The organism is Acidovorax sp. GW821-FHT10A04, from assembly GCF_059415825.1.
The window spans coordinates 1-53,721 of sequence record NZ_JBWKNZ010000010.1; the positions used below are offsets into that span (position 1 = coordinate 1).

Below are 53,721 nucleotides of genomic sequence, written 5' to 3' on the forward strand. Positions count from 1 at the left end.
CGAAGCGCGGCGCAGCCCATAGTGGACTATGGGCAAGCCGAGCGACAAAGCAGACGCCGCATGCCGGGGCCAGCCCGGAGGGAAAGCCTACAGCGCGGCGCATTGCGGCGTTGCCCTTCGCTTGCGTAGCCATGCTACGCGGCACTCAGGGCGCCTTGCACTGCGCCGCGCTGCAGGCTTTCGCGGGGGTGAAATGAATAATGACACGCCCTAGGCTTTGTCTTTCTCTGGTTCGCGTTTCGCAGGCACAACCCCCTTGCGTGGATGGCCGGGGCGTTGATGATGTTTCCGCTGGCGCAGGCCTTGGTCCATTGGGTGGCGAGCGAGATGACCCACAGCGTGGATTTCACGGGCTGGGGCGGCTTTCAGGCCGTGTTCATGGTGCGTGCCATGGTCTCCTGCTGGCTTTGCATGGCAGCCTATGCGGTGTACTTCATCGTCCAATGGCTGCGGGACAGGCCGCAGCGGCCCGGTGCCACCGGGGCGGGGCGCCGGTAGACTGCGCACATGGCCGCCACGCTGCTCTACCAACCCGACCGCCACGAACCGCTCTCCCTGCAGCCCTGGGACGAAGCCGCCGCCCGCGCGGCCATCGCGCGCACCGTGCAGGACACCGAGGCCCGCTTCACCCCCCAGGGGCTGTGGCCCACCCACCCCAACGACAGCCGTGACGCCGCGCCCTCGTACATGCTGTACTGGGGCGCGTGCGGCGTGATCTGGGCGCTGCACTGCCTGCAGGCACGGGGCGCTTGCCAGCTGCAGCGCGACTACGGGCCGCATGTGCGCGCACTGCTGGCGCCCAACCGAGTGGCCATGGGGCAGGGTGAGGGTGAGGGTGAGGGCGGTGCGCCGTTTGGCAGCTACCTTATGGGCGATACCGGCATCGAGCTGCTGGCGCAGTGGCTGGCGCCCTCGGCCGACACCCTGGCCCGGCTGGGCGTGCTGGTGGACGCCACGCGCCAGCACCCGGCGCGCGAGCTGATGTGGGGGTCGCCCGGCACCTTGCTGGCCTCGCTGTGGCTGCACCAGCAGACGGGCGATGCGACGTGGGCGCAGCGCTACCGCGACACCGCGCAGCAGCTGTGGTCCGAGCTGCACTGGTCCGACGAGCACCGCTGCCACTACTGGACGCAGGACATGTACGGCCAGACCTCCAGTTACCTCGACGCGGTGCACGGCTTCGTGGCCACGGCCTCGGTGCTGGTCCAGGGGCGGCACCTGCTGGCGCCCGCCGACTGGGCCGCGTGGCAGCAGTGCATCGCCACCACCATCCGCCAGACGGCCGAGTGGGACGGCGCCTGCGCCAGCTGGCGCGCGCGGCTCAGCTCCAAACCCTTGAGAGAGGCCCCGGGGCTCATGCAGTTCTGCCATGGCGCGCCGGGTTTCGTGATCTGCCTGGGGGATTTCCCCGGCACGGAGCTGGACGACCTGCTGCTGGCCGGCGCCGAGGCCACCTGGGCCGCAGGGCCGCTGCGCAAGGGCTCCAACCTGTGCCATGGCACGGGCGGCAATGGCTATGCCTTTCTGAAGCTGTACCGGCGCACGGGCGATGCCCTCTGGCTGCAGCGTGCCCGCGCCTTCGCCATGCACGGCATAGGCCAGACCGAGCGCGACCGCGCACAGTTCGGCCAGATGCGCTATTCGCTGTGGACCGGCGATCCGGGCTTTGCGCTGTACCTGCTCGACTGCATCGAGGGCACGGACCGCTTTCCCACGCTGGACACCTTCTTTGTCCCCACGGGCCACGGCAACGCAGCCGCCTGACCGATCGATCGAACCCCACGCGCTCGCCCACGATGCCCCGCAAGCCCGCACCGACCCCAGCCTCAACGGCGCCGAACCAGGTGGCCCAGCCGCAGTCCGCCGACCACCCGGCCTTCGACCTGCCGCGCGCCGCCAGCGCCGGCATGCGCCCGCTGCAGCCCTTCGACGGCGCGCTGCTGCTCATGCACTTTGCCTTCCGCGGGCTGGTGGTCAAGGCCGATGCGTTCTTGGCAAGCCAAGGCCTGTCGCGCGTGCACCACCGGCTGCTCTACGCGGTGGCGCGGGCCGAGGGCATCTCGGTCGGGCAGCTCATCGAACTGCTGGGCGTGAGCAAGCAGGCGCTGCACCGGCCGCTCAAGTTCTTGCAGGACGAGGGCTACCTGCTGGCCCAGCGCGACCCGGTGCAGCACCGCACCAAGCGCCTGTCGCTCACCGAGCGCGGCCGGCAGGTGGAGGCCACGGCCTCGCGCCATGAGCGCGAAGCCATGGAGGCGGCGATGCGCACCGTCTCCCCCGAGGGGCAGGATGCGTGGCGCGAGGTAATGACCGCGCTGGCACGCATGGCCTGAGGGGCGGGCTCAGCGCGTCGGCGCCACCATGGCGGTTGCAATCGCCATGTGCTGGCCTGCCGCCGCGCCCACCGGCGCGAGAAAGCCCTCGGCAAACGAGAAGTTCTTTGCCGAGCGAACGGCATGCGCGTGGAACGCCAGCGGCTGCGTCGCCAGTGCCAGCGACAGGAACTTGACCGACAGCTCCAGCGTGACGACGACCGGCGTGTCGTACTGCCCCAGCCCGGCCAGCACGAAGGCGGCATCGAAGCCCGCGGCAATCACCCCGCCATTGATGGCCGCCGTGCCGCCGCCGCCCTACAGGCCAGCATTGCTTCGCGTGAAGGTGATGACGGCCGAGCCGGGTTGCTGGAAGGCGCCCGCGAATCCGAACCACTGCACCTCCGCGCGTGCGTTGAATTGCGCCAGTTGCTCCGCCAGCCGATCGGCGGGCAGGCGAAACGGAACCGTGGGGCTTTGCATGGGCGGCGGGTGGGCAAGGGCGTGTCTGCTGCCATGCTAGCAGCGGGGGGCGGCTCCAGGCGCCTTTTTATGCCTTGACCATCAGCGTCGCCGACGCCATCGCATGCAGCTTGCCGTCCGCCCCGCGGATCTCGGCGCTGCAGATGCCCAGGCTGCGCGTCTGCTCGACCAGGCGGCCGGTGGCGGTGTAGGCCACGCCCTCGGTCAGCGGGCGCACGTACTTCACGTTCAGGTCCACGGTCGAATACTGCGCGCCCGGGCCCAGGGCCGAGAGCAGGGCCAGCGCGGCCGCGCCGTCCAGGCAGGTGGCGGCAAAGCCGCCGTGCACGGCGCCCGCGGGGTTCAGGTGGCGGGCATCGGGGCTCACTTCCATGACCACCAGGCCGCGCTCCACGGTGGTGAGCCGCATGGGCATGGTGGTGGCAATGCCCGAGGGCGGGATGCGCCCGGCCTGCATGGCCTGCAGGATCTGCAGGCCGGTGGGGCCCGAGGAGGTGTTGCCTGGAGGAAGGCTGTCTTCAGGATTTTTCATGTCAACATTATTGACTTGAAGGCGCGCGCAGGCAAGGCGTGCCGCGGGGTGGACGACCGACCGTCCAGCCATATTTCTCTGGCGCAAAGCCAAAGCGGTTTTGATAATTGCAAAGCGGCACCTGAAACAAGACCGGATCGTGCCGCCGTAAAGGCAACGCTGAATAAGTCTTCGCGATGGCGCGTGTCCTGATTTGGGATGGGCTGCCAGGCGCAAAGCGCAGCCATAGCCGGTGCTATGGCGAGCATTTGCAACGCCGCAGACCGCCCAAAGCGGGGCGCGCGGCGCGCGAGGGACTTGTTCAGTGTTGCCTTCAATCCAAAACCAACAGGGGTGTCTTCCATGCGTCGTCCACGATCTACCTCCCTCCGCAGGCCTGCGCGCCTGGCGCTCGCCACTGCCTTGCTGGCTGCCTGCGGGCTGGCCGGTGCCGCCACCACCTGGTCCCCCGACCGCCCCACCGAGGTGCGCATCGGCAGCCTGGTGGTGGGGGACAACAAGTACGACAACGTCGTCATCACGGTGGGCAGCGTGCTGGGCTTCAGCGCCTCGGGGCCCAACCGCAGTTATGACAGCTTCAACCCGTCCAACGGGCAGCTCACCATTGCCACCCTCACGGTGGGCAGCCAGTCGTTCTACGACGTGGTGATCACGTTGGGCGGGCTGGTCAGCGTGGGCGGCGGTGCGCCGCTGGCGGCGCTGGTGCCCAACGACCCGTTGTTCAGCCGCCAGTGGCACCTCAAGAACACCGGCCAGAGCGGCGCGGGCGGCCCGGCCGCCCTGGCGGGCGAGGACCTGAACATCGGCAAGGCCTGGCAGCTGGCCACGGGCACGGGCATCCAGATCGCGGTGATCGACGACGGCCTGGACATCTTCCACGAAGACCTGCGCGTGGTGGCCGGCAAGAGCTGGGACTACCGCACCAACGCCTATGGCGACCCCTCGTCCTCCACCAGCTCGCACGGCACCAGCTGCGGTGGCCTGGCGGCGGCCATCGGCAACAACAACCTGGGCGTGACGGGCGTGGCCTTCAACGCCCGCCTGGTGGGCTACAACCTGCTGGCCGCCACCACGGGCGCCTTTGGCGCCGACGCGGTGACCAAGGACCTGGCCAGCAACCACATCTACACCAACAGCTACGGCGCCGCCGACAGCAATGGCCTGCTGGCCCCGGCCGACGAGCTGTGGCGCGACGCCATCCGCACCGGCATCACCAGTGGGCGCGGCGGCAAGGGCGCCATCTACACCTGGGCGGCAGGCAACGGCGCGCCCGAGGACCGCTCGGACTACGACGGCCAGGCCAACTTCCAGGGCGTGCTGGCCATCGGCGCGCTCAACGACCAGGGCAAGCGCTCCTCCTACTCCGAGCCGGGCTCCAACGTGCTGGTCACGGCCTACGGCGGCGAGTTCTGCTCCACCCAGACGACCACCACCACCGACGTGTCCGGCGCGACCGGCTATAACGACGGCAACAAGCCCGAGGACATCACCGGAAGCCCCAACTACACGCGCTGCATGAACGGCACCTCGGCCGCCACGCCGCAGGCGGCCGGTGTGGCCGCGCTGCTGCTGGAGACCAACCCCGCGCTCACCTGGCGCGATGTGCGCGCCATCCTGGCCCGCACCGCGCGCAAGACCGATCCCGCCAACACCGGCTGGGCCACCAACGGCGGCGGCCTGCCAGTGAACCACGAGTACGGCTACGGCGCCATCGACGCGCTGGCCGCCGTGCGCGCGGCCGCGGGCTGGGCGCTGCTGCCCGCGCAGAAGACCGCCGCCCAGGCCGCCACCCTGGGCAGCCCCCTGGCCCTTGCGGACGACGGCCCGGCCGCCACCAGCAGCCTCACGCTGCAGGGCAGTGGCATCGGCAAGCTCGAGTTCGTGGACCTGTCCATCACCTCCAACCACACCAACGTGGGCAACCTGGAGATCACGCTCACCAGCCCCGCGGGCACGCGCAGCACGGTATCGGTGGTGCGCGACTGCAAGGACACCGGTGGCAATGCCGTGACCTGCGGTGCCGCGCTGGAAGCGGGCTTCACCTTCGGCATCGCGCGCCTGATGGGCGAGGCCGCCGACGGCAGCTGGACCCTGTCCGTGCGCGACGGCAAGACGGGCGAGACCGGCAGCGTCTCGGCCTGGAGCATCAAGGCCTATGGCTACTGATGGGTTGCACCGCATGCCCTGCAGCACTCCATTCCATTTCCCCGAACACTTGCCGAGGTCCCGCACCATGAAGAAGCTCTCCCCACTCACTAGCCTGCGCCGTGCCGCGGTGGTCCTGGCCGCCTGTGCCGCCGCCACCGGCGCGCTGGCCGCCACCACCGCCCACTACTTCGATGGCGACACCCAGCGCACCATCACGCTCGACACCAGCCAGGTCGCCATCATCACCCCCACGCCCGAAGCGGGCAGCAGCCAGGCGCGCAGCGTGGGCGATGCCGGCAGCCCTGCGCCCCTGGTGCAGCTGCAGCCCGCCAGCCAGCCCGTGGCCAAGGGCGCCGGCACGCACACCTCGCCCGTGTACCGCGAGGGCAACTCCCCCGCGGGCCGGCTGATGGCGCTGCCCGGCGGCGTGATCGTGAAGTTCAACGCCGACTGGAGCGACGCCCAGGTGCGCGCCTGGGCCCAGGCCAAGGGCCTCACGGTGACCCAGCGCCTGGGCACCCTGGGCACCCTGGGCAACTGGTACATCATCGCCACGGCCCCCGGCAGCGCCGCACTGGAGCTGGCCAACAGCCTCAAGGCCGGTGGCGAGGTGCTGGCCGCCATGCCCAACTGGTGGAAGCAGACCGCCGCGCGGTGACCATCGCCGTGGCAGGCCCGGCCAGCGCTGCAGCCCGCCCCCCTCCGTGGGGCGCGGCTGTGCCATGATGCGCGCGCGGTGCACCCGCCGCGCAGGCCCTCGACGACCATGCCCCCCGTTCTCGCACGCCCGTTCTTCAACCTGTCGGTGGTCCGCACGCCCTTGTCCGGGCTGGTCGACCAGTTCGCCGGGCTGCCCCCGCTGGTGGCGCGGCGGGCGGAGCACACCGCGCTGGCCTTCCCAGTGCAAGGCTACCAGCGGGGCACTTTGCCGCTGCTGCTGTGGTCCCCTGCCTGCGATCCGGGGCTCACGGCGGTCATGCCGGGCGTCTCTTCGGGCGACTATTTCGTGGTGGCATATGCCTGCGAGCGTTTTGGCCACGACGGTGTGGCCGTGCGCAGCAGCAGCACGGCGTCGGATGCAGAACCCATCAACGAATTCATCACCTACGCCGGCAAGCGCATGGAGCGCGCCGTGCGCGCGATGAAGGACTCGCCGCGCTGGGACTTCTACCAGCAGGGCGAGCCACTGCCGTTCGAGGCCGTGCAGGCCTACACCGCCCGCCGCGTGCGCGACCGCCTGCAGCGCGAGGCCGTGCTCGACTACCTGCACGCCTGGGGCGCGCCCGTGCGCGATGCCGCGTTCTGGCAAAGTGCGCGGCAGGCCGTCACCCTGGCGCCTGCCAACCCCCGGTGAAGCAAGGACCGATCGAACCATGGACGCAACACCGGCCGGATTCGCCGCCACCCTTGTAAACCGGTGCTATGGGCGCCTGGTGCTGCCCCTGCTGCTGGGCCTGCTGGCTGCCGTGGCGCTCACGCAGTGGGTGGCATGGTTCACGGGCGGCATGGGCATCTGGCTGGTGCTGGGGGCCGCCGGCATCGGCATCCTGTGGCACGCCGATGCCATGGCTGCCGCCGCGGGCAAGCCCGCGACCGTGCGCACCCCCGTCGGAACGCCTGCGGATTTTGCCTGGCAGGGCGAGCCCTGGAACATCTCCCGCCCCGTCGCCGCGTTCGGCCTGTGCCTGCTCGGCCTGGTCTGGGGCGGGCTCATCGGCTGGTGGACGGGCGCACTCTGGGTCGGCGCCGCCGCGGTCGCCGTGGCACCGGTTCCCATCGCCTTGCTCTGGGCGCTGGGCAACGGCCGGCCCATGCCCTGGGGCTACACGGCGTTTGCGGCCTGCGCGCTGCTGTCGGGTGTCGGGGTGCTGTGGGGGCTGGTGCACGCGATGGGGTGAGCCATGGGGCGTTGCCGAGCGGGGTTGCCCGGCCGAACTGCACTGGAAAGGTTCCTTGCGGGCCCAAGCAACTCAAGTGCGACTTGACCTGGCATGCTTGCCGGGCAGGTCGCGGCCACGCGGTGCAACAAAAAACGGGGCTGCGAAGCCCCGTCGTGCATTCTGAAGGGGTTTGCGCTCAGGGCCGGGCGGCCCGGCGCTTCTTCTCGAAGGCCACGCACTCCTGCACCGACAGCAGGTCGTTGTTGTCCGCGTCGGCCGCCTCGAAGTAAGCCATGCGCGTTTCCACGACCTCCTTGAAGGAGAGCTTGCCGTCACCGTCCTTGTCGGCGGCGGCCAGGCGCTTGATGCGGCCCTTGCCCATGCGCGGCACCTGGGCCAGCTCGAGCAGCACGACATGGCCGCTGGCGTCCGGCCCCAGGCTGTGCCAGCTCTGCACGATGTCCTGGTGGAACTCGTCGAGCGAGACATTGCCGTCGTGGTCCAGGTCGGCCGCCGTGCAGATGGCCTGCAGGCGGTCACCGGCAGCGCGGCCGCTGCCCTTCTTGTGGGCATGGGGGGCGGCGGCCGGCTTGGCTGCGGCGGGGGTGTCGGCGGTCTGTGCGATGGCCGCCGTGGTGAGTGACAGGGTGCACGCGGCAACGCAGAGCAGGGCGATAGATCGGTTCATCATTTTCATGAGTAGTCCTCTTGGCTGTGTCTGCTGGGAATGAAAGCCGTTCAGAGCGGCTGAAAAAACTCAGCGAAGCGGTTCTGGCCAGGCGCTGTGTCGCAGGCAGTACGGTAGTACGACAAGACATAGCAACAACGCCAGAAGAGTTTTTTAAGACGCTCCTACCACCACCAGCGCTGGCTGGGGCTGCGGTTGCACTGCCACACCATGGCGGGTTGCCCCTGGCGGATCTGGCCGTCCACCACGTCCAGGCACTTGCCCGACAGCTGGCTCACGATCTGCCCGCCGCGCGTCGTCCAGCTCTGGCTGGGGGCGCCCGAGCACGACCACAGCACCACCCGGGCGCCGTCGCGCGGGTCGCCGCGCTCCACGTCCAGGCAGAAGTCGCGCACGCGGATCTCGCCGCCGCGGCCTACGCGAAAGCGCTGCGAGTCGGTGCCGTTGCAGGCAAACACCTGCAGCGGGTTGCCAGGGCGGAAGTTGCCCTTGCTCACGTCCAGGCACAGGTTGCCGTTGACGCGGATCTCGCCGCCCCGGCCGCCGCCACCACCGTTGCCATAGTCGGGGTAGTCGGGCCGGCGGTCGTTGTCGTGCTTGTTGTGGTTGGCCAGCAGCGCAATGCCCGCAATGGCGGCCACGGCCGCGACGGCTGCGCCTGCGTTGTTGGAGCTGTTGTTGCCATTGCCCTGGGCATAGGTGCGCGTGATCTTGAAGCGCCCGCCGCAGCCGCCATTGGTCCACAGCTCGCGGTTGGTGAGGTCGTAGCCCCAGGTGCGGTTGAAGCGGCAGGCGCCTTGGGTTTGCTCGGCCAGGTCCACCTGGGTCACGTCGTCCGCCAGGCGGGCCGAGGTGTAGCCGCCGTTGGAGCGCAGGTCCACGAACTGGTCCTGTGCCTGCGCGGCATGGGTCTGGATGAGCATCAGCGGAACGCACAGCAGCCAGGCGTGCCGTGGTCGGGTCGGGTGTGTTTTCATGGCTTCTTTCCTCCTTGTCGCAATGGGCTACTTGCTGCAGCCGTACCGGTGCGCCCCGGGGCGGCTCGGCAGCTATCTCTTGTTGCGCATTATGTGGGTTCCGTGTGCTGCCATGGTGACTGCAAGGCATCCACTTGTTACCAGGCAGCCACTATCATCGATGTCCAACATCCCTGAGGCATTGCCACCCATGCTAGCCACCGCTGCTGTCCTGATCTGGCTGACCGGGCTGGCCCACTCCATCCTGGGCGAGCGCTACATCCTCATGCGACTTTTCCGGCGCGAGGTCAGTCTGCCCAGGGTGCTGGGCAGCACGGCCTTCACCGCCGGCACGCTGCGCTTGGTGTGGCACCTCATCACCGTGGTGTGGTGGGCCCTGGCCTGCCTGGTGTTCGCGCTCGGCCGCGGCCCGGTATCCCGGGACGATTTGCTCCTGGTCGTCGGCGTGACCGCTCTGGTATCTGCCGCCTTTCCGCTGTATTTCACCCGCGGCAGGCACCTGTCGTGGGTCGTGTTCCTGGCCGTGGGGGTGCTGCTCTTGGCCAGCCGAAGCGCAATGATGGCCTGACGCCCAACGCAGCCGCGGTGAAGCACCCCAGTCAGCAGACCAGCGCGCAGGCCAGCACGACTGGTGCAGCCAGCGTCACGCGGGGGCGTCCTCCAGCAGGCAGCGACGTGCGCAAGCCAGGTAGTGGGCCAGCGGCGGCGTGGTGAAGTCGCTCTGCTTGGCCAGGTCGTCCCACAGCCGCACGCGCACCGCGTCGTGGGCGTGCGGGCGTGCGAGGAACTCCTGTGCCTCTTCGGGTTTGAACACGCCGCCCTGCAGCTGCAGACTGCGCCGCGAGTCCTCGGACAAGGCCGCCAGGTACTGCGGCTGTACCGCGCACAGGTAGCGCTTGGCATCCACATGCCAGCGGATCGCGTCGAGCACGCGCTCGGAAAACAGCCCGCGCAGAAAGGGCAGGGCGTAGAACTGGTGCAGGTCGTCGACGCCGCGCAGCGTGGGCGATTCGCCCAGGTCGTTGAGCAGGTGGCCCAGGTCGTGCAGCAGCGCGGCGGTGATCAGCTCGTCGCCGGCGCCCGACTGCTCGGCCAGGTGGGCGCACTGCAGCGCATGTTCGAGCTGCGTGACCGGCTCGCCGCTGTACTGCGCCGCACCCTTGCGCGTGAACAGGGTGCGGATGTCATCCAGTGTCAGTGCCATGGCGTGCGCCCCTTTTTTGCGTATCTGTCTATCAGGCCGCGACCGTGCGCCGCGCGCCCGGGTTGGTAGCCGGTACCGCTTGCGCTGAGTGCCGGGCCTCGTAGTTCAGGCGCGTGCGCTCGCGGCTGTTCATCACGTGGTCGTGCATGGCCTGGCCGGCGGCCTCGGCGTCGCCCGCGGCGATGGCCTTGACGATGGCCCGGTGCTCGCGCGAGTACACGGCCATCGATTCCTCCGTGAGGTTCTGGCGGCGGAACAGCGACAGCTCGTTGACCAGCTTGCGGTAGGTGGCCACCAGCTTGGCATTGCCGGCCAGCTCCAGCAGCCGGTCGTGGAACTGCAGGTTGAAGCGGTGGTAGTCCTGCGCATTGCCGCCCTTGACGGCCTGGTCCATGGCGTCGACCAGCTGGCGCAGCTCGCGCACCTCGGTGGCGGTGGCGGTCTGCGCGAGCTTGCGGCCCACGTACAGGTCCATCACGGCGCGCACCTCGAAGATCTCCAGCGCCTCCTCGATCGGCACGGCGCGCACGAACACGCCGCGGTTCTTCTCGGTGCGCACCAGGCCGGTTTCCTCCAGCAGGCGAAAGGCCTCGCGCACCGGCCCGCGCGACACGCCCAGCTGGTCGGCCAGCGTGGCTTCGGTGAGCTTGGCGCCGGGCAGCAGAGTGCCGTCCAGAATCATGCGCTCGATCTCGTTTTGCACCAGCTTGGGCAGCGAATTGCCCTGAAGCTGTGCAATGGTGGTCTGGGTGGTGGAAGGGGGTTTCGCCATGGGGTGCAATGGTACGTCGCAGAGTACAGATTGTCTACAATCTACGATATTCAATAGACAATCAACCGGGTTGGCCTGCATTTTGCATCAGCAATGTGTCATGAAGATGACTTGTCGCGTCGGCATATTCGCCGCTTCTCTGACCCGGAGTTCTTCCATGCAAATTGCCAAACACTTCATTGCCGCAGCCCTCGGGCTGGTTCTTGCCGCTGCCGCCCATGCGCAAAAGACCGAGCTCGTGGTCTACACCGCGCTCGAGACGGACCAGCTCAAGGCCTACCAGGAGGCCTTCAACAAGGTGCACCCCGACATCGCCATCAAGTGGGTGCGCGACTCCACCGGCGTCATCACCGCCAAGCTGCTCGCCGAAAAAGCCAACCCCCAGGCCGACGCCATCTGGGGCGTGGCCGCCTCCAGCCTGGCCCTGTTCGACAAGAGCGGCATGCTCGAGCCCTATGCGCCGTTGAACCTCGACGCCCTGATGCCGCAGTACCGCGACAAGAAGACCACCCCCGCCTGGTGGGGCATGGACGTGTTTGGCGCGGTGGTGTGCTTCAACACGGTCGAGGCCAAGAAGAAGAACATTGCCCTGCCCACGACCTGGAAGGACCTGCTCAAGCCCGAGTTCAAGGGCCAGGTGGTGATGCCCAACCCGGCATCGTCGGGCACCGGTTATTTCGACGTGGCCGCCTGGCTGCAGCTGTGGGGCGATGACAACGGCAAGGGCGGCGGCTGGAAGTACATGGACGCGCTGCACGAGAACATCGCCCAGTACACGCACTCGGGCTCCAAGCCCTGCAACATGGCGGCGGCTGGCGAGTTCGTGGCAGGCATCTCCTTCGAGTACCGCGGCTACACCAACAAGGCCAAGGGCGCGCCCATCGAACTGGTGTTCCCCAAGGAAGGCCTGGGCTGGGACCTGGAAGGCTTTGCCGTCTACAAGGGCACCAAGAAGCTCGACGCCGCCAAGAAGCTGGCCGACTGGGCTTCGTCCAAGGACGCGATGATCCTGTACGGCAAGAACTTCGCCATCACCGCGCAGCCCGGCGTGGCGCCCAAGCTGGCCCACATCCCGGCCGACTACGAGGCGCGTCTGATCAAGATGGACTTCGACCAGTCGGCCACCAGCCGCGAGCGCGTGCTGGCCGAATGGACGCGCCGCTACGACACCAAGAGCGAAGCGAAGAAGTGATGTTCGCCCCCCGCGAGGCCCTGTACGGGCGCGGCGGTGAGCCGCTGCCCGCAAAGGCGACCATGCACACCCCCACCACCGACAACGGCACCTACCTGGAGCTGCATGGCGTGCACAAGCGCTATGGTGGCTTCACGGCGCTGGAGAGCATCGACCTGGCGATCGCACGCGGCGAGTTCGTGTGCTTCCTGGGGCCCTCGGGCTGCGGCAAGACCACGTTGCTGCGCACCATCGCCGGGCTGGAGACGCAGACCGCCGGGCGCATCCTGCAGGCCGGGCGCGACATCTCGGTGCTGCCGCCCGCGCAGCGCGACTACGGCATCGTGTTCCAGTCGTACGCGCTGTTCCCCAACCTCAGCATTGCCGACAACGTGGCCTACGGCCTGGTCAACCGGCGCCAGCCGCGCGCGCAGATTGCCGCGCGGGTGGATGAACTCCTGGCCCTGGTCGGCCTGCCCGGCAGCGGCGGCAAGTACCCGGCGCAGATGTCCGGCGGCCAGCAGCAGCGCGTGGCGCTGGCGCGTGCGCTGGCCACTTCGCCCGGGCTGCTGCTCCTCGACGAACCGCTGTCGGCGCTCGACGCCATCGTGCGCGTGCGCCTGCGCAACGAGATCCGCGCGCTGCAGCGCGAGTTGGGCGTGACCACCGTGATGGTCACGCACGACCAGGAGGAGGCGCTGTCCGTGGCCGACCGCATCGTGGTCATGAACCACGGCGTGATCGAGCAGGTGGGCACGCCCGCGCAGGTCTACCGCGAGCCGGCCTCGCCCTTCGTGGCCGAGTTCATCGGCAAGGTCAACCGCCTGCAGGCCGTGGCAGAGGGCGGTGGCTGGTTCCGCTGTGGCGACAAGCGCCTGCAGTGCGCCCCCGGCGCGGGCGCTGATTTTCGCGCCGGCCGGGCGGTGCAGCTGTACCTGCGGCCCGAGGACCGCATCGTCGGCACGCTGGGCGACGACACCCCGGCCCTGTGCACCGGCCGCGTGCTGCGCATCGAGTTCCTGGGCGGCAACTGCCTGGCCGAGGTGGATGTCGACGGCCTGCCGGGCCAGCCGCTGCAGCTGCAGTACTCGCTCAACCAGATGGACGAGTTCGGCGTGCGCGAAGGCGCGCTGCTGCGCTTTGCGCTGCGCATGGACCGGTTGCGCGTGTTCGCAGCCCAGGGCGAAGGGGAGGGCGCATGAACGCCATGGCGCTCCCCGTGGCCGCGCCCCCGCTGCGCCAGCGCCTGCACTGGAGCGACCGCGTTTCTCACCTGGGCCTGCTGGCCGTGGTGCTGCTGCTGGTGCTGGGCCTGCTGGCGCCGCTGGTGGCCATCCTCTCGCAGTCGCTGCACACCTCCTCGGGCGGGCCGGCGGGGCTGGCGGCCTTCACCTCCTACCTGGCCTCGCCCGCGCTGCTGGGCAGCCTGTGGAACAGCGTCTGGGTGTCGCTGCTGGTCACGGCCATCGTCGTGCCGCTGGCCTTCACCTTTGCCTACGCGCTCACGCGCAGCTGCATGCCGGGCAAGGCCGTGCTGCGCAGCACCATGCTGCTGCCGCTGCTGGCGCCCTCGCTGCTGTCGGCCATCTCCATGATCTACTGGTTCGGCAACCAGGGCATCGCCAAGGACTTCTGGCAGGGCCTGGGTTTCAGCGGCATCTACGGCGCCTCGGGCATCGTGCTGGCGCAGTGCTTCGCCACCTTTCCGCATGTGCTGATGATTTTGGTCACCGCGCTGTCGCTGGCCGACGCGCGCCTGTACGAGGCGGCCGACGCCATGGGCACGGGCATGGTGCGCAAGTTCTTCACCATCACCCTGCCGGGCGCCAAGTACGGGCTGATCTCCGCTGCGCTGGTCTGCTTCACGCTGGTGATCACCGATTTCGGCATCCCCAAGGTGGTGGGCGGCAATTTCAACGTGCTGGCCACCGATGTGTTCAAGCTCGTCATCGGCCAACAGGATTTTCAGCGCGGTGCCGTGGTGGCCCTGTTGCTGCTGCTGCCCGCGGTGCTGACCTTTGGCGTTGATGCGCTGGTGCAGCGCAAGCAGACCGCCACGCTCACCGCACGTGCCGTGGCCCTGGTGCCCCGGCCCCGGCGCGGCTTCGACACGCTGATGGCGCTGTACTGCCTGGCCATCGCGGCGCTGGTGCTGGCCATGTTCGGCATGGCGGTGTTCGCCTCCTTCGCCAAGTTCTGGCCCTACAACCTGGCGCCCAGCCTCAACCACTACGTGGCTGGGCTGGTCGATGCAGGGGTGTCCACCGCGCTGTTCAACAGCTTGAAGCTTGCCACGGGCACGGCCGTGGTGGGCACCATCGTGGTCTTCCTGGGCGCCTACCTGCTGGAGAAGACGCGCGGCATGGACGCACTGCGCCCCGTGGTGCGCCTGCTGGCCATGCTGCCCATGGCCGTGCCAGGGTTGGTGCTGGGCCTGGGCTACATCTTCTTCTTCAACGCGCCGGGCAACCCGCTCAACCTGCTGTACCAGACGCTGCCGCTCATGGTGCTGTGCACCGTGGTGCACTTCTACACCACGGGCCACATCACCATGGTCACGGCGCTCAAGGCCATCGACGCGGAGTTCGAAGCCGTCTCGGCCTCGCTCAAGGTGCCGCAGTACAAGACCTTCTGGCGCGTGACCCTGCCGATCTGCCTGCCCGTGCTGCTCGACGTGTCGCGCTACTTCTTCATCAACGCCATGACCACCATCTCGGCCGTGGTGTTTTTGTACTCGCCCGACACGCGCCTGGCCTCGCTGGCCATTCTCAACCTCGACGAAGCCGGCGACACCGGCCCCGCCGCCGCCATGGCCGTGCTCATCGCCGCCACCTCGGCCGTGGTCACGCTGGCGTACCTGGGCCTTGGCAAGCTCGTCGACAAGCGCACCCAGGCTTGGCGCGCCCCGGCAAGATGACGATGACACAACGCCTTGCCATCTTCGACCTGGACAACACCTTGCTCACCGGCGACAGCGAGGTGCTGTGGCTCGACTACCTGCGTGCCAAGGGTCTGCTCGATGCCACCATGGCCGAGCGCAATGCCGACATGGACCGCCGCTACCACGCCGGCACCGTCGCGCCCGATGCGTTCTGCAGCTTCTACGCCGCGTTGTTCGTGGGTCGCACGCCGCAACAATGGCAGCCCCTGCTGGACGGGTGGTTCAGCCATGTGATCGCCCCGCGCATCCCCGAGTCCGCGCACGCGCTGGTGCAGCGCCACCGTGATGCGGGCGACATGCTGGTGCTGAGCTCCGCGTCGAGCCGCATCCTGGCCGAGCCCAGCGCGCAGGCGCTGGGCTTTGACCACCTGATCGCCACCGAGCTGGCGCTGCTGCCCGATGGCTGCTTTGCCGGCCGCACCGAGGGCACGCTGAACATGCGCGAGGGCAAGCTGCTGCGCTTGCACGCCTGGCTGGTTGCGCGCGGTGCAGATGCCGATGCCGATGCCGATGCCGCGCTGGCCAGCGCCGCGTTCTACAGCGATTCCATCAACGACCTGCCCCTGCTGCAGGCCGTGGGCCACCCCGTGGTGGTGGACCCCGATCCGCGCCTGCTGGCCGAGGCCCAGGCACGCGCCTGGCCCGTGCTGCGGCTGGCGCGCCATTCTCTTGCCACCGAGACAACATGACGACAAGCAACCCTTCTGAATCCCATTTCGACCTCCTCGTGGTCGGCGCCGGCATCGTCGGCCTGGCCCATGCCTACACCGCCGCAAAGCGCGGCCTCAAGGTCTGCGTGGTCGAGCGCGACGCCGCCTGCGTGGGCGCATCGATCCGCAACTTCGGCTTCATCACCGTCACCGGCCAGGGCGCGGGCGACACCTGGCGACGCGCCCGGCGTGCGCGCGAGGTCTGGGGCGATGTGGCGCCGCAGGCCGGCATAGCGGCCGTGCACCATGGCCTGTACCTGAGCGTCTTTCGCCCGCTGGCGCACACCGTGCTCGAAGCCTTCATGCGCACCGAGATGGCCGAGGGCTGCGAGCTGCTGGACACCTCCGAGGCCGCACGTCGTGCGCCTGCGCTGCAGCTCGATGGCGCCCAGTCTGTGCTCTACAGCCCGCACGAGATGCGCGTGGAATCGCGCACCGCCATCGGCCTCTTGGCGCGCTGGCTGGCCGAGGCGCATGGCGTGCAGTTCCGCTTCGGCGAAGCCGTGCTCGAGGTGGCCACGCCGCGCGTGCGCACCTCGCGCGCCGTGCTGCACGCCGAGCGTGTGGCCGTGTGCACCAACACCGAGTTGCATGGCCTGTTCGCCGAGCGCCTGGCGCCGCACGACCTGCGCCTGTGCCAGCTGCAGATGCTGCGCGTGGTGCCCGAGCCCGGCTTTCAGCTGCCCGGCTCCGTGATGGCCGACCTGAGCCTGGTGCGCTACCACGGCTACAGCCGCCTGCCCGAGGCCGCGCCCCTGCTGGAGCAGATGCGCCGCGAAGAGGGCGAGTCGCTGGACCACGGCATCCACCTCATCGTGGTGCAGAGCGCCGACGGCTCGCTGGTGGTGGGCGATTCGCACCACTACGGCGCCGCGCCCGAGCCCTTTGCCAGCGAGCGTGTGGATGCGCTCATCCTGCGCCACCTGCGCGAAACCCTCAAGCTGCGCGAGGCCACCGTCAGCGCGCGCTGGGTCGGCACCTACCCCTCGTCGGCCAGCACCGACTGCCTGATCGACGCCCCCGACGACGCCACCCGCGTGGTGCTGGTCACCAGCGGCACCGGCGCCAGCACCGCCTTCGGCATTGCCGAGGACGTGTTCACCGCCTGGTGACGCGCCCTCCATCCATCACAACAGAACCATGAGCAACACCACCCCTTCAGTCCCCGCCGTATCGTCCGCGCGCGACCAACTGAGCGCCGTCGTCTTCGACTGGGCCGGCACCATCCTCGACTTCGGTTCCTGCGCGCCCATGGGCGCCTTCGTGCGCCTGTTCGAGCAGTTCGGCATCACCCTCAGCATCGCCCAGGCGCGCGGCCCCATGGGCATGGCCAAGTGGGACCACATCCAGGCCCTGGGCCGCCTGCCCGAGGTGGCCGCCCAGTGGCAAGCCAAGTATGGCCGGCCACTGACCGACGCCGACGTGGACCAGCTGTACGAAGTGTTCACCCCCCTCAACGCCGCCGTGGTGCCCGACTTCAGCGGCTTCATCCCCGGTGCACTCGATGCTGTGGCGGCCGTGCGCGCGCGCGGCCTCAAGGTCGGCTCCACCACGGGCTACAACCGGCCCATCATGGACATCGTCAGCCCCATCGCCGCCCAGGGCGGCTATGTGCCGGACAACTTGGTCTGCGCCGGCGACCAGGCCACCGGCCGGCCTACCCCGCTGATGATGTGGCAATGCTTTGCCGACCTGGGCATCTGCTGGCCCGCCACCGTGGTCAAGGTCGACGACACCGAAGTCGGCGTGCAGGAAGGCCTGGCCGCCGGCACCTGGGCAGTCGGTCTGTCCGTCAGCGGCAACGCCATGGGCCTGCCCCTGGCCGAATGGCAGGCCCTGGGCCCGGCCGAGCAGGCCGTGCGCCGCGCCGCGGCCGAGGCCAAGCTGCGCGCTGCAGGCGCGCACTATGTGATCGACTCGGTGGCGGAGCTGGCGCCGGTGCTCGATGCCATTGCTGCGCGGCTGGCGCAGGGGGAGCAGCCGGCCTAAGGTCGGCAGGACGTTGGTGGAGACGACCCCTGCGCCTGTGGCTGCAAAAACGACAGGCAGCAATCCTGCAGGGTTGTCCGCTGCCGCGGGTGCACAGGCGGGCGGACCGTCAAAGCCTCCGCGCACTCACCAGCGAACACCCGCCGCCCTGCACCGTCGCCTCTCCCTCGAAGCGCGCCGTCGGCGCCCAAGCCCCGGCCAAGCCAGAATCGCTGACCAGTCCCTGCCAGGTCCAGTGGATGCGCACAGGCGCTTGCTGCGCCGCCTGCGCGAGGTCGGGGAAGCTGCGCGACAGCGGCACCACGCCCTCGGCGTGACCGGAGGGCAGCACCCTGACCAAACCCGATGGGCTTGGCGCCGCCGCTGCGGTAGTTCCCTGAAGCCGCTGCGCGCCCGTCCCCTGGCGCTCCGCCGTGATGCGCAGGCTACGAGAAGAGGGCGTCCACGGCGCCGTATCGGCCGACACCCAGACCGTGCGCTCACTGCGGTTGCGCAGCTCGAACACCAGGTCGATGCCGGCCGTGGTTGCAACGCAGCGGGTGTGAACCTCCAGGATGTCCTGAGGCACGTCGGCGGCAAGGGCGCCGCTGGCTGGAACGGCCCACAGTGCAGCCGCAAAAATGCAGGCGGGTGTGGTGATAAGCCTTGGATGGGCCATGGAGCCTCGGGGCAAAGAGATGATGGGTGGATTGCTTGGCTGGCAGTGTCCCACGAAAAAGCACGCGCGTGCAAAGCCCCGGGTCTTGCTGCTCGCGCAAGGTTTCATGGTTCAGTCCACCCCTGACGCAACGTGTAAGCTGCCCACCACACCAGAACCACAGGAGACAAATCCCATGGACGGCCCATCACAACCCTGGGACCTCGGCCCCCACCTGCAGGTGCGCATCGCCGATGACGGCGTGGCGCACGTCATCTTCGGCCCCGCAGGCGGCATGCCCTTCACCGACGTACAGGCGCATGCGCACCTGGGCACCATCTGGGGCCGGCTGCAGGCCACGCCAGGCGTGCGCAGCATCCTGGTGCGCAGCGAGGGCAAGGGCTTTTGCGCGGGCGGCTCGCCCGAGCTGGTGTCCGCCATGCTCGGCAGCCACGACGCCCGGCTGCGCACCATGCAGGAGGCCCGCGCCATCGTGCAGGGCATGATGGACTGCGACCTGCCCATCGTCTCGGCCATCAACGGCGCGGCCGTGGGGGCGGGGGCTGCGGTAGCACTGATGGCGGACATCACCGTGGCCGGCCAGCGTGCCAAGATCATCGACGGCCACACGCGCCTGGGCGTGGCCGCCGGCGACCATGCCGCCGTGCTCTGGCCGCTGCTGTGCGGCATGGCCCGGGCCAAGTACCACCTGCTGCTGTGCAACACCATCTCGGGCCAGGAGGCCGAGCGCATCGGCCTGGTCAGCCTGGCCGTGGCCGATGAGGAGCTGGACGCCCGGGCCCTGCAGATCGCACAGGAGCTGGCGCGCGGCAGCCCCACGGCGCTGGCCTTCACCAAGCGCAGCCTGAACCACTGGCTGCGTGCGGCCTGGCCGGCCTTCGAGCATTCGCTCGCGCTGGAGATGCTGGGCTTTGCCGGGCGCGATGCGCGCGAGGGCTTTGCCGCGCTGAACGACAAGCGGCCCGCGAACTTCGGAGGTGCGCAGTAACATGAAGTTCGCCGAATTCCATGCCGGTCAGGTCATCTCGGCCGGGCCCTACACCGTGACCGAAGAAGAGGTGCTCACCTTCGCCAGGTCCTACGACCCGCAGTGGTTCCACACCGACCCGGCCGCCGCGCAGGAGGGGCGCTTCGGCGGCCTCATCGCCAGCGGCTGGCACACCTGCGCCATCGCCATGCGGCTGGTGGCAGACAAGGCGCTGCATGGCTCGGAGTCGTTTGCGTCCCCGGGCATCGAGTACATCCGCTGGCCGCACCCGGTGCGCCCGGGCGACCAACTGGTGCTCACGGCCACGGTGCAGGAAGTGCGCCGCTCCGCCAGCAAGCCCGGCCTGGGCATCCTGCGCTGGCGCTGGGAGCTGGTGAACCAGGACTCGGCCGCAGTGCTGGACCTGGTGGCGACCAGCCTGTTTCAGCTGGACGGTGAAGCTGCGGGCTGAGGCCGCAAGGCCACGGGCCAGCCCGTCACCGTCTCCCGCTCGCCCACCAACGCCATCCCGGCCACCCCGACCTGCACGATGACATTGCGCCGGGGCCGGGCGCTGGTGTTGGCCGGGCCGCCGTGGATCACCTTGGGGTGGATCAGCACCAGGTCGCCCGGTGCGCATTCCGCTGCGACGCCGTGGTGCGCGGCGTAGCGGTGCTTGCCTCCGCCACGCTTCTCCGCGGTCGCGTAGCCATCGTCCACCCGGTGGCTGCCCGGCAGGAAGCGCGTGGCACCGCCATGCTCGGCCATGCCATCCAGGCAGACCATCACGCGCAGAAAGCGCGAATCCGTGCCGCTCAGGTAGCCGTTGGGAAAGTCGCGATGCCAGCCGATGGCCCGGCCAAAGCCCGGGTGCTTGGTGGTCGCGTTCATGAAGTGCGCAACCAGCCCGGTGCTGCCCAGGGCGTGCGCGCAGGCATCGACCAGCGCCGGCAACTGCAGCAGGGCACCGAACTGCGGCGCATAGCGGCACAGGTCGCCCAGGATGAAGAGGGCATCGCCCACCTCGGTGGCTGGGATGCCGTTGCGCCCCGCGTCGGGCAGGTCCTTCTCGAACACCAGGTCGCGCGCCTGATCCTCGGCGCTGCATTGGCGCGCAGCCGCTTCGGCACGGGTTAGCCACGTGCCCATGGCGGCGAGCAGTTGGGCGGGCACGGCATCGGTCACCACGCCGTAGCCGGCGGATTCATAGCGGTGCAGATCGAATGGCATGCGGGTGTGTTGCGGGCATATCCCTTGGCCTGCAAATGCGCCGAGGCTATGAATTGAGAATTGTTCTCAATTATAATTTCAGCGATACCCCCATTCTCTTTGCCCATCCCTGCCGCATGAGCACCGCTGACCCCGGCCTGGTCCACCCCGACCACGACCCGCACACGCTGTACAGCCACCACCATGGCTGGCTGCGCGCGTGGCTGCAGCGGCGGCTGGGGTGCCGGGACGAGGCGGCCGACCTGGCGCAGGACACCTTTGTGCGCGTGCTGCTGCGCCCCCAGGCGCTGCAGGGCCTGCGCGAACCGCGCGCCTACCTCACCACCATCGCCAAGGGCCTGGTGTCCGACCTGTGGCGCCGCCGCGCGCTGGAGCAGGCGTACGTGGACGCCCTGGCCCTGATGCCCGAGCCGATGGCCCCGTCACCCGAGGAGCGCGCCCTGGTGCTCGAAGCCCTGCACGAGATCGACGCCATGCTCGACGGCCTGGGGTCCAAGGCGCGGCAGGCCTTTCTGCTGTCGCAGCTGGAGGGCCTGGGCTATGCCGAGATCGCGCTGCAGCTGCAGGTGAGCGAGCGCACCGTCAAGCGCTACATGGCCCAAGGCTTTGAGTGCTGCCTTCTGGCAATGGAATGAGTGAACCAGCCATGGGCAGCGCCACCTCCGCCACCAATCCGGGTTCCGCCCCTGTCAGCCGCGCCGCCCTGCGCGAGGCTGCGCAGTGGCTGGTGCGCCTGAACTCCGGCCAGGCCCGGCCAGACGACTGGCAGGCCCTGGCCGCCTGGCGCGCGCAGGATGCCGCCAACGAAGCCGCCTGGCAGCGCGCCGAGCGCCTGTCGCGCACCTTTGGCGCCGTGCCCGCGGGCCTGGGCCTGCCGGTGCTGGCCCGCGCCGAGCGCACCGCCGCCGCCAACCGCCGCGCCGCGCTGCGCGTGCTGGCCCTGGTGGGCACCGTGGCACCGGCTGCGTACCTGGGCTGGCGCCACGCGCACTGGCAGCAGTGGGCGGCCGAGCACCGCACCGCCACGGGCGAGCGGCGCAGCGTCACGCTGGCCGATGGCTCCGAGGTGCTGCTCAATACCGCCAGCGCGCTCGACGTGGCCTTCGACGCCCACGAGCGCCTGTTGCGCTTGCGTGCGGGCGAGGTGCTCATCACCACGGCCAGGGAGTCCGCTGCCCGCAGCTTCCGCGTGGAGACGCCCGGCGGCTGGCTGCGCGCCCTGGGCACCCGCTTTGCCGTGCGCCTGCTCGATGAAGACACAGTGCACCTGGCCGTGGCCGAAGGCGCGGTGGAGATCACGCCACGCCACGGAGCGCCCCAGCGCATCCTGCAGGCGGGCGAGCAGTGCCGCTTCACCGCCGCCGGCGTGCAGGCCCCCACCGCGCTGGGCGAGCAGGCCCTGGCCTGGGCGCAGGGCGTGCTGTATGCCGACGGCATGCGCCTAGACGACTTCGCGGCCGAGCTGGCGCGCTACCGCCCGGGTGTGGTGCGCTGCGACCCGGCCGTGGCGGCGCTGCGCATTTCAGGCGCCTTCCAGCTGAACGATACCGAGTACATCCTGGCCATGCTGCGCGAGACGCTGCCGGTGCAGGTGGTCACGCGCACCCGGTACTGGGTCACGCTGGTCCCGGCCTGAGGGGCTGGCTGCCAGCTCCCGATGGCGCCATGCGTGCCTTTTTCTCACGCATGGCCGCTGCATATCTCGTTTGTGCGTGCGCCGGTCTGTGGCCAGCATGGAGGCCTTCACCATCCCCGGGAGGCCTTTGTCCATGCCTGCAGACAGCAACAACGACTACAAGCTCGCCGCCACCATCAACCGGTCCGCCGACGGCAGCGCGGGCGACGTCAACTACGGTGCCGTGGGTGCCAGCTACTCCGCGTACCGCCAGCCCGAGCCGCGCATCGCCGCGCTGATCGAGCAGGCCCTGGGCGACGCGGCCGCCACCGTGCTCAATGTCGGTGCCGGGGCCGGGTCGTACGAGCCCACGGGCCGCACCGTGACCGCGCTCGAGCCCTCGCAGTCCATGCGCGACCAGCGGCCTGCGCACCTGCCTCCCGCCGTGGACGGCGTGGCCGAGCACCTGCCGTTTGCCGATGGCGCCTTCGATGCAGCCATGAGCACGTTTTCCATCCACCAGTGGAGCGACGTGGAGGCGGGCCTGCGCGAGATGCGGCGCGTGGCGCGCGGGCCCGTGGTGGTCCTCACCTGCGACCCGCTGGCAGTGCAGGATTTCTGGCTGGCCGGCTATGCGCCCGGGGTGCTGGCGGCCGAGGCGCGGCGCTATCCGGCCATGGACCGGATGGCTGCGGCGCTGGGTGGGCGGGTGGAGATGTTGCCGGTGCCGATTCCGTGGGATTGCCGGGATGGGTTCAATGAGGCGTATTACGGGCGGCCGGAGATGCTGTTGGTGCCGGCTGCGCGGACGGCTTGTTCGGCATGGGGGTTTGTGCCGGCTGCATCGGTCGATGCGAGTGTGGGGGCGTTGCGGGGGGATCTGGTGTCGGGGGTTGGGATGCGCGGTATGGGTTTTTGCGCAGGCAGGCGGTTTATCAAGGGTCGTTGCGGTTGGTGGTGGCGCGTTGAGTTATTGCTGCTCTTGCTGCCTTTGCTGCCCTTGCTGGCGGCGTGCTTTTGCTGAGTGCGGGGGCCGGGATGTGCGCCCGGCGGCGCAGTAACTTTCTCTTGAGTCGCCAAGAGAAAGTCACCAAAGAGAAGGCGACCCCCAGTCTGCGTCCCCCGTACGCCCTGACGGGCGAACGGGGGCAGCCTGCGATGCTCGGATCTGGGGTGGTGCCGCAGAACTCGCTGCGTTCTTCGAACTCCGCTCAAACAGCTGCGGCAAGCTAGATGACGAAGCGTGTGTGTCCTTCGGCACACACGCCCACCCCAGCTCCTGCGCTTCTCGGCGCAGCCAGCAGGGGTGGGGAGCGGGTACCGCACGGCTGCTGCTGCGCAGCTGCGCCTGGTGTCGGTTCGCGCTGTGCGCTGCCGACGGGGCGGTGCAACCGCCCTGGCGAACCGAGCGCAGCGAAGGACCACCAGGCCGAGCGAAGCAATGGCCCGTGTTGGTATCCACCCCCTTCTGACCGTGCCGAGAAGCGCAGAAGCTGGGGTGGCGCGTGTGCCGCAGGACACACGCGCTTCGTCATCTGACTCGCCGCAGATGTCTGAACGGAGTTCACCCGCAGGGGGAACGCAGTGAGTTGCGAGGCGCACCCCAGCTTGGAGCATCGCAGGCTGCCCCAATCGCCGCCAGGCGAGTGGGGACACGGGCAGCGGGGTCGCCTTCTCTTTGGTGACTTTCTCTTGGCGACGCAAGAGAAAGTTACTGCGCCGCCGGGCGCACATCCCGGCCCCCGCCCTCAACCAAAGCACAAATCAACCATCGCCCCAGAGCCAGAGCCAAAATCAGACCAGGGCCAGGAGCACTAGACCCCAACCCCTACCTGTGGCAGACTCCCCGACCCAGCTCCATCACAGCGCCCCCCGGGAGACAAGCATGTTGATGACGACGACAACGAGCACCGCCTGCACAGAGGCCACGGCTGCGGCAACCGCAGCCACAGCCGCCCCCCGCGAAATCCTCATGGTCACCACCACGGTCGCCACCGAGGCCGAGGCCAAGCGCCTTGCGCACTCAGTGCTGCATGCGCGGCTGGCCGCCTGCGTGCAGGTGGAGCCCATCACCGCCTACTTCCACTGGGAAGGCGCGCTCGAAGAGTGCCGCGAGCTGCGCGTGGCCTGCAAGACCGCCGCCAGCGCCATGCCCGCGCTGATGGCGCTGCTGCGCAAACAGCACCCCTACACACTGCCCCAGCTGGTGGTGCAACCGGTGCAGGCATCGGCCGAATACGGCTGCTGGGTGGACGAGCAACTGGCGCCAGCACCCCAGCGCCAGGAACCCGCGATGGCCATGGCCTGAGCAAGCGGAGCAGGGCAGGGCGGGTGCATGCGCCCCCCCCCAAAAAAAATAGTTTTCAAAAGCGTGTCCCTTTTTCGGGAACCGTTCGGCATGGTTTGGAAGGCGCTGGTGATCAATCGATCAAGCCAGCGCCCGCCACTCCAACCCAACCCGAACGAACCCGAGGAGGACGCGCATGGCGCCCGTTGATGCTGACCACCTGCCGAGCAGCCGCACCCCGCTGCTGACCACCCGCGCCACGCCGCTGGCCCGCGCCGCGCATGCGCTGTGCGTGGGCATCGCCATCGCGGCGGCGGCATCGCCCGCCGCCTGGGCGCAAACCAGCGCTTCCGGCGGCACGGCGGCGCAGACCACGCGCAGCTACGACATCCCTGCCGGCCCGCTGGGCCCGGTGCTCTCGCGCTATGCGGGCGCGGCCGGCGTCACCCTGTCGTTCGAGCCCGCGCTCACCGAAGGCCTGCGCAGCCCCGGCCTGCAGGGCAGCGTGGCGGCGGTCGAAGAAGGCTTTGCCCGCCTGCTCGTGGGCAGCGGCCTCGAAGCCGTGCCGCGCAACGGTGGCGGCTACACGCTGCGCCGCGGCGCGCCTGCACCAGCACCCGCAGCGGCGGGCCGCACCTCGTCCACCGACACCCAGTTGCCCACCGTGCGCGTGGCGGCCGAGCGCGAGGCCGCCTGGGGCCCGGTGGAGGGCTACCGCGCCACGCGCGGCGCGGGCGCCACCAAGATGGACGTGCCCGTGCTGGAGACGCCGCAGCAGGTCTCCACCATCGGCGCCGCGCAGATCCGCGACCAGGCCATCTCCAGCGTGGCCGAGGCCGTGCGCTACAGCGCGGGCGTGCGCCCGGCGGACTACGGCATCACCGACGACGACGTCTCCATCCGCGGCTTCTACCTCACCGGCACCGGCCTGTACCGCGACGGCATGCGCCTCATCCACAACGGCTTCATGACCAACCTGGAGCCCTATGGCCTGGAGCGGCTGGAGGTGGTGCACGGCCCGGCCTCGGTGCTCTACGGCCAGTCGGCGCCCGGCGGGCTGATCAACGCCGTGACCAAGCGCCCGCGCGCCGGCATGCAGCGCGAGGTGGGGCTGGAGCTGGGCAGCCATGACCGGCGCCAGGCCACGGCCGACATCGGCGGTGCGCTCAACGCGCAGGGCACCGTGCTCGGCCGCCTCACCGTGCTTAAGCGCGAGGCCGGCACGCAATGGGATGACCTGCGCAACGACCGCACCTACGTGGCCCCGGCCATCACCCTGCAGGGCGACCGCACCACGCTCACCTTGCTGGCCCACCACCAGAAGGACGACACGGGCTACATCATTCCCTACTACCGCAACACGCCCGCCGGCCCGGCCAGCGAGCGCATCAACGTCAACGGCCCGGGCTCGGGCCACCACAAGGAGGCCTGGTCGCTGGGCTACCTGCTCGAGCACTCCTTCAGCGACAGCCTGACCGTGCGCCACAATCTGCGCTACCTCGACGGCAGCAACCACCGGCTGGAGATGCGCAACCGCGGCCTCATGGCCGACCAGCGCAGCATGGCCCGCCTGGCCATGGTGCGGCCCGACGCCGAGAAGACCCTGGTGATCGACACCCACCTGGAGACGCGCCTCAAAAGCGGCGAGGTCTCGCACCAGCTGCTGGCCGGCATCGACTACTACCACTCCAAACTCGACTGGCGCATCCACTCGCTCAACGGTGCCGTGGCGCCCATCGACCTGGTCAACCCCGTGTATGTGCAGCCCGACTGGAGCAACAATTACCTGAGCGACCGCGCTCTGGCACGCAACACCCAGGTGGGCCTGTACCTGCAGGACCAGATCAAGTTGGGCGAACGCTGGGTGTTCAGCCTGGGCGGCCGCTACGACACGGCCCGCATCGACACGAAGTACGACGCACGCCTGACCGGCGACGCACCGTTCGCCACCACCGTGGTGGACCGGCGCGACAACGCCTTCACCGGCCGCGCGGGCGCCATCTACCTGGCGCCGAACGGCCTGGCACCCTACGTGAGCTTCAACACCGCCTTCCAGCCACCGCTGACCACCGTGACTGCCGTGGACGCCAACGGAGTGCCCTACGAGCCCGAGACCGCGCGCCAGGCCGAGGTGGGCCTGCGCTACGCCCCGCAAGGCGCCGGCTACACGCTGAGCGCCGCCGTGTTCGACCTGCGCAAGCGCAACGTGCGCACGCCGTCCACCATCAACCCGCGCTTTGACGTGCAGACCGGCGAGGTGCGCAGCCGCGGGCTGGAGCTGCAGGGCTCGGGCGAGGTGGGCGGGGGCTTCTCGGTCATCGGCGCCTACACGTATCTCAACGCCAAGGTCACGCGCAGCAACAATGCGCTCGAAGTCGGCGAGCGCCCGGGCGCCACGCCCGAGCATGTGGCATCGCTCTGGGGCAAGTACCAGCGCGGCCCGCTGGAACTGGGCCTGGGCGTGCGCCACATCAGCGCCACGGTGGGCGAGCTGCGCGTCGCTACCGGCCCCATCCCCACCAACGACGGCTACACCCTGTTCGACGCCATGGCCGCCTACGACGTGGGCGCCTGGCGCCTGTCGCTCAACGTGACCAACCTCGGGGACAAGCGCTACCGTACCCAGTGCAACACCTTCCGCGGCGGCGCGGAGTTCTGCGCGCTGGGCTTCGGGCGCGAAGTCAAGGTCGCAGCAGCCTACCGGTTCTGATCCAAGGGGTGGGAAGGAGAGGGCGCCGGCAGGGCGGGCCATGCGCTTGGCCTGCCGGCCGCTTTCCTTCCACTCCGTTCTGAAGCGCCATGCGCAAGCTGCTGGTACTCCTGCACCGCTGGGCCGGCCTGTTCATGGCCGTGTTCCTCGCCGTGGCCGGGCTCACGGGCTCCGCCATCGCGTGGGAGCACGAGCTCGACCGCTGGCTCAACCCGGGCTTTCACTACGCCGCGCCGTCCGGTGCGCCGCTGCTGCCCGCCACCGAAGTGGCACGCCGCGTGGAGGCAGCGCACCCCGCGCTGCAGGTCAGCTTCATGCCCCTGGCGGCCGCACCGGGCCAGACCCTGGTGATGATGGTGGCGCCGCGCATGGATGCCACCACCGGCCAGCCGCATGTGCTCGGCTTCGACCAGATGGCCGTGCACCCCGCCACGGCCCAGGTGCAGGGCACGCGCACCTGGGGCCAGGCCTCGCTGGCGCGCCAGGACATCGTGCCTTTCCTGTACAAGCTGCACCACACCCTGTTCCTGCCGCGCGCCTGGGGGGTGGACTGGGCCGTGTGGTTCCTGGGCGCGGTGGCCATGCTCTGGGTGGTGGACTGCTTCATCGCGCTGTGGCTGTCCTTTCCGCGCTGGCGGACCTGGCGCAAGTCCCTGGCCTTCCGCTGGTCGCGCGGCGCGCGCACCGTCAACTTCGACCTGCACCGTTCGGGCGGCGTGTGGTCCTGGGTGCTGATGCTCGTGCTGGCTGTCACCTCGGTGGCGATGAACCTGCACGACGAGGTCATGGAACCCGTGGTCAATGTCTTCTCGCGCACCAGCGCGAGCCCCTTCGACGAGCGCCCGCGCCGCCCGCCTGCGCAGCAGGCGCCGCCCCAGGTGGGTCGGGCCGAGGTCGTCGCCCTGGCCCGGGCCGAAGGCCTGCGCCGCGGCTGGGCCGACCCGCCGGGCTTTCTCACCTACCGGCCGGCCTTCGACCTCTACGGCGTGGACTTCTATGTGCCCGGCATCAGCCGCCCCGGCCTGGGCCCGCCGCGCCTGTACTTCGACGGTGCCACCGGCGCCCTGGCCGGCCAGCGCGTGCCGGGCGAGGGCACGGCCGGTGATCTGCTCATGCGCCTGCAGTTCCCGCTGCACTCGGGCCGCATCGCGGGCCTGCCGGGGCGCATCCTGGTCACCGTGCTGGGCCTGGCCGTGGCGGTGCTCAGCGTGACCGGGGTGGTGATCTGGTGGGGGCGCAGGCGCGCGCGGCGCGCGTCGGGGGCCTGATGGATACCGGGCGCGCGCCTTCTTCTGCTGGCGCTCAGGCTTCCTGCTGGCGTGCCCGCATGATCTGATGGCGTTGCCAGTAGTGGCCAACCTTGGCGTTGAAGGCGTCCTTCTCCTTCTTCAGGCCGCCGAGCTTGATCTTGCTGGTCTTGGCGCCGATCATGGCTTTTTCGGGGTGGGTGACGATCAGGGCATTGCCCCAGGTGCTCTCCTTGAATTCCAGCGCCTTGATGGCGTCCCAGGCCACCGTCACGCCATCGGCCGAGGTGGTGATGCCCTCGATGCCCACGGTCACCGTGTCGCTGCCCTTCAAGGCGTACTGCACCGGCGGAAAGTACTGCAGCACCAGCGCACGCTCTTCGTCGTTGGCCGGCTCGTAGCGGTAGGCCAGGCTGCGCTCGTGCTCTGCCGCAAAGGCCTGCTCGTAGGCGCCCGACATGCGCTGCTCGATGGCATCGGCCGTGAGGATCTGCTGCGCCCAGGTGGCGGCCGGCACGCGCACGACGATGGCGCCGTAGTCGCTTTCGGCCAGGGCCACGCCCACGGCGCGCATGCGCTCGGGCATGGCGGGGTGCGAGTCGAAGGGGTGGGGCACGTTGGCCGTCTTCATCTCCGATAGGAAATCGGCCGATGCGGCATAGGGTGGTAGCCCTTGGGCCACATAACTGGCAATGCCCAGCGCGGCGGCATCGTGCTTGCGGTTCTGGCCGAAGAGTTCGCTCTCGATTTTGGAGCGGTACTGCGCATAGGCGGCGATCTTCACCAGTGATTGTGCAATCGCATCGGGCGAGACCAACTTGGCGGCAGTGCGGTCGGCCTCAAACTCGCGTGCGCGGCTTTCGCGCGCCAGCGCCACCTCGAAGATGGTGCGGTACAGGTCGATCAGCGGCAGGAACACGGCCGTCAGGCCGCCCTCGCGCATGGCGTGGCGATAGTGGTCGTACTGGTGGATCTTGGGGCCCAGCAGCGCGCTGCTCTGGGTGTCGCCGCCGCGCAAATGCGCCAGCTCGTGGCCCAGCACGGCATCGGCTTCTGCCTGGTCGAGCAGGCGCAGCAGGGGGATGCTCACGAACAGGGTGCGCCCGGTGAGCCGCTGGTTGCCCACGGTGAGAGGCGCCTCGGTCACGAAGAAGTTGGCGTCGATGCCGGCCACGATGTTGCGCGGCGGCTCGGTCTTCAAACGCTCGGCCATGTGGCGGATGCGTGCCCACAGCAGGGGCGCATCCGCCTCAGTGAGCAACTCGCCATCGACGCCGTTGTTCGACTGCACCCGCTTGAAGATGCCCACCACCGCCATGAAGACCCCGCACGCGACCAGGATCCCCACCAGGATGATGAGCTTGGGCCAGTACTTGTGCATGAAGAACGCCGTCACCCAGAACGACAGCCACACCGCGAGGGCGCCCTGCACGACCAGCGAGCTGGCGCTGGCCCAGGTGGTCAGGTGCCAGCCGGTGACGAAGCTGGTGTACTGCAGCCGGCGGTTGACGAAAGCCAGTGCACCGAGGCCCAGCACCGCCGCCAGCAGCGCGACCCCGGCCACCATGCTCCACAGCGACACCTGGCGCACCAGGTTGAACTGCCATAGCTCGCCGTAGGTCTCGCACAGGGCCTCGCGGTAGTCCGCCACCTCGGGGTCCTGGTTGGTGCAGATGGTGGAGGGCGGGTTGGCGCGGTAGAAGTCCTTTTGCGCCTGCTTTTCGGCCGCGGGCATGCCCTTTTCGGCATCGATGCGCTGGCTGATGCGGGCGATGAACTGGGTGTCCTCGTCGCGCTGCGCATACCCCGTGAACAGGTAGGCGGCCAGTGGGATCAAGAGCAGCGCAAGCAGCGAATAGGCCAGGTACTTGGCCAGGCCCAGGCGCAGGGCAGAAGGGATGTTCATAGAGGCACGCGAATGGTTGTGTGTGTTTTTTCCGGTCCGGCATGGAGCCGGGGGCGCGCTGGCAGCGCGCCCCTTTCCTCTCTCCATGGCAGCGGATTATCTGGACGCGTGGGCTCTGCGGCTGCGCCAGGAAGTAACACTTGGAACGGCGGCGCCGGTGTGTGACATTTGGCACGGATGCGGCGACAAATGGGTGGCCTGCCGTGGCGGCAGCCCCCGATACCGGGCGCCCGGCCACCCGTGTCGGCTGGTCGGGACGGAAAGCGGCTTGCAGCCCACCCGCCGCCTGGCGGGGTGCACATGCGCAGGCGGCAGGCAACCGCGAATTACTTCGGGCTTTTCAGCACGACTTCGGCAAAGCAGTAATACACCATGTCGTCGTCTTCCTTCTGCTTGCAGTTGTTCTCGGCCACCTGCAGGCGGCGCGTGGTGGCCGGCAGGGGCTCGAACTGCACCTTCACGATCTTGCGCTTGCCGGGCCGGATGGTCTCCATCCCCTTCGTGCACGACCTGATGCCCGACACGCTCAGCTGCTTGAGCACCAGCCCGCTGTCCAGGTCCTTGAGCGTGAACGCCTCGGGGCGGTGGTTGGGCTGGATGCAGGCCTCCGCGATCCCGTCGCTGGTGTTGCCCACCACGATGGTCACCGTCGTGCCCTTGGCTGTGACGGTGATGTCCCGCAGAACGGTGTCGCTGTCCTCGGGCAGCGGCATGTTGAGCTTGTAGCTTTGGGCGTGGGCGCTGCCTGCGGCACCCAGGGTGAAGGCTGCCAGGACAGCGGAGGCTGCCAGAAGTTTGGTGAACATGGTGACTCGTTTCAAGGAAGGGAAGAGGGGGCGGCAGGAGTGCTCGGCAGCAGCTCGCATCACTTCCACTGCCGGCCATCGCCAGCAGCGCAACCGTACGGGGGAATGGACTTGGCAAACCGCTCCTGCAACTGTGCGCAGCCCCAGCGGTTGAGCGGCCCCGGTGCCCTGGAGTTGAGCGCGATGCCGATTTCTTCATATGGCGACTTGGCCTTGCTGACATAGTCGTACCAGCGTTTGCCGACATACAGCGTGACCACGGCCGTGGCGATCAGGACCACGAGAAGGACTTTGAGTGCAGGGGATTTGTTCAAGAAATGGAGCCCGGTTGGAGGTGTGAAGCGCTAGGCAGGTGCGATTGTGTTGGCGTTCCCTGGCCCAGCGGCCCTGGTTTGCGCATTCGTGCCGCCAGTCGTGAAGCAATGCACACATTCGGCACATACCGTGGCTGCGGGTTTGTGCAGTGCTTGTTGCGCGTCCGCTGATCGTGCGGTGCCTGCAAGCAGGCGGGCGCAACGCCCGGAGTCGGTGCGAGTCCGTTGTGGCCCGTATGCCCGTTTGCCTCCCGGGGTTGTCGGCATGCGCTTGAAATCGTTCTAAAATAAAACTGATTCGCGTTACGGTGTTGCCGTACCCGTGTTGTCAGCCAGTGCCCGGCGGCCCTTCGCGGTCGTCCGGTGGCCCGCAGCCTCTGCGAGCCGCCTGCGCGCCAGCCAGCCAATCCCGCTCCCCCATGACCGACCCCGCGCTTGCTGCCATTGCGTGCAGCGGCTGGGCTGCGCGCGCTCCGCGCATCCATGCGCGCAGTGTCGGCGCGGTGATGGGGGCATGCATTCCTCCACCTTCCTTCGCCCACAGGCCTTCGATGATGTCCCGATCTCCCTTGTCCTTCGCGCCCGTGGCGCTGGCCGTGATGGCCCTTGTCGCCGCCAGCGCCGCCCGCGCGCAAACAACAGCAGAACCCGCCGTCGGCGCCGGCAATGCCACCACCACCAACCTGCCCCCGGTCACCGTGCGTGCCCAGCAGGACCGCACCAGCACCGAAGGCACCGAGCGCTACAACAGCACCCAGGCCACGGTGGGCAAGGCCGCGGCCGAACTCAAGGAGATCCCCCAGTCCATCAGCGTGGTCACCCAGCAGCGCATGGAAGACCAGAACATGCGCAACGTCGAAGAGGTGCTGGAGCAGACCGTGGGCTACGTGTCCGAACGCTTCGACAGCGAATCGGCCTCGTACTCGTCGCGCGGCTTCGCCATCAACAACTACATGATCGACGGTGTGCCCGCACCGGGCACCGCCGCCGCGTGGGATGCCGTTCTGTTCGACCGCGTGGAGCTGCTGCGCGGCCCCTCGGCGCTGTTCAGCGGCGTCTCCAGCTCGGGCGGCGCCGTGAACCTGGTGCGCAAGCGCCCGCAGGATGCCTTCCAGGCGCGGGGTGCGGTGCAACTGGGCTCGTGGTCCACCAAGCGGGCCGAGGTCGACGTGACCGGCCCGCTCAACCAGTCGGGCACTATCCTGGGCCGCCTGTCGGCCGCCAAGCAGGAGGGCGGCACCTACCAGAGTGGCGCCCAGCGCGACCGTTATGCGATTGCCGGCTCGCTCGACTTCAAGCTCGCGCCCACCACCAGCCTGCTGGTCGGCGCGCATGCGCAAAAGGTCGACGGCTGGCTTACCGGCGGCCTGCCTTCGTACACCACCGGCGCGCTGCTCGATGTGCCGCGCTCCACCTGGCTGGGCGCGGACTGGAACCGCTCCGAGCAGGACGAGAAGTATGTCTACGCCGAACTCACGCACCGCTTCAACGACGACTGGCGCGCCCGCCTGCACTGGAGCGGCTACCGCAACGACCAGGCCACCAACTACCTGTACCTGCCCAGCGGCCAGGTCACGCCCACCAACGGCCGCACCAGCCTGATGCTGTGGTTCAACCAGACGCGCATCGAGCAGAACGTGCTCGACGCCAACCTCACCGGCAGCTTCAACGCCCTGGGCCGCAAGCACGACGTGGTGGTCGGCGCCGACTGGCGCCGCAACACCAGCGCCACCACCTCGGGCCGCTATGCCAACTACTACGTGCAGGATGTGTACGCGCCCGACCATTCCGCCGTGCCGTACCCTGACCGCCCGGCCACGGCGCGCTCGCAGTCCGAAACCTCGCAGTACGGCCTGTATGGCCAGACGCGCCTGCGCATCACCGACCCGCTGACCGTGGTGCTGGGCGCCCGCGTGAGCTGGTACGACACGCAAAGCCGCAACCTGCTGCCCACCACCGGCGCCTGGACCACCAACCAGGTGGACCACAAGCTCAGCCCCTACGCCGGGCTGACCTATGCGTTCACCCCGCAGGTCTCGGGCTACGTGAGCTACAGCGACGCCTTCACGCCGCAGACGCAGCTGGCCTTTGGCGGCGGCGTGATCGACCCCATCGTGGGCAAGCAGCTCGAAGTCGGCGTGAAGGGCGAGTTCTTCGACCGGGCGCTGACCACCAACGCCGCCGTGTACCGCATCCGCGAGGTCAACCGCGCCCAGGCCGATCCGGTCAACACCGGCTTCTCCATCGCCCAGGGCGAGGTGGAGAGCAAGGGCGTGGAGCTCGAAGTCTCGGGCCGCATCACCAAGCAGTGGAACCTGTACGCCGGCTATGCCTACAACGAGAACCGCTACGTGCGCGACGCGTCGAGCGGCGGCCTGCCGCTCAACGCCCTCACGCCGCACCACAGCGTCAAGCTGTGGTCGCAGTACCGCTTCAACAACGGCCTGCTCGATGGGCTGAGTGTCGGTGCAGGCGTCAACGCCTACAGCAGCGCCAGCGGCGGCAACGCCACCACCAACACCCACCGCCCCGGATTCGGCATCGTCAATGCCGCCATCAGCTACCGCATCGACCCGCGCTGGACGGTGGCGCTCAACCTCAACAACCTCACCGACAAGGTCTACTGGCAGCGCGTGTACACCACGGGCCGCAGCAACTTCTTCGGTGAGCCGCGCAACGCCAGCGTGACGCTGCGCGCGAGTTACTGATCGCAGCCCGGCGCCGCAGCGGGTATTACACGGCGGAGCAGCTGAAGCTCCCCGCCTTGGCCGGGTCGCCCTTGCCGTCATAGCGTGGGAACTTCGGGTACTCGCACACCGGGCGCTGCAGTACCGGGGTCTGCTTGCCGGCGCGCGGGTCGGCGGGCTCGTAGCGGGTGGCCACCAGCCTGTCGGGCGCGCTGCCGCGTTCCACCCAGGCGTCCATGGCGGCCAGCAGGTCGATGCTCACCGGGTCGGTGCCCGGGCCGTCGAGGTTGTGGCCGATGGAGGGCGAGGTCAGCATGCGCGCAAAGCCCTGCACCTTGCCGGCGCCCAGGCGCTGGCGCACGCTGTCCAGGTACTCGGCCGTGCGGTACACCGACACGCAGGCGTCGCCCATGCCGTACCAGATCAGCAGCTTGCCGCCGTTGTCGGCAAAGGCCGAGATATCGGGGTTGGTCGCATCGATCAGGTTCGCCAGGCGCAGGTACGGGGCCTGGTAGCGGGTGGGGTCGTGCTGGAGCAGGTCGGCCGCAGGGTTGCCCTCCACCAGCCGTGCCGCGGCCAGCGCGGCCATGTAGTTGAACGAGTCGCGTGCCGCAAAGCTGGGGCCGAACACATAGGCCTCCCAGTCCGAGGTGGCCGCGCCGCCGCGCCCATAGCCCGGGTAGCCGCGCGCGCCCTGCGAAAGGGTCACCGGCACGTCCTTGTTCGCGTAGATCAGGCGCACCGATTCGATCTGCCCGGCGGTCAGGCAGCTGTCGCTGTCCGCGCCCTTGCACAACAGCTCGGTGGGCACGTAGTTGCAGGCGGCCACGTTGCCGATGATCCCGTCCGCCAGGCCGTCCAGCGCGTCGCAGGCCGCGGTCTCGGCTTTGGCGTACAGCGCGATCTTGGCGGGGCTCAGCCAGTTCTCGGGCCGGGAGAAGACGTGGCGCAGCAGCGTGGGCCCCAGGTTGGTCTGGTGCGCCTGCTGGCTGATGGCGGGCTCCATGGCCACCACGCCGTCGTAGTCCTTGGGGTAGTTCTGCGTGGCGGCCAGGGCCGAGCGCCCGCCGTTGGAGTGGCCGATGTGGTAGCGGCGCGCAGGGCGCTTGCCATAGAAGTCGGCGGCAATGGCAGTGCCCACCTCCAGCACGAAATGGTTGGCATCGAAGGCATGGTTGCGCAGCGCCACGTCGCTCGCGCCCCAGGCAAAGCCGGGCGCCAGGTGGCCCGAGTCGGAGCTCATCTTCACGTAGCTGTGGGCCGACGCGCCGATGATGTGCTGGTACCACGGGTCGTCGGTGGGGATGAATCCGTCGAACGCGCCGCCGCCCACCGTCAGGGTCTTGCCGTTCCACACCGCGCCTGCGGGAAGCTCCACCGCCCAGTGGATGGTGGACTGGGGCGAGGAGACGATCTCGCCGCGCACGATGCACACCTCGGGCAGCAGGCCCTCGGCCGCGCGCAGCTCCGTGCGGGTGATGCTGGCGCCATGGGGCAGGGTGGCCGTGCGGTAGGTCGGGCAGGCCTGGGCCAGCGGCTGGCTGGCAGCGGGGGCGCTGCTGTCGCTGCCGCCGCAGGCGGTGAGGGCCAGCGCGGCCAGGGCGGCGGCGAGCAGCGCAGGGCGGCCGCTGGCCGTGCCGGCGGTCGGTGGGGTTGAAAGCATGGAATGCGTCTCCTGTTGTTGCTTGGTTCTTCCGAAGCCTTGGGGCTCCGGGCGCAACGATAGGGACGGGTGGGTGTTTTGACGCCTCTGCAAATGCAGAGGGACAGGGAAAACACCCGGCCAGCCGCGCAGCCTACTGCCGCCGGAGTGCCGCCACCAGTTCCACCTTGTTGCGCACCCCCAGCTGCGCGTAGGCGCTGCGCAGGTAGGTGCGCACCGTGGCCGGCGTCAGGCCCAGCGTGGCGGCAATGTCCTTGTACGAATGGCCATGCGCGTACAGCGTGGCGGCGCTCAGCTCGCGCGGGGCCAGCGGCGGCTTGCCGGCGTGGGGCGACGGGATGCTGATTGCCAGCAGCGGCTCACAGGCCTCCAGCCGCAGCCGGCAGGCGCGGCCCAGCGCCAGGCTGCCCGGCAACGTGGCCGGCAGGGCCGCCAGCAGCGCCGGGGGCAGGGCGGTGCCCGACCAATCCGGGTAGGCGGCTTGCAGCGCCAGCCCCACGCGCAGGCCCACGAAGAGCAGTTGGCCCGCGCCGTCGGCCAGCGCATAGCTGTCCCACGGGCCGTTGCCTGCGGGCGCCGTCTGCAACTGCTCCAGCCGGTGCTGCCAGTGGCCCAGCAGGTGCGGCACGAACTCGCCGAACAGCGCCGCCTCCTGGTCTGTGAAGTTCGGCCGGCCCGGGCCGCGGTACATGCTCACGAAGAACATCAGCCCGCTGCGCGGCATGGCCACCGTGACCGCCATGCAGTGGTACAGGCCGTGGCGGCGGCAGAAGGCATCGATGTCCGGCGGTATCTCCACGCCCTGTGGGGGCAGGTCGTCGGCGCTCTCGCGCAGCACCACGCCCAGGCGGTCCATGGACTGCTGGGCGAACACATCGGCCATGGCCAGCGCATTCCACTCCGTGGCAAAGCCCTTGGCCAGGCCGATGCTGCCGTGCAGCCAGTTGCGCGGCGGCGCATCGGCATGCCCGGCCGACACTTCGCCCCACCAGGCGGTGTCGAAGTCCACCAGCATGCTGCGCATCGTTTCCAGCGCCTGCTGGAGCAGACCCTCCGGCGGCGCCGTGCGCGCCAGGGCAGCCAGCTGCAGCAGGCTGGCGCTCAGGGCACGCAGGGGCTCGAAGGCGGGGGCTGCCAAGCCGGCAGGCGCTGCCAGTGGCTGGGGCGGGCTCGTGGTGGGGTGGGCCTGCATGGTGGCGCCTGTCTCCTGGGATGTTGTTGTGTTCGCTCGCTCGATCGATCGGCTCTTTGGCAGGCGGCATGGTACGCAAATTCGCCCCGCAGGAGTTGAGGGGCATGGTCAGAATCCGGTTTGCGGGGGCGTGCCGAGGTGGTAGGCTGGCCGAGTGCCTGGCCCGTCCCCTTGCCAATTCGTTCATCCATGGAACCTGCCATCCACTTCCTCACCCGGCTCTTCGACGTCTCGCGGGAGCCCGAGAACCCCATCAACCCCATCCGGGGCCATTCCCTGCTCGAATGGCTGCGCACGCGCGTGCCCGCCCACCTTGACATGACCGACGCAGACGCCGAAGACTGGGGCGGGTACGCGCATGTGAGCTGGGAGGGCCGCACCTACATGGTGGGCGCCGCCGCCAACGAGAGCGAAGACGGCAAGCACGAATGGGTGCTGTCGCTGACCAAGCACCGCTCGCTCAAGGAGCGCGTGCTGGGCAAGGCGAAGATGGCCGGTGCCAGCGATCCGTGCTTCGGGTTCTTCCATGGCCTCATCGCGCAGGAGCCCGCGTTCGAGAAGGTTTCCGTGGAGGGGGCGAAGTGAGGCCTCGGGTTTTCGAGTCCACTTCGCTCGCACGCTGCACCTGATGGGCTGGCGCCTTGCGGTTTTGGCCGCCCTGGTGTTGGTGCTGGGCTTTGCCCTGGCAGCGGGGGCTGTTGGCGAATGGCTCAGCCACCCGGCCACCCGCACGATGGGTCCGCCACCGCCGGATTTTTCAGCGCGCGAAGTCCGCATCGACACAGCACCTTCGGGCCACGTGGCGGGCTGGTTTGCACCGGGCCAGCCAGACAAGGGGGCCGTGCTGCTGCTGCATGGCGTGCGCTCGGACCGCACCCAGATGCTGGGCCGCGCCAGGTTCCTGAACCGGGCGGGCCATGCCACCCTGCTGGTCGATTTGCAGGCGCACGGCGAGAGCACCGGCGAGCGCATCACTTTTGGCGCGCGCGAGGCGGCGGGGGTGCAGGCGGCCCTTGCGTTCCTGCGGCGTGAATGCCAGGGCGAGCGCATCGCGGTCGTCGGCGTGTCGTTGGGCGCCGCCGCCACCGTGCTGTCACGGCCTTCCCCCGCGCCCCATGCGGTGGTGCTCGAATCCATGTATCCCACCATCGAAGGTGCCGTGACCAACCGGCTCACCGGGGTGCTGGGCCCTGCGGGCGCGGTGTTGGCGGGGCCCCTGCTGTGGCAACTGCCGTTGCGTGCCGGGGTCTCGACCCGCGACCTGCGGCCCATCGATCACATTTCCCGGCTGGGGGCGCCCGTGCTCATTGCCTCGGGTGCGCAGGACAGGCACACCACCTGGGCCGAGACCCGGCAACTCTTCGATGCGGCGACCGGGCCCAAGGAGATCTGGCGGGTGGACGGGGCTGGGCATGTGGACCTGCATGCCTACAGCCCTCAGGAGTATGAGCGCCGGGTGCTCGGGTTTCTGGGGAAGTACCTGCGCTCGGGTGGTTGAGCCTGCGGGCGCGACCTCGCGTTTCCCCGGGTGCTGTGCTGCGAGCGGCGCGCCTGCAAGCGCCAGGCGTTCTCGAGGGCCTTCGCCAGCCCGCTCGGGCCCAGAGGCACAGCCTGCTGCCAGAGCCTGGCAGCACCGCCTTCTAACCTTGCTCCTTTCTTTTCTTGAGCAAGGAGCTTCGCATGAAGTTTGCATCCGTCCGCCTCGTCACAACGCAATTCGAGGCGCTTGTCGCGTTCTACACGCTGCTGTCGGGCACCACGGCGACCCGCCTGGCCGATGGCTTTGCCGAGGTGCGCCTGGAGGGCGCCACGCTGGCGATCTCCGAGGAGCGCCTGGTGCAATTGTTCAACCAGGGCGCCGCCACGGCAGCATCGAACCGGTCCGCCATCCTGGAGTTCGAGGTGGCCGACGTGGATGGCACACTGGCACGCATGGAGGAGGCCGCCGCCGAGATCGTCATGCCAGCCACGGTGATGCCCTGGGGCAACCGGTCTGCCCTGCTGCGCGATCCCGACGGAAGTTTGGTCAACATCTTTTCCAGGCCCGTGGCTCAGGTGCCCTCTACCTGACCTGCCTGGGCTCCGGCGACAATGGACCATGGACATCACTATCGAAAGCATCGATACCAGTGCGATGAAGCCGCTGGGGTTCACGCAGCTGCCCAGCTATCCAGTGCGGTTCTCCTCGGCCCTGGTCAGCGGCGCTGCGCGCCTTGTGCCCTTTGGGGATGACGCTTCGGAGTATCTTGGTCGAACGCTGTATGTGGAGCTTGCTCAGGAGCGGGTGAGCGGTTTTGAACGGGCTGCACCACCGCATTTTTTTGAGGAGGCAATGGTCGCGCTGGAGGAGCAAGGTTCATTTCAAGTGCATGGCCGGATTGCTTCGGCAAGGGCTACCTCCGATTCTTGCGGTTCCGTCGTGGTGACTGCAGTCGCTGGTGCTGCGGCTTTTTTCCTGTCGGACAAGGATTTCACAGACGAGTCTCTTCAAGAAGGTGACGCGGTTACCTTCCGTGTCCATGAACTGTCTTTCTGGGACGAGCAAATTTAGATCCGCCGAACCTTTGCCTCATGAGACAACTGTCTTCTTCCTTGTCTTCCCGTTCCAAGTGGGGCCGCTTTCTCATCATCGTGTCGGGACTGCTGGTACTGGTTGCTATCCGTTTGATGGAGGATGGGTTGTCCTGGCGGTTGGTCCTTGAAGCGTGCGGAATGATTGCATTCTTCTGGGTAACGGACATGGTCTTTTCCTCCGATTTGGCAGATGAAGTGCAGGACTGCGGAGATCATCTGATGGTCCGTCGTGGAGAGGTCACGGAGCGAGTCCTGCTGACCAATCTGCGCTCTGTCGAGGTGGACCCTGACGGGGAGGTCATGACGCTCCACTTTGTGAGATCCACTGCGTTCGGCCGGAAGATTGCGTTCAATCCGGTGGCAAGCTTGCGGCTCAACCCCTTTCGCGAGCATCCGCTGGTCGAGGACCTGATGAACCGAGCCCATGCGGCCAGGCTGCAGCTGGAGACATCCACCCATGCACTTCACCCCCGTCAACTCCCCTTTGGCCCCCGCGCCTTCCGGCGGCTACTCCCAGGCCCTGGACGTGCAGGGCGCCACGCGCTGGCTGGTCATCAGCGGCCAAATCCCCGTTGACCGGGCCGGCGTGGTACCCGCCAACTTCGCGGAGCAGGCCGACCTGGTGTGGGCCAACCTCCGGGCCCAGCTCGATGCCGCGGGCATGGGCGTGGCCAACCTGGTGAAGGTGACCACGTTTCTCTCATCGCGGCAATACGCGCAGGAGAATGGCGAGGCGCGCCGGCGCGCGCTGGGCGGCCATGCGCCGGCTCACGGTCATCATCGCCGGCATTTACGATGAGGCCTGGCTGCTGGAGGTCGAGGCCGTGGCGGCGGGGTGACACACCTCGCTCTGTTGCCTGCGCACAGAATCGCTGGGATCAACGCGGTCCCGGCTTTCGGGTGGCGCAAGGCAAACACGGTCAATGTCGAGCACTTCGCATCTCAAGGGGCATCGCCCCGCTGAAGCCTGGTTTGAAAATCGCAAGCGGGCCTTGGGGTGTGATGGAGGATAATTTGGCTCTTATAAATGTGGCCTATTGAATCACTGGGAAAACAACGTGCTGTTAACTGATATCGCCGTCGAGCACACGCTGGCGTCTAAAAATGGAGGACCTCGTGAGACGTTTTCTGTGCATCCCTTTACGAATACTCAACGGGATTCTCTTGGTAAGTTTGAGATCGTACGTAGCGTCCGTAAGCTTGGGGATAAAGAAGTGAAGTGCTCAACATTCGTTTCGTTTCAGCAGTTGGCGGAGTTATACGCAAAAGGGGTGCTCGACGAATTCGGGTTTTCCGTTCGTATGTGTGCTGCTGGTGGCAAGTACCCCAGTACGAATCCCGTAAAAAAAGTACTCCCAACCAGTATCAAACCTGGCTCACCGTTCGACCTGGCGGTTCAAGGCATCGATGTTTCAAAACCAGCTACCCGCGAATTGAGAACAGCGTTGCTTCGCACTGACATCAAGCTTTAAGGGCACACCTGTGAGTCCATCTGTTGCCGATTTAGAAATCGTCGCTACTTTCAAGCGGGCCGAGGCAGATGCTGCCCACAAGTCCGGATTGATCAAAGCTGCTGCGAAAAAGGGCCCGAAGGCCATCCAGGCAGCCGTCGACGCAGCTGCAAAGGCGGCAAAACGCCGGGACGCATACGCAAAGAAGCTGGATGCCTTGGGCGTGAGTCTCAAGGATTGAGGCATCATCCGCCGATTTCCGGGACCAGCCGCTGAGCGCAACGGTCGTCGGGACGATCATATGGCCGCTTGTGGAGCAGATCCGGGTGCTCTTGGTACCACTCTTTCATGGCCTGCATCGGCGTCCGCTCTGCCCAAACGTTGGGCGACCGCTTTCCGGAAGAGGTGACTGGCAGCTTTGGGGCACGAGCCTGCCCAAAACCCCTGCCATACTTGATCTGGTGTGGTTGATTTTCCTATCCGTTGGCTTCACCTGACTCCCTTTTTCGCGACAGCCCTGCATGCCTACCCCTCTCACGCCGTCCGCAAAACTACTGCAACTGCTACCCGAGGCGGTGGTGCAGACCGATGCGCTGTGGGAGATCACTTACCTGAATCCGGCGTGGACAACGCTCACCGGCCATTCGGTGGAGGCAGCGCTCGGCAGGTCCCTGCTTGAATTTGTGCATCCCGGCGACATTGGCACCATGCGCTCGGGCATGCCGGTGTTCCGGTTGCGATTTGCCGACGCGAACTATCGCTGGGTGCGTCTGAAACTCCACCCGGAGACGGATGCGGCGGAGCGGGTGATCAGCCGCCAGGGTGTCCTGATCGAGATCACCGAGGTCACCGAGCAGGTGCTGGTGGAGATTCGCCAGCGCTTTTTGCGCTTACTGGAAACCATTGATGGCGTAGTTTGGGAAGCTGAAATCGGCGTGGGCAATACTTTCCTGAGCCCGCAGGTCGAACGGTTGTTCGGTTTCTCCGTGGAGGAGTGGCGGTCTGACCCGGGCTTTTGGCGGGCGCATGTGCATCCCGATGATCTGGCGCAGGCCCTGCTTATCGATGATGCCGCCTACAACGCGACGCAAAGCTATGCCTACGAGATGAGTTATCGGCTGATTGCAAAATCCGGCAAGGTCGTGTGGGTGCGCGATCTGTGCCGCGCAGTGGTCGAACCGGGGCGGCCGAACCGCATGATCGGCCTGATGATCGACGTCACCCAGCAGAAGAACACCGAACTTGAGTTGTTGCGCTCCGAAAACCGCTATTCGCTGGCGACCCTTGGATCCAATGACGGCATCTGGTACTGGGACTTGCGAACTGACGCCCTGCATGTGTCCGGGCGCTTTCACCAGATCGTCGGGCTGGGTAGCGGCGATCATGTACACGACGGTGGCTGGAGCTTTCTGGAGCAACTCATCGATCCCGAAGATCGCGTGCGCGTGCAGGCGGCCTACCGCAGGCATCTGTCGGGGAACAGCCCGAACTTTTCGGTGGATTTCCGCGCGTTCCACGCGGCTGGACGGCTAGTGTGGGTCAATTGGCGCGGGCTCGCCGAGTTTGAAGACGGCGTTGCGGTGCGCATGGCGGGCTCGTTGAGCGATCTGGCTGACCGCGGCAGTACCTACGATGCGCTGACCAGCTTGCCCGGCCGGCCGTTGTTCCGCGATCGCCTCGCGAATCTCATGGCGCTGCACCAGAACGAGGCTGCGAATGGTGATGGCGTGCCAACACGCGATGGAACCACCATGTTCGCCGTGCTGCTGCTGGATCTCAACGGGTTCAAAGCCGTCAATGACAACTACGGGCATCATGTGGGCGACCGGCTGTTGCAGCAGGTGGCGCGGCGGCTCGAATCCTGCGTGCGGGCGGTTGATCTGGTCGCCCGCATGAGTGGTGACGAATTCAATGTGCTGTTGGAGTCCATTGATCCCGCTGAGGCCAGCAACCGCGCTCAACAGATCGCCGCCGCCCTCGCAGCGCCTTATGTGGTCGGCGAACACACCGTGATCAGTGGCGCGAGCATTGGACTTGTCAGCAGCGCATCCAGGCTGGCGACGGTGGACGACTACCTGCGCGCCGCAGACACCGCGATGTACCAGGCCAAAAGCCAGTCATCGGGCGTGTGCGTGTTTCAATAAAAGGTGTCAGAGACGACTTCCTGCGCAGCTGTCGCATGGCTCGTTTCACCCGTCCCCTTTTGGTCCGGATAGGACATGAACCTGCCCCTGTTTTGTGCCAAAGGTCGCTGTGGTGGAGACTAGCTGACCGCAAACGAGCCTCGCAACGATTGGACGCAGCCATCACCGAATGACTCAGTTAAGCCTGAAGCGGCCGTCAACTTTTCACTCCCCAAATGGCAGCTTTTGGCCGATAGCGGCAGTCTGGCTGGTTGCGCCCGTGCCCTGTGTCACCCAAGAAGGCGAGTCAGCGAAACTGAGCAGATGCTCATCGCCGACAACCTGGGCGTGTTTGCCAGCACGGAGAAATGCCCCAGTCCTCCGGTGTCTATGCAGGCCGAGGTCACCCCCGGCTTTGCCGCTCAGGGCGCATCCGGAAACCGCTCCACATGCACCTCCCCCTTGCGGCCGAAGTAGCTCACATGCCGCCCGGCGATCCACACCATGTAGCCCACGCAGCCCGCGGCGCGGGAGAGCGTGAGGAACTCCGGGTACATCACCTCGCCGCGTTGCGCGCCGCGGATGGCCGCCTGGATGCCTGCGGTGTCGAAGGCCTCGGCAATGGGCGTGGCTGGCGGTGGCGGCAGGGCCACGGCATGGGTCTCCCCGCTGGGCAGGTAGTAGGTGGTGGCCTCGCTGCGGTAATCGGCGAAATACGCCTCCACACCGGCCTCGGTGAGGGCCTGCACGATGGCGCCGAAATGGGCCGTGCCGTCCTTGGAGGCCTGGGCGCAGCGTTCGATGGTGGCGATGGTCGTTTCGTTCATGGGCATCTTTCTGGGACGGGTTCTCGGATTCAACTGCGCGGCACTTCCTGCCACTGGTGCAGGCGCACCATCTCCTGCAGCAGGCGCGCCAGGCGCTGGCGCTCGGCTTGGGGCAGGTGGCCGAAGAACTTCTCGTCGTTGGCGTCGGCTTTGGCGGCCAGCACGGGCACCAGGGCGCGGCCGGCCGGGGTAAGCGACAGGGTGTGGCTGCGCGCGTCCGTTGGCGCACCCGCGCGTGCCACCAGGCCCTGGTCCTCCAGCCGGGCCACGACCTTGGAGACGGCGCCCTTGGTCATGCCCAGGGCCTGGGTCAGCGTGGCGTGGGTGGCCGCGCCTTGCGGGCCGCCATCGCTGGCGTCGAACAATGTGCGCAGCGCCACCCAGTCGGTGACGGACACGCCCGATGCCTCCACCGCCTGCTGGAACCCGGCCGACACCTGGTTGGAAACAAAGCGCATCCAGTAGCCCAGGTGGGCTTCGAGGGGGCTGGGCGGGTTGGTTTTTTTCATGATTGGTTTTTCAGGAAACTATTTCGTTGGCGAGTTTAGTTTCCTTGGAAACAAAATACAAGACCCACGTTCGTGTAGCCTGCCGCACCATGGATTCGCTGATCACCGCCGCCGCCCGTGCGCTTGCCGCCGGCGATGCGCTGGGCGCGCTGCAGCGGGTGGCCCTGCGCGATGACCCGCCTGCGCTGGCGCTGCGCGGCATTGCCATGGCGCAGCTGGGCGAGCACCCCCGGGCGCGTGAGCTGCTGCGCCGCGCGGCCAAGGGGTTTGGCGCGCACGAGGCGCTGGCCCGCGCCCGCTGCGTGGTGGCCGAGGCCGAGGTGGCCCTGGCCCAGCGCGACCTGAACGGCCCGCCGCATGCCCTGGTGGCCGCTGCGGCGGCGCTGGCGGTGCGCGGCGACCGGGCCAACGCCCTGCAGGCAAGGCTCATCGCGGCGCGCCAATGGCTGCTGATGGGCCGGCTGGGCGAGGCGGCGGCCCTGCTGGCCCCGGTCGACCTGCAGGAGCCGGGCATGCCGCCCGCGCTGGCCGCGGTGGCGGGGCTCACACTGGCCGAGCTGGCCCTGCGCTCGCTGCGCGTGGCCGCGGCACGCGAGGCGCTGGCCCAGGCGCGCGAAGCGGCCGCGCGGGCCCGCGTGCCGGCACTGGTGGTCGAGGTCGATGAGGCCCTGGCCGCGCTGCAGCGCCCCGCGGCGCGGCGCCTGCTGCCGGGCGATGGCGGGGCCGCACAAGAGCAGCCGCTGCGCCTGGACGAGGTGGCAGCGCTGCTCGCCTCGGATCTGCTGGTGGTCGATGCCTGCCGGCACCGGCTGGGCGCTGGGGCGGCGGAGGCGCCAGAGGGGCAGGGCGGTGGTGCGGCCCCCACCTGGCTGTCCCTCGCGCGCCGGCCCATCCTGTTTGCCCTGGCCTATCAACTGGCCCAGGCCTGGCCCGGCGATGCGGACCGCGATGCGCTGATCGCCAGCGCCTTTCGCACGCGCGAGCCCGACGAAACCCACCGCGCCCGGCTGCGCGTGGAGCTGGGCCGCCTGCGCGCGCTGGCCAAGCCCTGGGCCCGCATTGAGGCCACGGCGCGTGGCTTTGCGCTGCGGCCCCTGGATGGGCGCGAGGTGGTGGTGCTGGCGCCGCCCATCGCTGGCGAGCAGGCCTCGCTGCTGGCCCTGCTGGCCGATGGAGCGGCCTGGTCTACCTCGGCCCTGGCGCTGGCGCTGGGCGACAGCCAGCGCACGGTGCAGCGCGCCCTGGCCGAACTGCAGCAGCAAGGCCGCGTGCGCTCCATCGGCCAGGCACGTACGCAGCGCTGGCTGGCCCCGCCCCTGGCGGGATTCACGACAATCTTGTTACTCCCTGGCGTTCGCTCATTTGAATAGAGTTCATCCATCGCCCCCCACAAGCCGGGGTCGAACCCCAAAGGAGTACCCCATGCCCATCACCGACTGCAGCCCCGACAGCGCCAGCCGCACCGCGCCCACGGGCGTCCCCGCCCGCCCCGCCGAGATCGTGCGCGAGTACGGCCCCTTTGCCGGTGCCCGCACCGTGGCCGGCGTCACGCACGACGGCCAGCGCGTGTGGGCCGCCACGGGTGCCAGCCTGGTCGCCTTCGACCCCGCCAGTGGCGAGACCACGCGCACCCTGGGCCTGCCCTGCGATGCGGGCACGGCGTTCGACGGCCAGCACCTGTACCAGATCGCCGAGTCGCGCATCGACAAGATCGACCCGGCCACAGGCGCCGTGGTGGCCTCCATCCCGGCCCCCGGCAAGGGCGCCGACTCGGGCCTCACCTGGGCCGAGGGCAGCCTGTGGGTGGGCCAGTACCGTGACCGCAAGATCCACCAGATCGACCCCGCCACCGGCGCCATCCGCCGCACCATCGAATCCAACGCCTTCGTGACCGGCGTGACCTGGGTCGATGGCGAGTTGTGGCACGGCACCTGGGAGGGCGATGCCAGCGACATCCGCCGCATCGACCCGCAAAGCGGCGCCGTCATCGAGCGCCTGCAGATGCCCGCCGGCACGGGTGTGAGCGGGCTCGAATCCGACGGTGCCGACCTGTTCTATGCCGGTGGTGGCGAAAGCGGAAAAGTCCGCGCCGTCCGCCGGCCCAAGGCCAGGAGCAACTAAAAAAACTCTTCTGGCGTTGTTGCTGCGTCTTGCCGTACCTGCAGTACTGTCTGCGACGCAGCGCCTAGCCAGAACCGCTTCGCTGAGCTTTTTTAGCCACTCCTGACCCTGGGCGCGTGGGCCCTTCACCGCCCGCGATACCCCTTCTCATCAACACCACGCGCAGCAGCCGCACCACGGCAGTTGGAGCCGCGCATGGGCGCCATGTTTTCCCCGATTGACCCAAGGAGCACCGCATCATGACTACCAATACCTCCATCCACCCGAAGCACCACCACCCCGTCGTCCCGCGCAGCGAATGGCTGGCCGCGCGCCAGGCCCTGCTGCTGCGCGAAAAGGAGCTTTCGCGCCAGCAGGACCGCATCGCCGCCGAGCGCCGCGCGCTGCCCTGGGTGCGGGTGGACAAGGCCTATGCCTTCGACACCACTGCCGGCCCGCGCACGCTGGCCCAGCTGTTCGACGGGCGGCGCCAGCTGCTGGTGCAGCACTTCATGTTCGGCCCCGGCTGGGAGCAGGGTTGCCCGAGCTGTTCGTACATGGCCGACCACATCGACGGCATGAACATCCACCTGGCGAACCGTGACATCACCCTGGTCGTCGTGTCCCGCGCACCCCTGGACCAGATCGAACGCTTTCGCCAGCGCATGGGCTGGCGTTTCCACTGGGTGTCGTCGCACGGCAGCGACTTCAACCACGATTTCGGCGTGAGCTTCAGCACCGATCAGGTGGCGCGCGGCGAGGTGCCCTACAACTACACGGTGCAGCGTTTTCCGGCCGAAGAGGCGCCGGGCATCAGCGTGTTCCACAAGGAGCCGGGCGAGGGGACGGAGGTGTTCCACACCTACTCCACCTACGGCCGCGGGGTGGAGGTGATGATGGGCACCTATCCCCTGGTCGACCTGACCCCTGCGGGCCGCAACGAGCCCAACCCCGAGTACACCATGGACTGGGTGCGACACCACGACCGCTACGAGGGCGCCGCGCCGTTCCAGCCCGCGCCATCGCCGCTGGCAGCAACGGCACAAGCGGTGGGCGCCACGGCCGGCGGCTGCTGCCACGCCCAGGCCTGACCGGGGCACCGCCATGGAAGCGCTGTGGCCCTGGCTCGCCATGGCGGGCATGGGCGCCCTGCACGGGTGCGTCGCCGCCACGCGTCGGGCCCATGCCTTGCAAATGCTGCTGCCCCTGGCGGCCGGGCATGCGGCCGCCGTGGCCTGGGTGCTGGCGGGCGCGCTGGGCGGGCTGGCCCTGCCGCAGGCCCTGGCCTGGGTGCTGGGCCTTGCCGCCATCGGGCTGGCGGCAAGGCAATGGCGGCGACGGCATGCCGCGGTGCATGCCGGCCTGGCGCTGGGCTGCTTTCTCGTCTCGCTGCTGCATGGTGCGGGGCTCATGCTGGTGCCCGCGCTGGCGCCGCTGTGCCTGGGCGGCCCGGCACCGGGGCAGGGCGCAGCGTTGTGGACCAGCCCCGTGCTGCTGGATGTGCTGGCCGCGATGGCAGCACACCTGGCTTCCATGCTCGCGGTGGCGGCGGCGGCCGGCACCGTGGCGGGCCTGGCCAGCCGGGGCGCGGGAGCCTGCGCACGGTCTGCGGCGAGACCCTGCACAGACGCAGGGGGTCATTGACCGCGCTCTCCGGCCCACAGCGCCTCCGGCGCGCGCATCGCCTGCGCCAGGTAGCCCACCATCGATGCGATGCGGCCCGACACCGCCGACTGCTTGTAGTACACCGCGTTCACCGGCTTGGTCTTGGCCAGCACCACCTGGGGCAGCACCTCCACCAGGCGGCCCTCGGCTAGGTCGCGCGCGGTCATGAAGTCCGACAGGCAGCCAATGCCCATGCCTGCGATCGCCAGCTCCCGGATGGTCTCGCCGCTGCCCGACATGATCGTCGGCTCGATGCGCAGGGGCTGGCCGTCGCCGGCCAGCAGCGGCCAGACGTTCAGCACATCGGGCTGGGTGAAGCCGATCAGTTCGTGGTTGCGCCGCAGGGCATCGGCGTCTTCGGGCACCCCATGGCGAAGCAGGTAGCCCGGGCTGGCCACCAGGCGCACCCGGGTGTGCCCCAGCAGTCGGCTGTGCAGGGTGGAATCCTTGAGCTCGCCGATGCGGATGGCCAGGTCCACGCGGCGCTCCAGCAGGTCGATAAAGCCCTCGTTGCTGTGCAGCACCAGCTCCACCTCGGGGTGCTGCGCGCGGTAGGCCGGCAGCAGCGGCACCAGCACATGCAGCATGAAGGGCGAGGCCGCATCCACATGCAGCGGGCCGGACGGCCGGCCGCGCCGCTCCATGAGCCGGTCTTCGGCAATGCGCACCGACTCCAGGATGCGCCGGGCGTCCTTGGCAAAGCCGCAGCCCTCGTCCGTCAGGTGCAGGCGCCGGGTGGTGCGCTGCAGCAAGGTGGTCTGCAGCTTTTCTTCCAGCCGCGCCAGCAGCCGGCTGGTGGTCGACACCGGCTGGCCCAGGTGCTCGGCCGCAGACGTGAGCGAGCCCGTGTCCACCACCGCGAGAAACACCTCCACCTCTTCCAGCGTTGCCTTCATATTCCCGAAATCCAGAAAAGTATTTTCTTGATTGTCCACTTTACTGGGAAAGACTGCGTGCCCACAATCACCTCATCCGGGAAAACCCGCAACTCTCTCTGAATCCCATGCACGCCCAACCATCCCCTGTCCCGGCCGAATCAGCGCCAGACACATCGTCATCCGCGTGGCCGCTGGCCGCACTCTCCATCGGCGCATTCGGCATCGGCACCACCGAGTTCGGCCCCATGGGCATGCTGCTGGACATTGCCAAGGGCGTGGAGGTGTCCATCCCCTCGGCCGGCATGCTGGTGTCGGCCTACGCCATCGGCGTGACCCTGGGCGCCCCGTTCATGACGCTGCTGCTCGGCCGCTGGCCCCGGCGCAAGGCGCTGGTGCTGCTCATGGCCATCTTCACGCTGGGCAACCTGCTGTCGGCCATGGCGCCGGGCTATGCCAGCCTGATGGTGGCGCGCATCGTCACCAGCCTCACGCACGGCGCCTTCTTCGGCATCGGCGCGGTGGTAGCGGCCAGCCTGGTGCCGCGCGACAAGCAGGCCAGCGCCGTGGCCACCATGTTCCTGGGGCTCACGCTGGCCAACATCGGCGGCGTGCCGGCGGCCACCTGGCTGTCCGACAGCCTGGGCTGGCGCACCTCCTTCGCCGTGATCGCCACCCTGGGCGTGCTGGCCATGGCCGCCCTGCGGCTGGCCCTGCCACCGGGCCAGGCCATGCAGGCGCCCATCGACATCCGTTCGGAGCTGCGCGTGCTGCGCCGGCCGGTGGTCGTGGTGGGTTTGATGACCACGGTGCTCAGCTCGGCCGCGATGTTCGCGCTGTACACCTACATCAACCCCGTGCTCAAGACCTTTTCGGGCGCCACGCCGGGCGAGATCACGGGCCTGCTGGCCCTGGTGGGCGTCGGCTTCACCATTGGCAACACCGTGGGCGGCAAGCTGGCCGACCGCTCCGTCGACAAGACGCTGGTGGGCTTCCTCGTGCTGGTGGCCGCCAGCATGGTGGTCTTCCCCTGGCTGGCCACGAGCAAGCTGGGTGCGGCCATCGGCCTGGTGGTCTGGGGCACGGCCGCCTTTGCCCTGGTGCCCCCGGTGCAGATGAAGGTGATGCGTGCCGCGGCCGAGGCGCCCAGCCTGGCATCGTCGATCAACATCGGCGCCTTCAACCTGGGCAACGCCATCGGGGCGGCTGCCGGTGCCATCGTGTTGGGCAGCGGCCTGGGGTACCACAGTGTCATGCTGGCGGGCGCAGGCCTGGCCGTCATGGCCCTGGCCCTTGTGGTCTGGTCGGCGCGCAGCCCGGTGGCTGCGCCCCGGCCGGTTGCCGAATGCGCTTGAGCTAACCCAGCCGGCGTTCTTGCCGCAACTGCGTGCCGATGCGCCGGATCTCCGCCTCACCCTGCGCCAGCGCGGCGCGGCTGGTGTGCACCGAGTAGCGGCCCATCACCAGCTCGTACGGGTGCTTGGCGGCCGAGCCCAGCACGAAGTGCGTGTCACCCCGGGCCGTGAAGTCGATGGCGCCTTCCGACTCCTCGAACACGGCCAGCTCCCCGGTATCCACGGCACCCCCGGCGTTCAGCGCACCGGCCGCCACCGCCACCCAGGCCACCGTGTGGCCCGCAGGCGGCACATAGCGCCAGTGCTCGCCATCGCGCAATTGCACGGCCAGGTAGGTCATGGGCGAGGGCGCTTCGATGGGACTCAGCACCCCACCATGGCTGCCCAGAAGCACGCGGGCCGGGCCGGCCTGCGGGATCTCCTGCGGCGCCAGGTACTGGCTCAGCGCGGGTGCGTTCTCCAGTGCGGCGGGCAAGGCCACCCAGAGCTGAAAGCCCAGCGAAGGCGAATCGCCCACGGGCGCGCCGGTGTGCCACACGCCATTGCCCGCGCGCATCCACTCCACGCTGCCGGCGCTCAGCGCGCCGCTCTTGCCGGTGGTGTCCTCGTACGAGATGGCGCCGTCGATCAAATAGGTCAGCGTGGCAATGCCCGAGTGCGGGTGCATGCCAAAGCCGCGAAACGCCGCGGGCGAGTCCGACGCGAACAGGTCCAGAAAGACAAAGGGCTTGATCCACTCGCCCACATCGCCGGGGCTCACCAGCCGCGTGATCGGCCCGTGCATGCTGCCGCGCGTGCGGTAGGCAATGGCGCGTGTCGTTGTGGTGGCAGCCGGTGCGTCGGCCAGCACAGAAGTGTCTTGGTAGCTCATGCAGCCTCCCTTGCCGTCTTCAGGGCCTTCGCCCACCAGGCCATGTCGTCCAGCAGGCCGTTGGCCGATTGCGCCAGGTGCGGGTAGTCGGCAAAGGCCTTGCCCTCGCGCCAGATGCCCATGAATTCGGCCATGCCGATGTGCACGGCATTGCGCACGGGCGCCATCTGCACCTCGGTGGCCACCAGGCGCAGCTGCTCGACGGCCCGCGCCGCACCCACGCCGCCGTAGCCGACAAAGCCGATGGGCTTGCGCGCGAACTCCTTGTACGCATAGTCGAACGCGTTCTTGAGCACGGCCGTGGGGCCGTGGTTGTACTCGGCGGTGATCACCACCAGGCCATCGAGCGTGGCCAGCTTCTGCGCCCAGCGCTGCGCGGCCTCGTTCTTCACCGGTGCCCAGGCGGGCGACAGCGCTTCGTCGAAGAAGGGCATGGGGTAGTCGCGCAGGTCCACCAGCTCCGCAGAGAAATCGGTGCGCTGGCTGGCAATGCCGTGGAACCACTGCGCCGGATTGTCGGCAAAGCGGCCCTCGCGCGTGGAGCCGATCACGATGCCGATGTGGGGCAATTGGGAAATTGTCATAGGTGCTTTCCTTCCTGGTGGGTTCGTGAAGAGGCTGTGCGCCCCGATGCCATGAAGGTTAGGGCGCACCCCATTGATTGACTAGATGGCACAATGGGATTGAACTCATCCATTTTTAATAGATATCCATGGCCACCGATGCCACCACGGCCGCGCTCGACCTCAACGACATCGCCCTGTTCGTGCAGGTGGTGCGCAGCGGCAGCTTTGCCGAGGCTGCGCGCCGCCTGGGCCAGCCGCCCAACACCGTGAGCCGGCGCGTGCAGCAGCTCGAGGCGCAGCTGGGCACCCGGTTGCTGCAGCGCTCCACCCGCAAGCTCACCCTCACCAGCGCGGGCGAGGCCTTCCACGAGCGCTGCGCGGGCGCGGTGGATGGCCTGCAGGAGGCGGGGCAGGAGCTGCGCCTGGGCAGCGACGAGCCCACCGGCTGTGTGCGCGTGGCGGTGCCGGCGGATTTCTTCGACTTCTTTCCCATGGAATGGATCGCCGGCTTCCTGGCCGCGCACCCGCGTGTGCGGCTCGATTTCGTGCTCAGCGATGCGCGATCCGACCTGATCGCCGAGCGCATCGACGTGGCTTTTCGCGGCGGCGAGGTGGGCGACTCGGGCTACGTGGGCCGCCAGCTGTTCGGGGCCCGGGGCGATGGTCTGGTGGCCAGCCCGGCCTACCTGGCCGCGCGCGGTGTTCCCGCCACGCTGGCAGACCTGGCCGGGCACGACGCCATCATGGCCAGCCACGCGGGCGCCACCGGCACCTGGCGCCTGGCCGGCCCCGACGGCGCTTTGCACGAGGTGGCCGCCGCCGGCCGCTTTGGCGCCAACACCGCCCAGGCCCTGCGCCGCGCCGCCGTGGCGGGCTTGGGGCTCGCGCTGCTGCCCGCGGGCATGTCCCGGCTCGACGTGCAGGCCGGCCTGCTCGTGCCCGTGCTGCCCCAGTACCAGCGCAAGGGCCAGGGCCTCACCGTGCTGTACCCGAGCCGCAGGCACCTGCCGCTGGCGGTGTCGGCCTTCATCGCGCTGGTGGTGGACAAGCTCGGTGAGCTGGAGGGCACACCAGAAGGGCGGTGTTGACGGTGCAGGCGGCCTACCAGTTCGACGGCACGTATTTGTTGCCCGCCGCCTTGTAGCGCTCGATCGCAGCCTGCAACTGGGCCTGCTGCTGGCAGCCGATGGCGCCGCACTCGCTGCCCAGCGTGGCCAGGCGCGCCTGCGCTCTGTCCAGCTCGCCCTTCATCAGGTACAGCTCGCCCGAATACTCCAGTGCATTGCGGTGGCGCGGGTCGATGCGCAGTGCCTCGTCGTAGTGCCGCTCGGCGGCGGCCAGGTCCGGCGCCTTGCTGTTGCGCAGCGTGTAGCCCATCAGGTTGTTCCAGTCGGCGCTGCCTGTGTCGTTGATGCGCCGGAGCTCGTCGAGCGCCGCCGGCCACTGCAGCGACCGGGTCAGGTAACGTGCCTGGGCCAGCTTGTCTGCCGCCGGGGCGGGTGCCGGGGCCGCGGCAGGCGTTGCGGAGCGTGCGGGGAACACCGGCGGGTGGTCGGCGGCATGCGCCGCCTGGGTCAGCAGCAGCGCCAGCAGGGTGGCCGACAGGGTAGGCAACAGCCGTGCGCTCGGGGATGTGGTCATGGCGTTCTTCCTTCTTCAAGTAGCGGTCGGTGAAAGCGGTGAAACAAAGGGCACCGAAGCTACTTACGACACAAG

General features: G+C 68.6%; 57 protein-coding genes and 1 pseudogene. 37 read left to right on the forward strand and 21 right to left on the reverse strand.

Annotated elements, in window-relative coordinates:
- The first annotated feature begins 279 nt into the window (after positions 1 to 279).
- From AC07PF_RS20245 to AC07PF_RS20255, 3 genes are read left to right on the forward strand one after another with little or no spacing between them, the layout of a single operon-like run.
- Entirely contained in the window at positions 280 to 498 is a 219-nt protein-coding gene (locus tag AC07PF_RS20245) for a hypothetical protein (protein WP_494613010.1), read from the forward strand.
- 9 nt (positions 499 to 507) lie between these two features.
- Positions 508 to 1,764 (forward strand): lanthionine synthetase C family protein, encoded by a 1,257-nt coding sequence (locus tag AC07PF_RS20250; RefSeq protein WP_494613011.1) that lies wholly within the window; start codon positions 508 to 510, stop codon positions 1,762 to 1,764.
- A 32-nt stretch (positions 1,765 to 1,796) separates the two neighbouring features.
- Positions 1,797 to 2,333: a MarR family winged helix-turn-helix transcriptional regulator gene (locus AC07PF_RS20255; protein ID WP_494613012.1), complete on the forward strand. Its 537-nt coding sequence runs from the start codon at positions 1,797 to 1,799 to the stop codon at positions 2,331 to 2,333.
- A gap of 9 nt (positions 2,334 to 2,342) precedes the next feature.
- On the opposite strand, the gene AC07PF_RS20260 is transcribed toward AC07PF_RS20255, so the two are convergent.
- The 3 genes from AC07PF_RS20260 to AC07PF_RS20270 form a co-directional block, all read right to left on the reverse strand.
- The gene (locus AC07PF_RS20260) at positions 2,343 to 2,597 is read right to left on the reverse strand and encodes a hypothetical protein (RefSeq protein ID WP_494613013.1); all 255 of its coding nucleotides are present in this window, start codon (positions 2,595 to 2,597) and stop codon (positions 2,343 to 2,345) included.
- 33 nt (positions 2,598 to 2,630) lie between these two features.
- Entirely contained in the window at positions 2,631 to 2,795 is a 165-nt protein-coding gene (locus tag AC07PF_RS20265) for a hypothetical protein (protein WP_494613014.1), read from the reverse strand.
- Between the two features lie 67 nt (positions 2,796 to 2,862).
- Entirely contained in the window at positions 2,863 to 3,327 is a 465-nt protein-coding gene (locus AC07PF_RS20270; protein WP_494613015.1) for a PaaI family thioesterase, read from the reverse strand.
- Between the two features lie 342 nt (positions 3,328 to 3,669).
- Between AC07PF_RS20270 and AC07PF_RS20275 the strand changes: the two genes are divergently transcribed.
- The 4 genes from AC07PF_RS20275 (at position 3,670) to AC07PF_RS20290 (ending at position 7,373) form a co-directional block, all read left to right on the forward strand.
- Complete coding sequence (locus tag AC07PF_RS20275) at positions 3,670 to 5,493, forward strand: S8 family serine peptidase (RefSeq protein ID WP_494613016.1); 1,824 nt, start codon at positions 3,670 to 3,672, stop codon at positions 5,491 to 5,493.
- Between the two features lie 67 nt (positions 5,494 to 5,560).
- Positions 5,561 to 6,133 carry a hypothetical protein gene (locus AC07PF_RS20280; RefSeq protein ID WP_494613017.1) on the forward strand — a complete coding sequence of 191 codons (573 nt, stop codon included), beginning with the start codon at positions 5,561 to 5,563 and terminating at the stop codon, positions 6,131 to 6,133.
- Between the two features lie 108 nt (positions 6,134 to 6,241).
- Positions 6,242 to 6,829 (forward strand): hypothetical protein, encoded by a 588-nt coding sequence (locus AC07PF_RS20285; RefSeq protein WP_494613018.1) that lies wholly within the window; start codon positions 6,242 to 6,244, stop codon positions 6,827 to 6,829.
- 19 nt (positions 6,830 to 6,848) lie between these two features.
- Positions 6,849 to 7,373 (forward strand): hypothetical protein, encoded by a 525-nt coding sequence (locus AC07PF_RS20290; protein ID WP_494613019.1) that lies wholly within the window; start codon positions 6,849 to 6,851, stop codon positions 7,371 to 7,373.
- A 178-nt stretch (positions 7,374 to 7,551) separates the two neighbouring features.
- On the opposite strand, the gene AC07PF_RS20295 is transcribed toward AC07PF_RS20290, so the two are convergent.
- Together AC07PF_RS20295 and AC07PF_RS20300 are read right to left on the reverse strand one after the other, a co-directional pair.
- A complete protein-coding gene (locus AC07PF_RS20295) occupies positions 7,552 to 8,052 on the reverse strand; it encodes an EF-hand domain-containing protein (protein WP_145697821.1) in 501 nt (166 codons plus the stop codon).
- A 155-nt stretch (positions 8,053 to 8,207) separates the two neighbouring features.
- A complete protein-coding gene (locus tag AC07PF_RS20300) occupies positions 8,208 to 9,020 on the reverse strand; it encodes a lectin (protein ID WP_494609546.1) in 813 nt (270 codons plus the stop codon).
- A 190-nt stretch (positions 9,021 to 9,210) separates the two neighbouring features.
- On the opposite strand from AC07PF_RS20300, the gene AC07PF_RS20305 reads away from it, so the two are divergent.
- The gene (locus AC07PF_RS20305; RefSeq protein ID WP_494613020.1) at positions 9,211 to 9,588 is read left to right on the forward strand and encodes a hypothetical protein; all 378 of its coding nucleotides are present in this window, start codon (positions 9,211 to 9,213) and stop codon (positions 9,586 to 9,588) included.
- Between the two features lie 75 nt (positions 9,589 to 9,663).
- Here AC07PF_RS20305 and AC07PF_RS20310 read toward each other — a convergent pair whose 3' ends face one another.
- Together AC07PF_RS20310 and AC07PF_RS20315 are read right to left on the reverse strand one after the other, a co-directional pair.
- Positions 9,664 to 10,224: a phosphonate degradation HD-domain oxygenase gene (locus tag AC07PF_RS20310; protein ID WP_494613021.1), complete on the reverse strand. Its 561-nt coding sequence runs from the start codon at positions 10,222 to 10,224 to the stop codon at positions 9,664 to 9,666.
- 31 nt (positions 10,225 to 10,255) lie between these two features.
- Entirely contained in the window at positions 10,256 to 10,996 is a 741-nt protein-coding gene (locus AC07PF_RS20315; protein WP_494609544.1) for a phosphonate utilization associated transcriptional regulator, read from the reverse strand.
- A 157-nt stretch (positions 10,997 to 11,153) separates the two neighbouring features.
- On the opposite strand from AC07PF_RS20315, the gene AC07PF_RS20320 reads away from it, so the two are divergent.
- The 6 genes from AC07PF_RS20320 (at position 11,154) to phnX (ending at position 17,807) form a co-directional block, all read left to right on the forward strand.
- Positions 11,154 to 12,188, forward strand: a complete 1,035-nt coding sequence (locus AC07PF_RS20320; RefSeq protein WP_494609543.1) for a putative 2-aminoethylphosphonate ABC transporter substrate-binding protein — start codon at positions 11,154 to 11,156, stop codon at positions 12,186 to 12,188.
- 62 nt (positions 12,189 to 12,250) lie between these two features.
- Positions 12,251 to 13,369: a putative 2-aminoethylphosphonate ABC transporter ATP-binding protein gene (locus AC07PF_RS20325; RefSeq protein WP_494613229.1), complete on the forward strand. Its 1,119-nt coding sequence runs from the start codon at positions 12,251 to 12,253 to the stop codon at positions 13,367 to 13,369.
- A complete protein-coding gene (locus tag AC07PF_RS20330; protein WP_494613022.1) occupies positions 13,366 to 15,084 on the forward strand; it encodes a putative 2-aminoethylphosphonate ABC transporter permease subunit in 1,719 nt (572 codons plus the stop codon). The genes AC07PF_RS20325 and AC07PF_RS20330 overlap by 4 nt, the downstream gene beginning before the upstream one ends.
- 2 nt (positions 15,085 to 15,086) lie before the next feature.
- Complete coding sequence (locus AC07PF_RS20335) at positions 15,087 to 15,797, forward strand: HAD family hydrolase (protein WP_494613023.1); 711 nt, start codon at positions 15,087 to 15,089, stop codon at positions 15,795 to 15,797.
- Entirely contained in the window at positions 15,794 to 16,930 is a 1,137-nt protein-coding gene (locus AC07PF_RS20340; RefSeq protein WP_494613024.1) for a TIGR03364 family FAD-dependent oxidoreductase, read from the forward strand. The genes AC07PF_RS20335 and AC07PF_RS20340 overlap by 4 nt, the downstream gene beginning before the upstream one ends.
- 28 nt (positions 16,931 to 16,958) lie before the next feature.
- On the forward strand, positions 16,959 to 17,807 hold the full coding sequence (gene phnX, locus AC07PF_RS20345; RefSeq protein WP_494613025.1) for a phosphonoacetaldehyde hydrolase: 849 nt from the start codon (positions 16,959 to 16,961) through the stop codon (positions 17,805 to 17,807).
- A 109-nt stretch (positions 17,808 to 17,916) separates the two neighbouring features.
- Here phnX and AC07PF_RS20350 read toward each other — a convergent pair whose 3' ends face one another.
- Positions 17,917 to 18,465: a hypothetical protein gene (locus tag AC07PF_RS20350; RefSeq protein ID WP_494613026.1), complete on the reverse strand. Its 549-nt coding sequence runs from the start codon at positions 18,463 to 18,465 to the stop codon at positions 17,917 to 17,919.
- Positions 18,466 to 18,640: 175 nt separating this feature from the next.
- Here AC07PF_RS20350 and AC07PF_RS20355 point away from each other — a divergent pair, with 175 nt between their 5' ends.
- Positions 18,641 to 19,453: an enoyl-CoA hydratase/isomerase family protein gene (locus AC07PF_RS20355; RefSeq protein ID WP_494613027.1), complete on the forward strand. Its 813-nt coding sequence runs from the start codon at positions 18,641 to 18,643 to the stop codon at positions 19,451 to 19,453.
- Position 19,454: 1 nt separating this feature from the next.
- The gene (locus tag AC07PF_RS20360; protein ID WP_494613028.1) at positions 19,455 to 19,904 is read left to right on the forward strand and encodes a MaoC family dehydratase; all 450 of its coding nucleotides are present in this window, start codon (positions 19,455 to 19,457) and stop codon (positions 19,902 to 19,904) included.
- Here the strand turns inward: AC07PF_RS20360 and AC07PF_RS20365 are convergent.
- Positions 19,877 to 20,662: a phytanoyl-CoA dioxygenase family protein gene (locus AC07PF_RS20365; RefSeq protein ID WP_494613029.1), complete on the reverse strand. Its 786-nt coding sequence runs from the start codon at positions 20,660 to 20,662 to the stop codon at positions 19,877 to 19,879. The genes AC07PF_RS20360 and AC07PF_RS20365 overlap by 28 nt on opposite strands.
- Before the next feature lie 116 nt (positions 20,663 to 20,778).
- On the opposite strand from AC07PF_RS20365, the gene AC07PF_RS20370 reads away from it, so the two are divergent.
- The 6 genes from AC07PF_RS20370 (at position 20,779) to AC07PF_RS20395 (ending at position 28,542) form a co-directional block, all read left to right on the forward strand.
- Complete coding sequence (locus AC07PF_RS20370; RefSeq protein WP_494613030.1) at positions 20,779 to 21,297, forward strand: sigma-70 family RNA polymerase sigma factor; 519 nt, start codon at positions 20,779 to 20,781, stop codon at positions 21,295 to 21,297.
- The gene (locus AC07PF_RS20375; RefSeq protein WP_494613031.1) at positions 21,294 to 22,298 is read left to right on the forward strand and encodes a FecR domain-containing protein; all 1,005 of its coding nucleotides are present in this window, start codon (positions 21,294 to 21,296) and stop codon (positions 22,296 to 22,298) included. Before AC07PF_RS20370 ends, AC07PF_RS20375 begins: the two co-directional genes overlap by 4 nt.
- Before the next feature lie 133 nt (positions 22,299 to 22,431).
- A complete protein-coding gene (locus tag AC07PF_RS20380; protein WP_494613032.1) occupies positions 22,432 to 23,301 on the forward strand; it encodes a class I SAM-dependent methyltransferase in 870 nt (289 codons plus the stop codon).
- Between the two features lie 867 nt (positions 23,302 to 24,168).
- The gene (gene cutA, locus AC07PF_RS20385) at positions 24,169 to 24,585 is read left to right on the forward strand and encodes a divalent-cation tolerance protein CutA (protein WP_494613033.1); all 417 of its coding nucleotides are present in this window, start codon (positions 24,169 to 24,171) and stop codon (positions 24,583 to 24,585) included.
- Positions 24,586 to 24,760: 175 nt separating this feature from the next.
- Entirely contained in the window at positions 24,761 to 27,274 is a 2,514-nt protein-coding gene (locus AC07PF_RS20390) for a TonB-dependent siderophore receptor (protein WP_494613034.1), read from the forward strand.
- 89 nt (positions 27,275 to 27,363) lie between these two features.
- Entirely contained in the window at positions 27,364 to 28,542 is a 1,179-nt protein-coding gene (locus tag AC07PF_RS20395) for a PepSY-associated TM helix domain-containing protein (RefSeq protein ID WP_494613035.1), read from the forward strand.
- A gap of 34 nt (positions 28,543 to 28,576) precedes the next feature.
- Here the strand turns inward: AC07PF_RS20395 and AC07PF_RS20400 are convergent, their stop codons facing one another.
- The 3 genes from AC07PF_RS20400 to AC07PF_RS20410 all read right to left on the reverse strand — a co-directional run bounded on the left by AC07PF_RS20400 (position 28,577) and on the right by AC07PF_RS20410 (position 31,547).
- Positions 28,577 to 30,427, reverse strand: coding sequence for a M48 family metallopeptidase (locus tag AC07PF_RS20400; RefSeq protein ID WP_494613036.1), 1,851 nt, complete (start codon positions 30,425 to 30,427; stop codon positions 28,577 to 28,579).
- Positions 30,428 to 30,753: 326 nt separating this feature from the next.
- Positions 30,754 to 31,233: a hypothetical protein gene (locus AC07PF_RS20405; RefSeq protein ID WP_494613037.1), complete on the reverse strand. Its 480-nt coding sequence runs from the start codon at positions 31,231 to 31,233 to the stop codon at positions 30,754 to 30,756.
- A gap of 59 nt (positions 31,234 to 31,292) precedes the next feature.
- A complete protein-coding gene (locus AC07PF_RS20410) occupies positions 31,293 to 31,547 on the reverse strand; it encodes a hypothetical protein (protein WP_035206421.1) in 255 nt (84 codons plus the stop codon).
- Between the two features lie 554 nt (positions 31,548 to 32,101).
- Here AC07PF_RS20410 and AC07PF_RS20415 point away from each other — a divergent pair.
- The gene (locus tag AC07PF_RS20415) at positions 32,102 to 34,255 is read left to right on the forward strand and encodes a TonB-dependent siderophore receptor (protein WP_494613038.1); all 2,154 of its coding nucleotides are present in this window, start codon (positions 32,102 to 32,104) and stop codon (positions 34,253 to 34,255) included.
- 25 nt (positions 34,256 to 34,280) lie between these two features.
- Here the strand turns inward: AC07PF_RS20415 and AC07PF_RS20420 are convergent, their stop codons facing one another.
- Together AC07PF_RS20420 and AC07PF_RS20425 are read right to left on the reverse strand one after the other, a co-directional pair.
- Positions 34,281 to 35,897, reverse strand: a complete 1,617-nt coding sequence (locus AC07PF_RS20420; RefSeq protein ID WP_494613039.1) for a tannase/feruloyl esterase family alpha/beta hydrolase — start codon at positions 35,895 to 35,897, stop codon at positions 34,281 to 34,283.
- A gap of 133 nt (positions 35,898 to 36,030) precedes the next feature.
- Positions 36,031 to 37,089: a helix-turn-helix transcriptional regulator gene (locus AC07PF_RS20425; RefSeq protein WP_494613040.1), complete on the reverse strand. Its 1,059-nt coding sequence runs from the start codon at positions 37,087 to 37,089 to the stop codon at positions 36,031 to 36,033.
- A gap of 189 nt (positions 37,090 to 37,278) precedes the next feature.
- Here AC07PF_RS20425 and AC07PF_RS20430 point away from each other — a divergent pair, with 189 nt between their 5' ends.
- From AC07PF_RS20430 to AC07PF_RS20460, 7 genes are all read left to right on the forward strand, one after another.
- A complete protein-coding gene (locus AC07PF_RS20430; protein WP_494613042.1) occupies positions 37,279 to 37,674 on the forward strand; it encodes a hypothetical protein in 396 nt (131 codons plus the stop codon).
- A gap of 43 nt (positions 37,675 to 37,717) precedes the next feature.
- Positions 37,718 to 38,587, forward strand: coding sequence for an alpha/beta hydrolase (locus AC07PF_RS20435; protein ID WP_494613043.1), 870 nt, complete (start codon positions 37,718 to 37,720; stop codon positions 38,585 to 38,587).
- Between the two features lie 182 nt (positions 38,588 to 38,769).
- Positions 38,770 to 39,159 (forward strand): VOC family protein, encoded by a 390-nt coding sequence (locus AC07PF_RS20440; RefSeq protein WP_494613044.1) that lies wholly within the window; start codon positions 38,770 to 38,772, stop codon positions 39,157 to 39,159.
- 28 nt (positions 39,160 to 39,187) lie between these two features.
- Entirely contained in the window at positions 39,188 to 39,640 is a 453-nt protein-coding gene (locus AC07PF_RS20445) for a hypothetical protein (RefSeq protein WP_494613045.1), read from the forward strand.
- A 480-nt stretch (positions 39,641 to 40,120) separates the two neighbouring features.
- Positions 40,121 to 40,462: a RidA family protein gene (locus AC07PF_RS20450; RefSeq protein WP_494613046.1), complete on the forward strand. Its 342-nt coding sequence runs from the start codon at positions 40,121 to 40,123 to the stop codon at positions 40,460 to 40,462.
- Positions 40,463 to 40,721: 259 nt separating this feature from the next.
- Entirely contained in the window at positions 40,722 to 41,135 is a 414-nt protein-coding gene (locus tag AC07PF_RS20455; protein ID WP_494613047.1) for a hypothetical protein, read from the forward strand.
- 10 nt (positions 41,136 to 41,145) lie between these two features.
- Complete coding sequence (locus tag AC07PF_RS20460) at positions 41,146 to 41,355, forward strand: hypothetical protein (RefSeq protein ID WP_081497244.1); 210 nt, start codon at positions 41,146 to 41,148, stop codon at positions 41,353 to 41,355.
- 4 nt (positions 41,356 to 41,359) lie between these two features.
- Here the strand turns inward: AC07PF_RS20460 and AC07PF_RS20465 are convergent.
- A pseudogene (locus AC07PF_RS20465) lies at positions 41,360 to 41,482 on the reverse strand (IS481 family transposase); the annotation flags it as partial.
- 153 nt (positions 41,483 to 41,635) lie between these two features.
- On the opposite strand from AC07PF_RS20465, the gene AC07PF_RS20470 reads away from it, so the two are divergent.
- On the forward strand, positions 41,636 to 43,258 hold the full coding sequence (locus AC07PF_RS20470) for a PAS domain-containing protein (protein WP_494613048.1): 1,623 nt from the start codon (positions 41,636 to 41,638) through the stop codon (positions 43,256 to 43,258).
- Between the two features lie 401 nt (positions 43,259 to 43,659).
- On the opposite strand, the gene AC07PF_RS20475 is transcribed toward AC07PF_RS20470, so the two are convergent.
- Entirely contained in the window at positions 43,660 to 44,064 is a 405-nt protein-coding gene (locus tag AC07PF_RS20475; RefSeq protein ID WP_494613049.1) for a DUF1398 domain-containing protein, read from the reverse strand.
- Between the two features lie 29 nt (positions 44,065 to 44,093).
- Positions 44,094 to 44,573, reverse strand: coding sequence for a MarR family winged helix-turn-helix transcriptional regulator (locus AC07PF_RS20480; RefSeq protein ID WP_494613050.1), 480 nt, complete (start codon positions 44,571 to 44,573; stop codon positions 44,094 to 44,096).
- An 89-nt stretch (positions 44,574 to 44,662) separates the two neighbouring features.
- On the opposite strand from AC07PF_RS20480, the gene AC07PF_RS20485 reads away from it, so the two are divergent.
- The 4 genes from AC07PF_RS20485 to AC07PF_RS20500 all read left to right on the forward strand — a co-directional run bounded on the left by AC07PF_RS20485 (position 44,663) and on the right by AC07PF_RS20500 (position 48,317).
- Positions 44,663 to 45,943, forward strand: a complete 1,281-nt coding sequence (locus AC07PF_RS20485; protein WP_494613051.1) for a helix-turn-helix domain-containing protein — start codon at positions 44,663 to 44,665, stop codon at positions 45,941 to 45,943.
- Positions 45,944 to 45,995: 52 nt separating this feature from the next.
- Positions 45,996 to 46,694, forward strand: a complete 699-nt coding sequence (locus AC07PF_RS20490) for a Vgb family protein (protein ID WP_494613052.1) — start codon at positions 45,996 to 45,998, stop codon at positions 46,692 to 46,694.
- Positions 46,695 to 46,933: 239 nt separating this feature from the next.
- Complete coding sequence (locus AC07PF_RS20495) at positions 46,934 to 47,764, forward strand: DUF899 domain-containing protein (RefSeq protein ID WP_494613053.1); 831 nt, start codon at positions 46,934 to 46,936, stop codon at positions 47,762 to 47,764.
- 13 nt (positions 47,765 to 47,777) lie between these two features.
- Positions 47,778 to 48,317 (forward strand): hypothetical protein, encoded by a 540-nt coding sequence (locus AC07PF_RS20500; protein WP_494613054.1) that lies wholly within the window; start codon positions 47,778 to 47,780, stop codon positions 48,315 to 48,317.
- Here the strand turns inward: AC07PF_RS20500 and AC07PF_RS20505 are convergent.
- On the reverse strand, positions 48,311 to 49,234 hold the full coding sequence (locus AC07PF_RS20505; RefSeq protein WP_494613055.1) for a LysR substrate-binding domain-containing protein: 924 nt from the start codon (positions 49,232 to 49,234) through the stop codon (positions 48,311 to 48,313). The genes AC07PF_RS20500 and AC07PF_RS20505 overlap by 7 nt on opposite strands.
- Before the next feature lie 107 nt (positions 49,235 to 49,341).
- On the opposite strand from AC07PF_RS20505, the gene AC07PF_RS20510 reads away from it, so the two are divergent.
- Positions 49,342 to 50,568 (forward strand): MFS transporter, encoded by a 1,227-nt coding sequence (locus AC07PF_RS20510; protein ID WP_494613056.1) that lies wholly within the window; start codon positions 49,342 to 49,344, stop codon positions 50,566 to 50,568.
- A gap of 1 nt (position 50,569) precedes the next feature.
- Here the strand turns inward: AC07PF_RS20510 and AC07PF_RS20515 are convergent, their stop codons facing one another.
- Complete coding sequence (locus AC07PF_RS20515) at positions 50,570 to 51,439, reverse strand: pirin family protein (protein ID WP_494613057.1); 870 nt, start codon at positions 51,437 to 51,439, stop codon at positions 50,570 to 50,572.
- Positions 51,436 to 52,023, reverse strand: coding sequence for an NADPH-dependent FMN reductase (locus tag AC07PF_RS20520; RefSeq protein WP_494613058.1), 588 nt, complete (start codon positions 52,021 to 52,023; stop codon positions 51,436 to 51,438). Before AC07PF_RS20520 ends, AC07PF_RS20515 begins: the two co-directional genes overlap by 4 nt.
- A gap of 128 nt (positions 52,024 to 52,151) precedes the next feature.
- Here AC07PF_RS20520 and AC07PF_RS20525 point away from each other — a divergent pair, with 128 nt between their 5' ends.
- On the forward strand, positions 52,152 to 53,093 hold the full coding sequence (locus AC07PF_RS20525) for a LysR family transcriptional regulator (protein WP_494613059.1): 942 nt from the start codon (positions 52,152 to 52,154) through the stop codon (positions 53,091 to 53,093).
- Between the two features lie 13 nt (positions 53,094 to 53,106).
- On the opposite strand, the gene AC07PF_RS20530 is transcribed toward AC07PF_RS20525, so the two are convergent.
- Complete coding sequence (locus tag AC07PF_RS20530; protein WP_494613060.1) at positions 53,107 to 53,646, reverse strand: tetratricopeptide repeat protein; 540 nt, start codon at positions 53,644 to 53,646, stop codon at positions 53,107 to 53,109.
- Between the last annotated feature and the right edge of the window lie 75 nt (positions 53,647 to 53,721).

Coding starts and splice junctions, on each gene's coding strand:
- AC07PF_RS20245 (WP_494613010.1), top strand. CDS start 280: ATGATGTTTCCGCTGGCGCAGGCCTTGGTCCATTGGGTGGCGAGCGAG.
- AC07PF_RS20250 (WP_494613011.1), top strand. CDS start 508: ATGGCCGCCACGCTGCTCTACCAACCCGACCGCCACGAACCGCTCTCC.
- AC07PF_RS20255 (WP_494613012.1), top strand. CDS start 1,797: ATGCCCCGCAAGCCCGCACCGACCCCAGCCTCAACGGCGCCGAACCAG.
- AC07PF_RS20265 (WP_494613014.1), bottom strand. CDS start 2,795: ATGCAAAGCCCCACGGTTCCGTTTCGCCTGCCCGCCGATCGGCTGGCG.
- AC07PF_RS20270 (WP_494613015.1), bottom strand. CDS start 3,327: ATGAAAAATCCTGAAGACAGCCTTCCTCCAGGCAACACCTCCTCGGGC.
- AC07PF_RS20275 (WP_494613016.1), top strand. CDS start 3,670: ATGCGTCGTCCACGATCTACCTCCCTCCGCAGGCCTGCGCGCCTGGCG.
- AC07PF_RS20280 (WP_494613017.1), top strand. CDS start 5,561: ATGAAGAAGCTCTCCCCACTCACTAGCCTGCGCCGTGCCGCGGTGGTC.
- AC07PF_RS20285 (WP_494613018.1), top strand. CDS start 6,242: ATGCCCCCCGTTCTCGCACGCCCGTTCTTCAACCTGTCGGTGGTCCGC.
- AC07PF_RS20290 (WP_494613019.1), top strand. CDS start 6,849: ATGGACGCAACACCGGCCGGATTCGCCGCCACCCTTGTAAACCGGTGC.
- AC07PF_RS20295 (WP_145697821.1), bottom strand. CDS start 8,052: ATGAAAATGATGAACCGATCTATCGCCCTGCTCTGCGTTGCCGCGTGC.
- AC07PF_RS20300 (WP_494609546.1), bottom strand. CDS start 9,020: ATGAAAACACACCCGACCCGACCACGGCACGCCTGGCTGCTGTGCGTT.
- AC07PF_RS20305 (WP_494613020.1), top strand. CDS start 9,211: ATGCTAGCCACCGCTGCTGTCCTGATCTGGCTGACCGGGCTGGCCCAC.
- AC07PF_RS20310 (WP_494613021.1), bottom strand. CDS start 10,224: ATGGCACTGACACTGGATGACATCCGCACCCTGTTCACGCGCAAGGGT.
- AC07PF_RS20315 (WP_494609544.1), bottom strand. CDS start 10,996: ATGGCGAAACCCCCTTCCACCACCCAGACCACCATTGCACAGCTTCAG.
- AC07PF_RS20320 (WP_494609543.1), top strand. CDS start 11,154: ATGCAAATTGCCAAACACTTCATTGCCGCAGCCCTCGGGCTGGTTCTT.
- AC07PF_RS20325 (WP_494613229.1), top strand. CDS start 12,251: ATGCACACCCCCACCACCGACAACGGCACCTACCTGGAGCTGCATGGC.
- AC07PF_RS20330 (WP_494613022.1), top strand. CDS start 13,366: ATGAACGCCATGGCGCTCCCCGTGGCCGCGCCCCCGCTGCGCCAGCGC.
- AC07PF_RS20335 (WP_494613023.1), top strand. CDS start 15,087: ATGACACAACGCCTTGCCATCTTCGACCTGGACAACACCTTGCTCACC.
- AC07PF_RS20340 (WP_494613024.1), top strand. CDS start 15,794: ATGACGACAAGCAACCCTTCTGAATCCCATTTCGACCTCCTCGTGGTC.
- phnX (WP_494613025.1), top strand. CDS start 16,959: ATGAGCAACACCACCCCTTCAGTCCCCGCCGTATCGTCCGCGCGCGAC.
- AC07PF_RS20350 (WP_494613026.1), bottom strand. CDS start 18,465: ATGGCCCATCCAAGGCTTATCACCACACCCGCCTGCATTTTTGCGGCT.
- AC07PF_RS20355 (WP_494613027.1), top strand. CDS start 18,641: ATGGACGGCCCATCACAACCCTGGGACCTCGGCCCCCACCTGCAGGTG.
- AC07PF_RS20360 (WP_494613028.1), top strand. CDS start 19,455: ATGAAGTTCGCCGAATTCCATGCCGGTCAGGTCATCTCGGCCGGGCCC.
- AC07PF_RS20365 (WP_494613029.1), bottom strand. CDS start 20,662: ATGCCATTCGATCTGCACCGCTATGAATCCGCCGGCTACGGCGTGGTG.
- AC07PF_RS20370 (WP_494613030.1), top strand. CDS start 20,779: ATGAGCACCGCTGACCCCGGCCTGGTCCACCCCGACCACGACCCGCAC.
- AC07PF_RS20375 (WP_494613031.1), top strand. CDS start 21,294: ATGAGTGAACCAGCCATGGGCAGCGCCACCTCCGCCACCAATCCGGGT.
- AC07PF_RS20380 (WP_494613032.1), top strand. CDS start 22,432: ATGCCTGCAGACAGCAACAACGACTACAAGCTCGCCGCCACCATCAAC.
- cutA (WP_494613033.1), top strand. CDS start 24,169: ATGACGACGACAACGAGCACCGCCTGCACAGAGGCCACGGCTGCGGCA.
- AC07PF_RS20390 (WP_494613034.1), top strand. CDS start 24,761: ATGGCGCCCGTTGATGCTGACCACCTGCCGAGCAGCCGCACCCCGCTG.
- AC07PF_RS20395 (WP_494613035.1), top strand. CDS start 27,364: ATGCGCAAGCTGCTGGTACTCCTGCACCGCTGGGCCGGCCTGTTCATG.
- AC07PF_RS20400 (WP_494613036.1), bottom strand. CDS start 30,427: ATGAACATCCCTTCTGCCCTGCGCCTGGGCCTGGCCAAGTACCTGGCC.
- AC07PF_RS20405 (WP_494613037.1), bottom strand. CDS start 31,233: ATGTTCACCAAACTTCTGGCAGCCTCCGCTGTCCTGGCAGCCTTCACC.
- AC07PF_RS20415 (WP_494613038.1), top strand. CDS start 32,102: ATGTCCCGATCTCCCTTGTCCTTCGCGCCCGTGGCGCTGGCCGTGATG.
- AC07PF_RS20420 (WP_494613039.1), bottom strand. CDS start 35,897: ATGCTTTCAACCCCACCGACCGCCGGCACGGCCAGCGGCCGCCCTGCG.
- AC07PF_RS20425 (WP_494613040.1), bottom strand. CDS start 37,089: ATGCAGGCCCACCCCACCACGAGCCCGCCCCAGCCACTGGCAGCGCCT.
- AC07PF_RS20430 (WP_494613042.1), top strand. CDS start 37,279: ATGGAACCTGCCATCCACTTCCTCACCCGGCTCTTCGACGTCTCGCGG.
- AC07PF_RS20435 (WP_494613043.1), top strand. CDS start 37,718: ATGGGCTGGCGCCTTGCGGTTTTGGCCGCCCTGGTGTTGGTGCTGGGC.
- AC07PF_RS20440 (WP_494613044.1), top strand. CDS start 38,770: ATGAAGTTTGCATCCGTCCGCCTCGTCACAACGCAATTCGAGGCGCTT.
- AC07PF_RS20445 (WP_494613045.1), top strand. CDS start 39,188: ATGGACATCACTATCGAAAGCATCGATACCAGTGCGATGAAGCCGCTG.
- AC07PF_RS20450 (WP_494613046.1), top strand. CDS start 40,121: ATGCACTTCACCCCCGTCAACTCCCCTTTGGCCCCCGCGCCTTCCGGC.
- AC07PF_RS20470 (WP_494613048.1), top strand. CDS start 41,636: ATGCCTACCCCTCTCACGCCGTCCGCAAAACTACTGCAACTGCTACCC.
- AC07PF_RS20475 (WP_494613049.1), bottom strand. CDS start 44,064: ATGAACGAAACGACCATCGCCACCATCGAACGCTGCGCCCAGGCCTCC.
- AC07PF_RS20480 (WP_494613050.1), bottom strand. CDS start 44,573: ATGAAAAAAACCAACCCGCCCAGCCCCCTCGAAGCCCACCTGGGCTAC.
- AC07PF_RS20485 (WP_494613051.1), top strand. CDS start 44,663: ATGGATTCGCTGATCACCGCCGCCGCCCGTGCGCTTGCCGCCGGCGAT.
- AC07PF_RS20490 (WP_494613052.1), top strand. CDS start 45,996: ATGCCCATCACCGACTGCAGCCCCGACAGCGCCAGCCGCACCGCGCCC.
- AC07PF_RS20495 (WP_494613053.1), top strand. CDS start 46,934: ATGACTACCAATACCTCCATCCACCCGAAGCACCACCACCCCGTCGTC.
- AC07PF_RS20500 (WP_494613054.1), top strand. CDS start 47,778: ATGGAAGCGCTGTGGCCCTGGCTCGCCATGGCGGGCATGGGCGCCCTG.
- AC07PF_RS20505 (WP_494613055.1), bottom strand. CDS start 49,234: ATGAAGGCAACGCTGGAAGAGGTGGAGGTGTTTCTCGCGGTGGTGGAC.
- AC07PF_RS20510 (WP_494613056.1), top strand. CDS start 49,342: ATGCACGCCCAACCATCCCCTGTCCCGGCCGAATCAGCGCCAGACACA.
- AC07PF_RS20515 (WP_494613057.1), bottom strand. CDS start 51,439: ATGAGCTACCAAGACACTTCTGTGCTGGCCGACGCACCGGCTGCCACC.
- AC07PF_RS20520 (WP_494613058.1), bottom strand. CDS start 52,023: ATGACAATTTCCCAATTGCCCCACATCGGCATCGTGATCGGCTCCACG.
- AC07PF_RS20525 (WP_494613059.1), top strand. CDS start 52,152: ATGGCCACCGATGCCACCACGGCCGCGCTCGACCTCAACGACATCGCC.
- AC07PF_RS20530 (WP_494613060.1), bottom strand. CDS start 53,646: ATGACCACATCCCCGAGCGCACGGCTGTTGCCTACCCTGTCGGCCACC.